Source organism: Pseudomonas sp. TAE6080 (genome assembly GCF_018732265.1).
In the GTDB taxonomy this organism is placed as follows: Bacteria; Pseudomonadota; Gammaproteobacteria; order Pseudomonadales; family Pseudomonadaceae; genus Aquipseudomonas; species Aquipseudomonas brenneri.
The window spans coordinates 1-45,199 of the sequence record NZ_JAHIDY010000045.1; the positions used below are offsets into that span (position 1 = coordinate 1).

The window sequence follows — 45,199 nt, forward strand, 5'->3', positions numbered from 1 at the left end:
CATGCTGCTGAGGCTGCTAGCTGAAACTGTCCAACTTTTCGGGGGCAGTCCATTTTGTGGGAGCTGGCTTGCCTGCGATGCAGACACCCCGGTCTGTCAGTTACATCGGGGTGATGCTATCGCAGGCAAGCCAGCTCCCACATTGGATCTATGTTTGACTTGAGATTATCGATGACCGCACTCAACCTTCACCACCTCGCCTGGTCGCCCTTGGGCCATGGCCACTGTCATCACCAGTTCCAACTGCGTGATGCCAGCCTGCGGGTGGGTGCGGGGGAGTTTGTTGGTTTGATCGGCCCCAACGGCAGCGGCAAGACCAGCCTGTTGCGCTGCGCCTATCGTTTCAGCAAACCCGCCGCCGGCGAGGTGCTGCTGGACCACCAGAACGTCTGGAAGCAATCCTCGCGCTGGTGCGCCCAGCGCATCGCCGTGGTGTTGCAGGAATTTCCCGACGCCTTCGGCCTGCGGGTCGATGAGGTGGTCGCCATGGGGCGCACGCCCCATAAGGGGCTGTTCGACGGCGACACCCGGCACGACCGGCAGTTGATCGAACAAGCCCTGGAATCGGTCGGCCTGCTGGGCTTTGAAGAGCATGCCTTCGCTACGCTTTCCGGCGGTGAAAAGCAGCGGGTAATCCTCGCCCGCGCCTTGGCCCAGCAACCGCAACTGCTGATCCTTGACGAGCCGACCAACCACCTCGACCCACGCTATCAACTGGAGTTGCTGGGGCTGGTCAAGCGCCTGAACATCGGCACCCTGGCCAGCATTCACGACCTCAACCTGGCCGCAGCCTTCTGTGATCGCCTGTACGTGATCAACCATGGGCAGATCGTTGCCAGCGGTACGCCCCACGAAGTCTTGACTGCCGAACTGCTGCGCGAAGTGTTTGGTGTCGAAGCCTTGATTGACACTCATCCCCTGTCCGGCTACCCACGAATCACCTGGATAACCCAACCATGATCCTGCGTTCCCTGCTGTGCTTTACCCTGCTGTGCGGTGCGACCCAGGCGTTCGCCGAGGCCACTCAATATCCACTGAAGATCCAGAGCTGCAACCGCGAAGTGACCTTCAAGCAGGCGCCCAGGCATGCGGTCAGCCACGACATCAACATGACCCAGATGATGCTCGCCCTGGGGCTCAAGTCGCGCATGGCCGGCTACAGCGGCGTGACCGGCTGGAAGTCGGTCACGCCCGAGATGGCGCAGATCCTCGACGGTCTGCCGGAACTGGCCAGCAAGTATCCGTCGGTGGAAACCTTGCTCAACGCCAACGTCGATTTCTTCTTCGCCGGCTGGGACTACGGCATGCGCGTGGGTGGCGACCTTACGCCGCAAACCCTGCAACCCCTGGGCATCAATGTGCTGGAGCTGACCGAGTCCTGTGCTTTTGTGATGAAGCGCCCCGCTGCAACCCTGGACGACACCTATAACGACCTGCGCAACCTGGGCAAGATCTTCGACGTGCAGGACCGCGCCAATGCCTTGATCGCACAGATGCAGGCCCAGGTCGCCCAGGTGCAGACAACCCTGCCCGCCGAAAAACCACGGGTATTTCTCTACGACAGCGGAGAAGACCGCGCCATGACTTCCGGGCGCCTGGGCATGCCGCAAGCACTGATCGATGCTGCCGGCGGGCGCAATATCCTCGATGACGTCGAAGCCAGCTGGACCCGGATCAACTGGGAAACCGTGGTCGAACGCAACCCGCAGGTGATCGTGATCGTCGACTACAGCGAAATCACCGCCGAGCAGAAACAGCAGTTTTTGCTCGATAACCCGGCACTGCAATCGGTGGACGCGATCAAGAACCAGCGTTTCATCGTGATCCCTTACGTGCAAGCCACGCCGGGCATCGACAATGTGCTGGCGGTCGAGACCCTGGCCAAGGGGTTCCACGGCCAATGATCGACCGTCGTTATGCCCTGCTGCTGAGTGCCCTTGGCGTGTTGTTGCTGGTCTCTTGCGTCATCTCGCTGGGGTTCGGCTCCGCGCGGGTGCCGGTGGATGTGGTGTGGCGGATTCTGCTGCACAAGGCCTTGGGTATCGGCGAGGCAAACTGGAGCGCCGGCCAGGAACATATCGTCTGGCTGATCCGTGTGCCACGCATGTTGCTGGGCGCACTGGTAGGTGCCGGCCTGGCGCTGATCGGCGCGGTCTTGCAGGCAGTCACGCGCAACCCCCTGGCCGATCCACACCTGCTGGGCGTAACTTCGGGCGCCACATTGGGCGCGGTGATTGTGGTGCTGCATGTCGGCGAAGTCATCGGCCTGCTGACCCTGCCCACCGCCGCCTTCATCGGCGCGCTGCTGAGCATGCTGGTGGTGCTGGCAGTGGCCAGTCGTAATGGCCGCCTGGAGAGTGATCGCCTGTTGCTGTGCGGCGTGGCCGTGTCGTTCGTGATGATGGCGGTTGCCAACCTGTTGCTGTTCATGGGCGATCATCGCGCGGCGTCAGCCGTGATGTTCTGGATGCTCGGCGGCCTGGGCCTGGCGCGCTGGGAGTTGCTGGCGATTCCCACCGCCACTGTCTTGCTGGGGCTGGTTTTGCTACTGGGCATGGCGCGCCCGCTCAACGCGCTGATGTCCGGCGAGCAGACCGCTGTGACCCTGGGCCTGAACGCCCGTAATGTGCGCCTCAAGGTATTTTTGATCGCCTCGTTGATGACCGGCGTGCTGGTATCGATCAGCGGCTCCATCGGCTTTGTCGGGCTGATGGTGCCGCACATCGCCCGTCGCCTGGTAGGCGCAGAACACCGCCGAGCACTACCGGTGTGCGTGCTGCTGGGCAGCCTGTTCCTGGTCTGGGTCGACGTTGCCGCGCGCACCTTGATCGCCCCCGAAGACCTGCCCATCGGCGTGGCCACGGCGGCGATTGGCGGGCTGTTTTTTATCGGCCTGATGCGCAAGCGCTAGGCCCGCCTTACAGCTCGTCGCGGTCGCGAATCTGCAATGGCTCATCGGTCTGTACGCCCTTGCGACTGCCCGCTTGAAGGGTCTTGATTACCCCCTCGTGTCGCCAGTAGTCGTCTCTGTCGAGCACGAACAATTGGCCCACGCCCGTCAACCGGTTGAAAAACTCAATGGGTTTGAGACGCGCCGCCGAGACCATGAGTTGGCTTTCCAACAGAGAGAGTCCAGGAATGTACTTCAACAGTGCCCCGCCGCGCGTGACCAGGTAAAGGCTTGTAGAAGCTTGTGAGTGCGCCTTGAGGATCCGGATGAAATAGCTGAGGAGGGTAGGCTCGATAAAATGACTGGCCAGGCGCTCATCATTGGCGACCGACTGGCTGGCAGGAGGCGTGTCCTTATAGATCAGTTGAGCACCCACCACCCGATAGTCGTTCGGGAAGTCCGGCCAGGGCACCGGTTTATCCGTCGGTTGTACGGCGGGCTGCACGGGTCCTGATCGTCCGGTGTAGAACAAGCGCAGCAGCCTTGGCGTATCGATTCCCGGCCACACCGGCAAGGTGGCGATAAATGAAGCATGCGCCGGGTCTGCCAGGATTGCCGTGACATAGTTGTGCCCCTTGGCCGTTGTAAAGCCGCGTTGAACATCACGGGCAGCATCATCACTGTGGGAAAACAGCGGACCGCAGCCCATCGGATAATCGGAAAAGCCCTCGCCCGTTCCGGGTACCCAGCCTGGGGTGATCCGATTCGTGCCGGCCCAGACCTTGCCCTCAACCAAGACGTCCAGGTTGCCGTGACGGGCCAGGTCATGCACATAGTCGAGCAGGGTGATTTTACCCTCGTATAACTGTTGGCGGATCGCAGGGAAATGCGCTCGGGAATCCAGTACCTCTTCAGTGTCCAGAGACAGGTACCGGATCAACGCCCCGTCCGGACAGGACAGGTACAACCTCAAGGTCTTGCTTTGCACCGCGCGCCGGGAAAAGCGGAGCCCGTTGTCCATGTCCATCGGGGCAAGGAACGTCTGCTGATGAGGATCAGGCGCAGGCGTCAGGGTTTCAAGCGAAGCGCAGAGATAAATCCCTACTAGCACGTACCCCTGAGGAAACAGACCGTAGGGGAAAACCTGCTCGTACTTCCAGTAGCTCAGCCGCGTCAGCGGCAACGTCACCATGTACTGTTCTTTACGCGTCGATTTGAATACATAACCGAACTTCAACATGTCATCGTATTGGCAACGCTCATGGGCATAACGCACAGCATCCTGCTCCTGGGCAAAAACCGGGCTGAAGGCAGGCTCGGCCAACGCATTCTGGATCTGCATGGCATACGGGATATCGGCGTTGGCCTGGAAACCCAACAACCGCCTGGGTCCCCCCCAGACCTTGCTGCCCTCCACCACGCGCAAGGTGCCGGCCTTGCTCAAGCGAACGACGAACGCCTCAGGCTTGAGCGCCCCAGAGCGGATCTGGTGCTCAAGGGTGTTTTCCAGTCGATCCGCGCGTACCAGGTTCAAGGGCTGCAAATCGACTTTCAAGTGAGCTTCCAATGCCGAGCCGCTACGGCTATAGCTCAACACACTGCCGTCAGCGCCAAACAGATATTCGCGATTCAAATGGGTATCGGAAGCAGAAAGCGCGGCGCCAATGACCCGCGTCGACAACATGTTGCGGTAGATGTCACGTTGCGTGGCATCCAGGGCGAACGGCAGTTCGCGCCCCGGGCTGGAGCGATAACGCGCCACGATGGTGTGCGCCGCAGGAAACCCACCAACCCCGACAATCTCATCAGGAAAAACCCACTTGGGATCGAAGTCCTCCCTGGGGACTCTCACCGGTTCGGTGGCGACAAACAACCCATCCGGTCGTTTGAGAATCAGCCCGCCCGACAGCCCACCGTTCATGCCCTTGAGCCGAGAACGGGCATAACGGGCCGCGTCATCCTGATCATAAAAAACCGGCCCCAGGCGACGACGAAGCAAGTGTTCATAGGGTCGCCACTGCGAAGGCAGCTTGCTCAACGCCCCTCGGCGGTCCCAGCACGGGCTGGAATACAGCACCGTCAACCCTCCGGTTTGCGCCATCAATGAAACAAAACGCCGAATATCCAGGGTGCCATTGCTCAGGCGCATGCCCTGTACGCTGACCTCCTCACCATTCTCCCCGCCCGTGAACAATGAAATTCCGGGCGGCTGAAAGCGCAGCAACGCCCCTTCCAGCGTCGATAGATAAACCGGCAGTACACCCACCGCGCCAGAGCGCAGCAAATAGCGTGCATCCTTTTCGGCCCGCTGCAGCAAGCTCGGTGTTGCAAAGAACTGGGTCAACCAAGCCTGTGTGGTTGGCAGGCCACTGGGCAGCCACTGCTGAGAGTAGAGCAATCCGACCACCACAAAGCCGTGGGCAAAGTCGCCACCCGCCAGATAGCCAGCACCCAAAGAGGAGTCACTCAACCAACTGCCGGACTCTGCTGGGGCCAGTTCGCTGACAATATACTCGCTCTTTTGCGGGTGCTTGAGCAGGTAGGCCGTATACCCCTGAGCATCGAGGTTTTGCCCATGGCCTCGGACATGGGCATTGATTGCCGCAGCATCCGGCTGATTGAAAATGGCACTGAACGCCGGGGTTTGCAGGTCAACTGAGGCGTACTCGAAATTGGGCGTCCAGTCGTCATAGACCCTGCCACGCGGCCCCCACAGTGGGCTGTGCACCAAAACCTGCAGATTGCCCGCGTCCGCCAGGCGGCTGACGATGTCCACAGGTTTAAGCCTGCCGGTTTCCAGGCGCTCGAAATACCCGTGCTGGCCTGGCTCACGAGTGGTGTTGTTCAGCACCAGCAACTCATTGGCCGAGCCGCTTGGGGTGTAGCCGATCAGGTTGTTCAGCGAACCACTCAGATAGGCCGGCAGCCCAGACTCGATCACCGAACGGATCTCCACATCGGAGAACATCGTGGCATTGACTTCCAGATCGGCAAAGCTCCAGTCAAGACGTCGATGACGTTCCAGGTCACTCAAGGACAAGGCCCCCCTGGAGGCATAGCGGGCGTCAAGCTCATAGCCCGCCGCAGGCACCAGCAAGCCGCCGCCCGGCACCGGGCGCAGCAGGTCGGAGACAAAGCCATCGCCATGAATGACCACGGGCTCAGTGAACACAAATCGCCCGTCGGCCCTCTTGAGGATATAGCCACCATAGGCGCTACTCCGACGAAAGCCGATCCTCTCGTGGGCATGGCGCGCGGCGTCATCGGCCGTCAGGAATGCCGCACTCAGCGACGTGGGGCCCGAGCCCAGTGGCAGAAGTTCACGGTCATGCATCGGCCCCAGCACATTCCATAAACCGCTCTGCTGCAGCACCGACAGCTCCCCGGCGCGGATTACCCGACGCACGAACGCCCGTGGCGTCAATGAGCCATCGAGCAAGGCGGCCTGGTTGCCTTTGTCGATCACCACCTGGCCGGCCACGGTAAACAGTTCGTTGGAGGAATCGACACTCGGCACCTGCCAATGCAGCAGCGCCTGATCAGCGGTTTGCAGATACAACTTGAGCCCCAACCCGGCGATCTGCTGCCTGAAGGTAGCGAGGGCCAGGGTCATGGCCTCCACCCACACCGCAGGTGGGGCAAACCGCTTGTACAGCCAGGCTTCATTGGCCGGCAACTGCCTCGGCTCGGAGGCGAACACGTTACGGTAAACGCCGACCAGGCGATAATTAGAGAGCAGTTCCGGCTGACCGTCGCTACGGGCAGGGAACAGGCTGGCCAGGGTTGTGCCTGCTGCAACCGGTAGGGTAGCAATATAGCTCGGGGCACTCTGGTGCTTAAGCACAAATCCCTGGTAAGCGCCTGCCGGCATACCATTGATATCGTTCAGGGCGATCAGCGCGACCACTTGCCCCATGCTTGCCTGCGGCGTAAAGAACGGCTGCTCCTGCACGGTGCCTGTAGGGATGACCGGATTGCCAACCCGCCAACCTCTGGCAACACGACCGCGAACGCCGCCCCAGACACGGCTGGGCAACACCACCCGCAGGTCGCCCGCATCGGCAAAATTCCAGATAGCCCCTTCAAACTCCGTACTCGTCTTGCTCTCCAGCTCACCGGTTAGTTGCTTGAGTAGCGTCTGCTCCGTCGTTGAACCACTGCTCACGTACTTGAGCAACGAGTCCTGCGGGCCTGACAGGTAGTGGGCCGGGGCAAACGCGCGATTGCCAATGATAAACGCCTGGTCGGTCGACGAGAAAAAACTGATAGATATCACGGCCTGATCGGCAGAGAGATCAGTCTGCGACCCCTGCTCACCCGGAGAACCCGCTGGGTACGAGTGGTAAAAGGCGTAGCAGCTAAAGGGGGCCGGTGCAACGAAGGCGTCATGCTCATCGGTGGCCATGATGGCGCGAAAATCAAACTGAATCGACGCAGCGGCCAGCGGTTCCGTAGCGAAATAACGCGCGTCTTGTTGCAGCACCGCACCGCCATACGCCCTTTCGCGTCGATCGCCGATCCGGTTGTGAGCCCAACGCGCAGCATCATCGGCCGTGACAAAGGGCGGACTCAGTACGGGCATGGGAACCCTCGATATAGCTCGCCACTGCGCATCGACCGGGCCGAGCTTGTCCCAGATCTTACCGGTCCGGATCACCGACAGATACCCGCCAACCGCCACGCGCAGGACAAAGTCCCGAGGGAGCAGCGTACCCGCGAGCAGCGCCGAATCGATCTGGTTATCCACTACCTGGCCGTCCGGCTCGACACGAAACAGTTCGGCCTCGGCGGTTGAGAACGCGCACTGATATTGCAACAACGCCCCATCATTGAGGTCGCGATAGAAAAACAGCCGACGCTCCGGCCCCAGCAAATCCCTGGATAGAAGCCCATGGTAAAGCTGGGTCGCCAACTCCAGCGGGCTAAAAAAGTTACGGTACAGCCACGGTTCCTTGGGCGCGAGACGCAGGGGCACCGGAGACCGGCCCAGATAGACAGCGACCCAATAAAAGCTCTCGTGTGACACACGGTTACCATCCGGGGTGCGCGGAAACAGTTGCTGGATGGATACCGGAACCGGCCCACCGGCCGGGGGCTCGACCAGCACATAGTCTTCTTTGTTGGCATCTTTGAGGATGAAGGCACGCTGTGGGTTGCGTTGCTGCAATACGGCCAGCATGGCATCAAGCCCTGCGTGCACAGGCCCGCAAGCCGGCAGCTCGTAGGTGCGCGAGACAAAGGCTGTAAATGGCCGCCATTGCCTGGGCACTGTACCTGTCGCGCCGCCCCACAAAGTACTGGGAACCACGATGGACAGTTGGCTGACACTGGCGGTCTTCTGGAAGAGGCTCTCCGGTTTGTTATCGGTCGGGCCATCCGCATGACCGAACGCCAGCTTTTGATCGAGCCACACACCAAAACGCTGCTCCTCAGCCGAGCCGGTAGTGACATGCTTGAGCAACCCACCATCGGGGCCGGACAGATAAGAGGCCGAGAAAAACCCTCGCTCCAGAATATTGATACTCAGGTCAATATCCGAAAAAAAACCGTTCAGCCCCCTGACCTGACGCTCGGAAAACTCAGGGTAGTTGGCTTTAAACTCATCGAACATATCGGGGTGGGAGTGATAGTCGGCCACGCACCGATAGCCTGGCGGGTGCAAGTACTGGCCATCGCTATCGACTTTCAGCACCTTCCAGGTATCGAAGCTATTGCGCTCGCCCGGTATAGGCTCGGTGGCATAGAAGTAGCCGTCCGACAAGCTCTCCAGGATCACCCCGCCGTACTCCACATCGCGCCGCTTGCCGATCTGTTGATGGGCATAACGGGCCGCATCATCCATGGTGATAAAGGCTGGCCCCACTGGCGGTAGTACCGCATCTGACTTCAAGCCGTTACCGAACCAACCGCGCTTAGGTCGCTCCATGACATCCCCCTCAAATGTGCCGTGACCAGACGCTGGCCAGGGTCACGGCGATCTTTACCGTTGGCGCGAACGAGAGGGCGCTAAATAGTTATCCACCGGGCCACACGTCCTGCCCCGTTCGGGCGCACGCCACGCACCAGCACCTCCAGCAAGCCCCCACTTGGTGCAGCGTGACTGACCGGTTAAGCCCATGGCCCACAAAACAGAGCAGTGCAGCCAATAGGCACAGCCTTTGCAAACGCTCTGGCAACGCCCCTATCTGCCCCCTGAAAATATTGAGTTTTGGAGACCGCACCATGAAGCGTCGCAGCTTGATCAAGGCTTTCACCCTGTCGGCATCCATTGCTGCCATGGGCCTGACCTGGACCGTCCAGGCCGCCGAGACCATCAAGGTCGGCATCCTGCACTCGCTGTCCGGGACCATGGCGATCTCCGAAACGTCGCTCAAAGACATGGCCTTGATGACCATCGACGAGATCAACGCCAAGGGTGGCGTCAACGGCAAGATGCTGGAGGCGGTGGTGGTGGACCCTGCGTCCAACTGGCCGCTGTTCGCCGAAAAAGGGCGGCAGTTGCTGACCCAGGACAAGGTCGCAGTGGTGTTCGGCTGCTGGACCTCGGTATCGCGTAAATCGGTGCTGCCAGTGTTCGAGGAACTCAATGGCCTGCTGTTCTACCCGGTGCAATACGAAGGCGAAGAAATGTCGCCCAACGTGTTCTACACCGGCGCCGCGCCGAACCAACAAGCAATCCCGGCGGTGGAGTACCTGATGAGCGAGGAAGGCGGCAGCGCCAAGCGCTTCTTCCTGCTGGGCACCGACTACGTGTACCCGCGCACCACCAACAAAATCCTGCGCGCTTTCCTGCACTCCAAAGGCGTCGCCGACAAAGACATCGAAGAGGTCTACACCCCGTTCGGCCATAGCGATTACCAGACCATCGTCGCCAACATCAAAAAATTCTCCGCCGGTGGCAAGACGGCGGTGATCTCCACCGTCAATGGCGACTCCAACGTACCGTTCTACAAAGAACTGGCCAACCAGGGCCTGAAAGCCACCGAAGTTCCGGTGGTGGCGTTCTCGGTGGGCGAAGAAGAGCTGCGCGGCATCGACACCAAACCACTGGTGGGCAACCTGGCGGCGTGGAACTACTTCCAGTCGGTAGAGAACCCGGTCAACGCCAAGTTCGTCGCCGACTGGAAAGCCTATGCCAAGGCGAAAAACCTGCCGGGCGCCGACAAGGCCGTGACCAACGACCCGATGGAAGCCACCTACGTCGGCATCCATATGTGGGCGCAGGCGGTGGAGAAAGCCAAGTCCACCGACGTCGACAAGGTGCGTGAAGCCCTTGCCGGCCAGACCTTCGCCGCACCGTCGGGCTACACCCTGACCATGGACAAGACCAACCACCACCTGCACAAGCCGGTGATGATTGGCGAGATCCAGTCTGACGGCCAGTTCTCGGTGGTCTGGCAGACCGAAGGGCCGATCCGTGCCCAGCCATGGAGCCCGTATATCCCTGGCAACGACAAGAAGCCAGATCACGCGGTGAAGAGCAACTAAGCCGCACCACAGATCAAATGTGGGAGCGGGCTTGCTCGCGAAGGCGGTGTATCAGTCAACATATCCATCACTGACGCACCGCCTTCGCGAGCAAGTCGAATCGTCGCACCGCCGCTCCCACATAAACCTAGTCCGCGCATGACCAGGACATTTGTTTATGCCCACTGCCCTCCACCGCCTCATCCTGGCCTGCCTGCTGTTGCTGCCCCTGGCCGCACACGCAGGCGATGCCGAAGATTTCCTCGCGGCCAACCCCACGCAACAGGCCAAACTGTTGCAGGACTGGGCCGCCCAGCCCGACCCGGCGCGTACCGACTTGGTCAACGCCCTGCAACAAGGCCAACTCACGGTAAACGGCGAAACCAAGACCGTACGCCTGAACAACCGCCTGCGCGGCTTGATCAACAACGTGCAAGCCAGCCAGCAGTTGCTCGCCACCGAACCCAAGGTGCGCCTGGCGGCTGCGCAACAACTGCAAAAAAGTGCGACGCCTGCACAACTGAAATTCCTCGACCAGCAACTCGCCAACGAAGCCGACAACGACGTCCACAGCGCCCTGAGCCTGGCCCTGGCCAACCTGCAACTGGTCGATTCCGACCCCGCAGTACGCCTGGCAGCCGTGCGCCTGCTCGGCGACACCGGCGACCCGTTGGCCCGTACCCGCCTGGAAGCCCTGCTCGCACCCGGTGTCGAGGCTGACGCGGCGGTGCACACCGCCGCCGAAACCAGCCTGGCCCAGGTCAAGCGCAAGCTGCTGGTGGGCGAAGTGCTCGGCCAGGCCTTCAGCGGTATGTCCCTGGGCTCGATCCTGTTGCTGGCGGCCCTGGGCCTGGCGATTACCTTCGGCTTGCTCGGCGTGATCAATATGGCCCACGGCGAGATGCTGATGCTCGGCGCCTACTCCACCTATGTGGTGCAGTTGCTGATGCAGCGCTACGTGCCCCAGGCCATCGAGTTCTACCCGTTGATCGCACTGCCGGTGGCGTTTTTTGTCACCGCCGGCATCGGTATGGTTCTGGAACGCACGGTGATTCGTCACCTCTATGGCCGGCCGCTGGAAACCCTGCTGGCTACCTGGGGCATCAGCCTGATGCTGATCCAGTTGGTGCGCCTGGTGTTCGGCGCGCAGAACGTTGAAGTGGCCAACCCGGCGTGGCTGTCGGGCGGGATCCAGGTGCTGCCCAACCTGGTGCTGCCGTACAACCGCATCGTGATCATCGCCTTCGCCCTGTGCGTGGTGGTGCTGACCTGGCTGCTGCTGAACAAGACCCGCCTGGGTCTCAACGTGCGCGCCGTGACCCAGAACCGCAACATGGCTGCCTGCTGCGGCGTACCCACCGGGCGCGTGGATATGCTCGCGTTTGGCCTGGGCTCCGGCATCGCAGGCCTGGGCGGCGTGGCCCTGAGCCAGATCGGCAACGTCGGCCCGGACCTGGGCCAGAGCTACATCATCGACTCGTTCCTGGTGGTGGTGCTCGGCGGGGTCGGCCAGTTGGCCGGCAGTGTCATGGCCGCCTTTGGCCTGGGGATTGCCAACAAGATTCTTGAACCGCAGATCGGTGCCGTGCTCGGCAAGATCCTGATCCTCGCGCTGATCATTCTGTTTATCCAGAAACGCCCGCAGGGACTCTTCGCACTGAAAGGACGGGTGATCGACTGATGAACCAGCCATTGATGCTTACGGCCGCGCAAAAGGCCGGCCCCAAGGTGACGATTGCGGTGGGCGTGGTGATCCTCGCCGTGCTGCTGGCGTTGCCGTTGTTGTCACTGTTGCCCGCAGAGAGTGCATTCCACGTCTCGGCCTACACCCTGACCCTGGTGGGCAAGATCCTCTGCTACGCCATCGTCGCCCTGGCGCTGGACCTGGTGTGGGGCTACGCCGGCATGTTGTCCCTGGGCCACGGCCTGTTCTTCGCCCTCGGCGGCTACGCGATGGGCATGTACTTGATGCGCCAGGCCGCCGGCAGCGAGTTGCCGGCGTTCATGACGTTCCTGTCGTGGACCGAACTGCCGTGGTATTGGGTCGGTACCGAGCACTTCCTCTGGGCCCTGTGCCTGGTGGTCCTGGCGCCGGGCTTGCTGGCGCTGGTGTTCGGCTTCTTCGCCTTCCGCTCACGGATCAAGGGCGTGTATTTCTCGATCATGACCCAGGCCCTGACCTTTGCCGGGATGCTGTTGTTTTTCCGCAATGAGACCGGGTTTGGCGGCAACAACGGCTTTACCAATTTCCGCAGTATTCTCGGCTTCGGCATCACCGAACCGGGCACCCGCGCGGTGCTGTTCCTGGCTACGGTGCTGCTGTTGGTGGCCAGCCTGTACATCGGCTGGCGCCTGGCGCAGAGCAAGTTCGGCCGGGTGCTGACGGCCCTGCGTGATGCAGAAAACCGCCTGATGTTCTGCGGCTATGACCCACGCGGCTTCAAGCTGTTCGTGTGGGTGTTGAGCGCGGTGTTGTGCGGCCTGGCCGGGGCGCTGTATGTGCCGCAGGTGGGCATCATCAACCCCAGCGAAATGTCACCGACCAACTCCATCGAAGCGGCTGTCTGGGTTGCCCTCGGCGGGCGCGGCACCTTGATTGGCCCACTGCTCGGCGCAGGCGTGGTCAATGGCATGAAGAGCTGGTTCACCGTGGCCTTCCCGGAATACTGGCTGTTCTTCCTCGGCGCGCTGTTCATCATCGTCACGCTGTATTTGCCCAAGGGCATCATCGGCCTGCTGAAGAAGAAGGGCGAACAATGAGAATCACACCGACGGCTGAATTTATGCTCGAACCTGTTCTCGACCCCAACAAAGATGCCGGCAGCAGCCGCGACGCCATCGGCCTCGGCCAGGCCGCAGGCAAGGGCCTCAACACCCGCCATGGGACGATCCTGACCCTGGAAGATATCAGCGTCAGCTTCGACGGCTTCAAGGCGCTCAACGACCTGAACCTGTACATCGGCGTCGGCGAATTGCGCTGCATCATCGGCCCCAATGGTGCAGGCAAAACCACGCTGATGGACGTGATCACCGGCAAGACCCGCCCCAGCCACGGCAAGGCCTGGTTCGGCGAAACCCTGGACCTGACCAGCATGAGCGAAGTGCAGATCGCCCAGGCCGGCATCGGCCGCAAGTTCCAGAAGCCCACGGTGTTCGAAGCCCTGAGCGTGTTCGAAAACCTGGAGCTGGCGCAGAAAACCGACAAGTCAGTGTGGGCCAGCCTGCGCGCACGCCTGAGCGGCGAGCAGAAAGACCGCATCGACGAGGTGTTGGACACCATTCGCCTCACAGCATCAGTGCAACGCCCGGCCGGCTTGCTGTCCCACGGCCAGAAACAGTTCCTGGAAATCGGCATGTTGCTGATGCAAGACCCGCAACTGTTGCTACTCGATGAACCGGTGGCAGGCATGACCGACGCCGAGACCGAGTTCACCGCCGAGCTGTTCAAGCGCCTGGCGGGCAAGCACTCGCTGATGGTGGTGGAGCACGACATGGGCTTTGTCGGCTCGATTGCCGACCACGTCACGGTGTTGCACCAGGGCAGCGTGCTGGCCGAAGGGTCGCTGGAACAGGTGCAGGAAAACGAGCGCGTCATCGAGGTGTACCTCGGTCGCTGAACCCGATGCGGGTTGCTCTCTGTAGGAGCGAGCTTGCTCGCGAAGATCGTCAACGATAACGCGCCGAGCCTGAATGCCCGCGGCGCCTTGGCGTTTTTCGCGAGCAAGCTCGCTCCTACAGGGAATTGAGGAGAATTTGAACATGCTGCAAGTCGATAAATTGCACCAATACTACGGCGGCAGCCACATCCTGCGCGGCCTGTCCTTTGACGTGAAAGTCGGCGAAGTCACCTGCCTGCTGGGGCGCAACGGCGTGGGCAAGACCACCCTGCTCAAATGCCTGATGGGCCTGTTGCCGGCCAAGGAAGGCGCGGTGAACTGGGAAGGCAAAGCCATCACCGGCTTCAAGCCGCACCAACGGGTACACGCCGGCATCGCCTACGTACCCCAGGGCCGGGAGATTTTCGGCCGCCTGACGGTGGAAGAAAACCTGCTGATGGGTCTGTCACGTTTCCCCGGTAGCGAAGCCAAGGAAGTGCCGCCGTTTATCTACGAACTGTTCCCGGTCTTGCTGCAAATGAAGCACCGTCGCGGTGGTGACTTGTCCGGCGGCCAGCAGCAACAACTGGCGATCGGACGCGCCCTGGCCAGCCGCCCGCGCCTGCTGATCCTCGACGAGCCCACCGAAGGCATCCAACCGTCGGTGATCAAGGAGATCGGTGCGGTGATCAAGAAGCTCGCCGAACGTGGCGATATGGCGATCCTGCTGGTGGAGCAGTTCTACGACTTCGCCGCCGAGCTGGCCGATCAATACCTGGTGATGTCCCGGGGTGAAATCGTCCAGCAGGGCCGTGGTGAAAATATGGAAGCCGAGGGTGTACGCGGCCTGGTTACCATCTAATCTGTAGCGTCTCGTTGATAAGCCCTGACCATGACCGTTCCCGCTCCCACCGCCCTGTTCACCCCCAGCTGGCACGCCGCGCTGGAGTTGGGCTACGCACAGTTTGGCACGACCACGCGCCCGGTGCTGCGCCGCCACCTGGGCCCGCTGCGGGTGCAAAAGCACCTGTACGCCGAAGGTCCCGAGGTGTGCCAGCACATTATCGTGCACCCGCCGGGCGGGATTGCCGGGGGGGATCGCCTGGATATCACGGCGCATGTCGGCCAGGGTGCATGGGTGCAGTTGACCAGCCCCGGCGCCGCCAAGTGGTACCGCGCCAGCGGGCCGGCCTATCAGCAAGTGGCATTGACGGTTGAGGCCGGCGCCACCCTGGAGTGGCTGCCCCAGGAAACCATCGTGTTCAGTGCCGCCCAGGCCGAGCTCAGTACCCGCATCGACCTGCACGGCGACGCCCGTTTGTTCTACTGGGATGTGGTGGCGCTGGGGCGCCCGGCCAGTGGCGAGCGTTTCGACCTTGGGCACTTTCAGTCGCACCTGGATATCCGCCGCGACGGCCAGTTGCTGTGGCATGAACGCCAGCGCATTGTGGGCGACGACGGCCTGCTCGACTCGCCGATTGGCCTGGATGGGCAGCCGGTGTTTGCCACGTTGCTGGTGAGCGGGGAAATCGATACCGAACTGCTTGAACAATGCCGTGCGCTGCCCCATGCAGTGCGTGGCGACCTGACCCAACTGCCGGGTTTGCTGGTGGCGCGCTGCCTGGCCAGCGAGACGTTACTGGCGCGGGCCTGGTTGATTGATTTATGGCGGCTGTTGCGCCCGGCATTGCTGGGGCGTGAGGCCATACCACCAAGAATTTGGAACACATGAACATTCAAGGTGGAGCTGGGCCAGCTCCCACATTTGATCCGGTTGCCACATTGGATTTTCGGTGTTTTTTAGAATGCTTTTTATGACGGATTGCTGACCATGGACCTGACCCCACGGGAAAAAGACAAACTGCTGATCTTCACCGCAGGCCTTGTGGCCGAACGCCGCCTGGCGCGCGGGGTGAAGCTCAACTACCCGGAAACCATCGCCTACATCTCCGCCGCCCTGCTGGAAGGTGCACGTGATGGCCGTACCGTGGCCGACCTGATGCACTTTGGCACCACCCTGCTCAGCCGCGAGCAAGTGATGGAAGGCATCCCGGAAATGATCCCGGATATCCAGGTCGAAGCCACCTTCCCCGACGGCACCAAACTGGTGACCGTCCACCAACCCATCGCCTGAGGCCCGGCCATGTCCTTGCTGATTCGTGACGCGGTGCACGGCGACTTGCCGGCCATCCGCGATATCTACAACGATGCCGTGCTCAATACCACGGCGATCTGGAACGACCAACCGGTGGACCTGGGCAATCGCCAGGCCTGGTTCAGCGCACGCCAGGTGCAGTTCTATCCGATCCTGGTGGCAGTGGATGCCGAGCAGGTCGTCGGCTATGCCTCGTTCGGTGACTGGCGACCCTTCGACGGCTTTCGCCACACCGTCGAACATTCGGTGTACGTGCGCAACGACCAACGTGGCAAGGGCCTTGGCCCGCTGCTGATGCAGGCACTGATTGAGCGCGCCAGGACCTGCGACAAACATGTGATGGTCGCGGCCATCGAAAGCGGCAACCTGGCCTCGATCCGCCTGCACGAGCGCCTGGGCTTCAGCACCACCGGGCAGATGGCCCAGGTGGGCACCAAGTTTGGCCGCTGGCTGGACCTGACCTTCATGCAACTGCTGCTCGACCCCGGCGCCCAACCGCCTGCCGTGCACAAGGAGTGATACCGATGAGCGCTACCCAACTGCGTCGAGTGAATGCCGAAAGTTTTGCCCATTATCGCCAGGGCCTGATTGAGCTGTTGCTGGACGCCGTGAAGCACGGCGCATCGGTGGGTTTCATGGCCGACCTCGACGCGGCCCAGGCCCGCGCCTACTTCGACGGCGTACAGGCCGGCGTCGAGGACGCCAGCCTGCTGCTGTGGGTGGTGGTGCGCGATGAACAGGTGCTGGCCAGCGTGCAACTGGCGCTGTGCCAGAAAGCCAACGGCCTCAACCGCGCCGAGGTGCAAAAGTTGCTGGTGCTCAATGACGCCCGGCGCCATGGCCTGGGCCATCAATTGATGAACGCGCTGGAGCTGTGTGCACGCCAGCACAAGCGTGGCCTGCTGTACCTGGACACCGAAGCCGGCTCCCCGGCCGAAGCCTTCTACCAGGCCCTGCACTACACCAAGATCGGCGAACTGCCGGACTACTGCCAAAGCCCGGACGGACGCTACAGCCCGACCGCTATCTACTTCAAGACCTTGGGGCAACCTGCATGATTCCTGGCCAATACCAGATCCAGCCTGGCGACATCGAACTGAACGTGGGCCGGCGCACCTTGAGCCTGAGCGTGGCCAACAGCGGCGACCGGCCGATCCAGGTCGGCTCCCATTACCATTTTTTCGAGACCAACGACGCGCTGACCTTTGATCGCGCCCTGGGCCGCGGCATGCGCCTGAACATCCCGGCGGGCACGGCGGTGCGGTTCGAGCCGGGGCAGAGTCGCGAGGTGGAGTTGGTGGAGCTGGCGGGGTTGCGCCGGGTGTTCGGGTTTGCCGGGAAGATCATGGGTGATCTTTAGGGCCTCATCGCAGGCAAGCCAGCTCCCACATGGGAATGCATTTCAAATGTGGGAGCTGGCTTGCCTGCGATAGCGGATTCACATTCAACAAAAATTCTTCAGGACACTCCTATGAAAATCAGCCGCCAGGCCTATGCCGACATGTTCGGCCCCACCGTCGGTGACAAGGTCCGCCTGGCCGATACCGAGCTGTGGATCGAAGTGGAACAGGACTTCACCACCTACGGCGAAGAAGTGAAATTCGGCGGCGGCAAAGTCATCCGCGACGGCCAGGGCCAGAGCCAACTGCTGGCCGCCGAGGTGGTCGACACGGTGATCACCAACGCGCTGATCATCGATCACTGGGGCATCGTCAAGGCCGACGTCGGCCTTAAAAATGGCCGTATCGCCGGGATCGGCAAGGCCGGCAACCCGGATATCCAGCCCGGCGTGACCCTGGCCATCGGTGCCAGCACCGAAGTGATTGCCGGCGAAGGCATGATCCTCACCGCCGGCGGCATCGACACCCATGTGCACTTCATCTGCCCGCAGCAGGTCGAAGAAGCACTGACCAGTGGCGTCACCACCATGATCGGCGGCGGCACCGGGCCAGCCACCGGCACCAACGCCACCACCTGCACCTCGGGTCCGTGGCACCTGGCGCGCATGCTGCAAGCCAGCGATGCGTTCCCGATGAACATAGGTTTTACCGGCAAGGGCAACGCCAGCCTGCCCGAGCCGTTGATCGAGCAGGTCAAGGCCGGTGCCATCGGCTTGAAGTTGCATGAAGACTGGGGCACCACGCCCGCCAGTATCGACAACTGCCTGAGCGTGGCCGACCAGTACGACGTGCAGGTGGCGATCCACAGCGACACCCTCAACGAATCCGGCTTTGTCGAAACCACCCTCGCCGCACTCAAGGGCCGCACCATCCACACCTACCACACCGAAGGGGCCGGCGGCGGGCATGCGCCCGATATCATCAAGGCCTGCGGTTTCCCCAATGTACTGCCCAGTTCCACCAACCCGACCCGGCCGTTCACCCGCAATACCATCGACGAGCACCTGGACATGTTGATGGTCTGCCATCACCTCGACCCAAGCATTGCCGAGGACGTGGCCTTCGCCGAAAGCCGCATCCGCCGCGAGACCATCGCCGCCGAAGATATCCTGCATGACCTTGGCGCATTCTCGATGATCAGCTCCGACAGCCAGGCCATGGGCCGCGTGGGCGAAGTGATCATGCGCACCTGGCAAACCGCCGACAAAATGAAAAAGCAACGCGGGCCACTGCCGGGGGACGGCGCAGGCAACGACAACTTCCGCGCCAAGCGCTACATCGCCAAGTACACCATCAACCCGGCGATCACCCATGGCATCAGCCATGAGGTGGGCTCCATCGAAACCGGCAAATGGGCCGACCTGGTGCTGTGGCGCCCGGCATTCTTTGGTATCAAGCCCACGTTGATTCTCAAGGGCGGAGCGATTGCCTCAAGCCTGATGGGCGATATCAACGGCTCGATCCCCACCCCGCAACCGGTGCACTACCGCCCGATGTTCGCCAGTTTCGGCAGTGCATTGCACGCCACCAGCCTGACGTTTATCAGCCAGGCGGCGCTGGCCGAAGGCTTGCCGCAGGCCTTGGGGTTGAAAAAGCAGATCGGGGTGGTCAAGGGCTGCCGTGGGGTACAGAAGACAGACCTGATCCACAACGACTACCTGCCAGACATCGAGGTCGATCCGCAGACCTACCAGGTCAAGGCCGATGGCGAGCTGCTGTGGTGCGAGCCGGCGGATGTGCTGCCAATGGCCCAGCGGTACTTCCTGTTCTGACCGTTCATCGGCAGGTTGCCAGCGGGCCAGTGAAGCTCGCAGACGTTGGCGCTACGATGCGCCACGTTTGCTCACTGTCTTGCACTTGGGAACCTGGCTATGCGCCTATCCGAATTCATCGCGTTGCATACTGACCGAATCGTCGATGAATGGGAGCAGTTTGCCGAAACCTTGACCCCGGCCGCCGAAACCCTGGACCGCACACAACTGCGCGACCACGCGCACTCGATCCTGCTGGCCGCCGCACGGGACATGAACACCCGCCAGAGCGCCAGCGAACAAGCGGCCAAGGCCAAGGGCGAAGGCCCGGAGAAAACCCCGAGCCTGGACGAAGCCGCCGCCAGCCATGGCGAGCTGCGCCATACCGTGGGTTTTGACCTGGTGCAGATGACCTCCGAGTTCCGTCACCTGCGGGCCTGTGTGATCCGGCTGTGGGTCGAGAGCCTGGAGGCGCCGGACCTTACGTATTTCCAGGACATGATCCGTTTCAACGAAGCCATCGACGAAGCCCTGGCCGAGTCCACCGCGGCCTACGCCGAGCAGGTCAATCGCTCGCGGGATATTTTCCTCGCCATCCTCGGCCACGACCTGCGCGCACCGTTGCAGGCAGTGAAGATGTCTACCGAGATGTTGTTGCGCAAGGTCCCGCTGGACAGCAATGGCCTGGGCCTGGTGGGCAATATCAAGAGTGGCGCCCGGCATATGGCAGCCATGGTCAGCGATCTGCTGGAGTTTGTGCGCAGCCGACTGGGCAGCAGCCTGCCCATCGAGCCCAAGCCGATGAGCCTGGCCGAGGCGGCAAAGGAAGCCATCGACGAAGCGTGCGCGGGCCATCCGGACTGCCAGATTCACTTGCATATCGACGGGGATGCCCAAGGGCAGTGGGATCGCGGGCGGATTGATCAACTGCTGCAGAACCTGATCGGCAACGCGTTGCAGCACGGCCTCAACAGCCAGGCCGTGACCCTGAGCCTCAACGGCACGCCTGATAGCGTGGAATTGCGCATGCACAACTACGGCACACCGATTCCCCAGGCGGCGCTGGGCACCGTTTTCGACCCGCTGGTGCGCAGCGCCACTGAAGAGCTGGGCAGCACCTCAACCAGCCTTGGGCTGGGGCTGTTTATCGTCAAGGAAGTGGTGCAGGCCCATCGGGGCACGATTGAAGTGGCCTCCAGCGAGGCGGCGGGCACCACGTTTACCGTGGTGCTGCCGCGCCGATAGGCCTCTGTTAGCGGGTCCAGGTTTCCCGTGGATCAAAGTCGGCTTTCTTCGCCAACTCCTGCCACAACGCCTTGACCTCATCGTCACAGCTCTTGGGCATTACCGCCTTGAGCTGCACAAACAGATACCCGCGTTGCCCGGCCTTGTTCAGCAAGCCATGGCCCTTGGCGCGCATGCGCTGGCCATTCTGGCTGCCGGCCGGCACCTTGAGGTTGATCTTGCCGGTGAGGGTCGGCACCGCCACTTCCGCACCCAACGCCAGTTCCCATGGCGCCAGGGGCAGGTTGATGATCAGGTTTTCGCCGTCCACTTCGAACTTGGGATGCGGCGCAAACTTGATGATCAGGTACAGGTCGCCATTGGCCCCACCGCCAATCCCCGGCGCACCCTGGCCCTTGAGGCGGATGCGCTCGCCATCGGCGACACCGGCCGGGATCTTCACGTTCAGGCTCTTGGTGGTGTTGCTGACGTGCCGGCCCGAGGCGTCGTATTGCGGGACCTGGAAGCTGATCTGCTTGGACTCGGTAGAGAGTGTCTCCTCAAGGAACACCGACAGCTGCATCTCCACGTCCTGGCCTTTACGCCCTGTAGGACGGCGCTGACCGCCACCAAAGCCATCACCACGGGAGCCGAAGATCGAGCTGAAGAAGTCAGAGAACTCACCGCTGTCCTGGCCACCACCAAACCCACCACGGCTCTGCCAGCCTGGCGGCCCCTGGAACGGTTGACCGTGCTGGCCATAGCGGCGCAATTCGTCGTACTCGGCGCGTTTGTCCGCACTTTTCAGCGCTTCATAGGCTTCCGAGGCATCCTTGAACTTCGCTTCCGCGTCCTTTTCCTTGCTGACGTCGGGATGATACTTACGGGCCAGCTTGCGATAAGCGGCCTTGATCTGCTTGTCATCGGCCGTCGGCTCGACACCAAGAATCTTGTAATAGTCTTTGAAATCCATGGGGGCATCACCATCCGTTATCGAGATCGCACAGTCGCGCCCTGCCTGCCGGGGCATTGCGGGGCGGTTCGAGGTGCGTCAGAAAATTATCGGCGGCTTGCAGGACAAACTTGATCCTTTCGACAGCCACCAACCGTATTCACAGGAGTTGGGGGCAAAGAGCCGACCTTTCAAGGTAACAAGTCTGCTGTATTTAGCGGATAGTCGGCCTACGCATCTGCACGCGAGTGACATACACTGCGCGGCCGTTTTTTAACCGGAACCTGTTAGACATGAACAACACCTCCCCAGCCCGTGCCTGCGGCATCGACTTCGGCACGTCCAACTCCACTGTCGGCTGGATCCGTCCCGGCATGGAAACGCTTATCGCGCTGGAGGACGACAAGATCACCCTGCCGTCGGTGGTGTTCTTCAACTTCGAAGAACGCCGCCCGGTGTACGGCCGCCTGGCGCTGCACGAGTACCTGGAAGGCTACGAAGGCCGCCTGATGCGCTCGCTCAAGAGCCTTTTGGGCTCCAAGCTGATCAAGCACGACACCAGCGTGCTGGGCACGGCCATGCCGTTCAAGGACCTGCTGGGCCTGTTTATCGGCCAGCTCAAGAACCGCGCCGAAGCCACCGCCGGCCGTGAGTTCGAAGAAGTGGTGCTGGGCCGACCGGTATTTTTCGTCGATGACGACCCGATGGCCGACAAAGAGGCCGAAGACACCCTGGTGGACGTGGCCCGCAAGCTCGGCTTCAAGGAAGTCTCGTTCCAGTACGAACCGATTGCCGCGGCCTTCGACTACGAGTCCACCATTGAAAAAGAAGAGCTGGTACTGATCGTCGATATCGGCGGCGGTACCTCTGACTTCTCCCTGGTGCGCCTGTCGCCTGAGCGGCGCAAGCACGACAACCGCCACGACGACATCCTCGCCACCGGCGGCGTACACATCGGCGGTACCGATTTCGACAAACAGCTCTCGCTGGCCGGCATGATGCCGCTGTTCGGCTACGGCAGCCGCATGAAAAGCGGCGCCTACATGCCCACCAGCCACCATATGAACCTGGCCACCTGGCACACCATCAACTCGGTGTACTCGCAAAAGTCCCAGATTGCGTTGGGCAGCATGCGCTACGACATCGAGGACACCGGCGGCATCGACCGCCTGTTCAAGCTGATCGAACAGCGCGCCGGGCACTGGCTGGCCATGGAAGTGGAAGAAACCAAGATCCACCTCACCCACGACGCCAGCCGCCATGTGCCGCTGGACCGGGTAGAACCAGGCCTGAGCGTGGAACTGAGCCGCGCCCTGTTCGAGTCGTCCATCGACAACCTGCTGGAACGGGTGCGCAACAGCGTGAGCCAACTGCTCGACGACGCCTCGGTGGACGTGGCCCAGGTCGACACGGTGTTCTTCACCGGCGGCTCCAGCGGCATCCCAGCCCTGCGCCAGAGTGTTTCGGCGATGCTGCCCAATGCGCGGCACGTAGAGGGGAATATCTTTGGCAGCATCGGTAGTGGGTTGGCGATTGAGGCCAGTAAGCGCTATGGCTACTGATCTTTAGCTGGAACCGTGGCGCGGCCTTCGCGAGCAAGCCCGCTCCCACATTTAGACTGCATTCCCAAGGTGGAACTCGGTCCAAATGTGGGAGCGGGCTTGCTCGCGAAAGGGCCAGTCCAAACACCCTCAAGTTTTAGACCATCCCGCCCAACTTCAACTCACTCTTCAAATACGCATAGTAGATCGGCCCCGCCACCACTCCCGGCAGGCCGAATGCGGCTTCGAACACCAACATCGCCAACAGCAACTCCCACGATTTGGCACTGATCTGCCCGCCGACGATGCGCGCGTTGAGAAAGTACTCGACCTTGTGGATCACGATCAGATACCCCAGCGCCGCCACCGCGACCCAGATCGACAGCGACAGGGCGACGATGGTGATCAGGGTGTTGGACATCAGGTTGCCGATCACCGGCAGCAGGCCCAGCAGGAAGGTCAGAACGATCAAGGTCTTGGTCAGCGGCAGGTGGATCCCGCACAGCGGCAGCACTACCGCGAGGAATATCCCGGTAAAGACAGTGTTGAGCGCAGCGATTTTGATTTGCGCGAAGACAATGTTGCGAAAGGCCTGGACCAACAGGTGCAGGCGGTCGAACAGCGCGGCGGCCAGGGGTTTGCGCTTGGTCAGGTCGGGGACCCGTTGCAAGGCGATGATGGCGCCCAGGACCATGCCGATCAGCAGGGTCACGAACATGTGGGCGGCGTCTTTGCCGACCAGTTGCAAATCGCTCAGGTGCTTGCTCAACCAATCGCCAATGGCCACGCGAAATTCGGCGGCGCTGGCCGGCAGGTAGGCGTCGAGGAACGGCGGCAATTGGCCGCGTGCGCGGTCGACCACACCCATGAATTTATCCAGGGAAGCCCCGGGGTTTTCCGCTTCGTGCAGCAGGAAGCTGATGGCGCCAGCGAAGATCAGGGTCAGTACGCTGACAATCACCGTGCCGAGCAAGGCCACGGCCAGCCAGCGTGCGCGCCGGCCTGCGATCAGCCGTTGCAACTGCGGGGTGAGCATGTTGACCAGTTCGAAGACAAGCAAGCCAGCCAACAGGCTGGGCAGCAGTTTTAACGGCAATACCAGCAACAATCCGCCGAAAATGATGATGTAGCTGGCCAGCAACAACACATGACGCTGAGAAAACGTTGGCATACAGCCTCTAAACGAACGGCGTTAAAGGACGTGTAGGAGCGGGCTTGCCCGCGAAAAACGTCCAGACAACGCGTTCATCCAGAGTGCCGGCGTTATCGTTCACGTTCTTCGCGAGCAAGCTCGCTCCTACAGGTGTAAGGGCTGTGCGAGTGTCGCAGCCTTAGGTAGTCCGGGGCTATTAATTCTTCAGGCAGGTGCTCATAAAGGTTTTACGCGCATCGCCAGCCAGCGCCTTGGTTTTGGCCGACGCGTTGCAGTCCTTCATCTTTTGCTGCTGCGGGGTCAGGGTCTTGGCGTCGTTGGCGGCCGGGGCCGAGAGGCAGGTTTTCATGAAAGCCTTGCGATCATCGCCCTTCAAGGTCTTGGTGGAGGCTTCGGCGTTGCAGGTGGTCATTTTGTTTTGCTGGGCAGTGGCCGCAAACCCTTGGGAACAGAGCAGCAGACCGATCATCAACAACGGAATACGCAACATCTTCATGGAGTTTTCTCCCTGTTACCACGCCGAGGGGCGCGGCCTCCCCTGCAGTGTAGACAAAGCCTGTTACACCTTCACCTACTACGTAGGTTCGTCCGTCGATACTGCTCCGGCGTACTGCCGGCCTGGCGCTGGAACATCGCAATAAACGCCGAGGCGGTGCTGTAGCCCAGGTCAAACGCTACTTCCTGCACGCTGCGACTGCTTTCCAGCGCCTCAATGGCCGCCAGAAAGCGCAGGCGCTGGCGCCACTCACCAAAACTCATGCCCAGTTCCCGCACAAATTGCCGGGCCAGGGTGCGCTCGCTGACATGCACCTGCTGCGCCCACTGCGCCAACGCGCGGCTGTCGCCAGGGTCCGCCTGCATGCCTTCGAGCACGCTGAGCAGGCCGGGGCTGCTGGCATAGGGCAGGAAACAATCATGCACCGGCGCCTGGCGCAGTTGATCCACCAGCACCTGGGCCAGGCGCACGTCGGCCTCGTTGGCGGGGATGTTGACGTCGCGCTCGGCAAAGTCACTGAGGATGGCCTTGAGGATGTCGCTGATGGTCAGGGTGCAGGGCTGCGTGGGCAATTGCTCGCACAAGGACGGCGCCAGGTACACCGAGCGGTAGACAATCGCCTGGGCGTTGTAGGAGCTGTGCTGGGTGTTGGGCGGGATCCACACCGCGTATTGCGGCGGCGACATAAACCGATTGCCCCCCACCTCAAAGCGCATCACGCCACGGGCCGAGTAATCCAGGGAGCCCCATGCATGTTGATGGCTGGAAGCATGACTATCGGCGGCAAACTCCGAATAGCGAAAGTACACCGGGGCCGGCAATACGTCGAAATCGGGCAAGTTGATGTAGGTTCTGGACATGTTGTCTGGATACAAAGGCGGCTTGTCTGGATCGAAGTATAGGCTTCGATCCAGACAAAGGATAATCAAGCCTCACTAACGTTCCTGGTTCCTTGCGATGCAATACGCTTATCCGCTGCTGGCCATTTTTATCTGGGCTGGCAATACCGTGGTCAACAAACTCGCCGTGGGCTCGATATTCCCGGCCGAGATCGGCTTTTATCGCTGGTTGCTGGCGGCCATCCTGTTTACCCCGTTCATGCTCAAGCCGGTCATTGCCAACTGGGCGCTGATCCGTCCCAACCTGGGCAAAATCGTCATCCTCGGTGTGCTCGGCATGGCGGTCTACCAGAGCCTGGCGTACTACGCGGCGAGCCTGACCAGCGCCACCAATATGGGGATCATCCTGTCGCTGATGCCGTTGATGGCCCTGACAGCGGCCATTATCAGTCTCGGCCAGCGCCTGACCTTCGGCGCCTTGACCGGTGCAGTCCTGTCGTTTGCCGGGGTCGCGGTGGTGGTGTCATCCGGCAGCCTCGGCGCGCTGCTGCAACACGGGGTGAACCTGGGCGACGCGATGATGCTGGTGGCCACGCTGGCCTATGCGATCTACAGCACCCTGCTGAAAAAATGGCAACTGCGCCTGCCGCCCCTGGTGTTGCTGTATTTGCAGGTGCTGGTGGCGGTGGTAGTGCTGTTTCCGCTGTTCCTGGCCTCGGACAAGGTCGGCCTGGGCCCCTCGAATATTGGCCTGGTGGTGTATGCCTGCCTGCTGGCGTCGATGATCGCGCCATTGGCGTGGATGCATTCGGTGAAAAACCTGGGGCCGAGCCGCACCACGCTGTTTTTCAATTTGCTGCCGTTGATCACCGCGCTGATTGCCGCGGTGGTGCTCAAGGAGCAGTTGGCGCTGTATCACCTGGTCGGGGGCGTGCTGACGTTGGGTGGGGTGATTTTGTCGGAGCGCTGGACGACGCCGGTAAGGCGCTAAATCCCGGCCGCCTTCAAGCGCTGCGCATGCTCGACAAACAGGCGAATCGGCTCGGCGCCCTTGCCCACCAGGCCCAGTGACTGGTTGACGATATCGAAATGGTCCAGCGCATAGTCATCACCAATCACCGTGCCCAGGTGTGAACTGTAGCGCCCGACCATGCCATCGCACTGGCCTTTCTCCTTGACGAAGGTGCGCGCAAACAGCCGGCAACTGCGGTTTGTGCCGTCCAGCAGGTTGCGCCCGCGATCGGTCTTGCCCGGCTGCAAGGTGCCGGACCAGGAGTAATACCGCACACCGTTCACTTCCTCGGCGCCCTGCCCGCCCCAGGTATCTGGCAACCCCTGGGGGTACTGGCGATTGAACAGCGCCACGCCCTCACTGGTCAGTGACTGATGAGAGGCGTGGATATCCGCCGCAAAACGCGGGCCGCGATAGCCGGTTTCGAGCAGCCCCATCACCACGCCCACCAGGCGCAACAACGCACTCATGACCCGCCCCTTGGCGCTATCGGCCGGGTAGTGGGTGTGCAAGTAGTCCGCCAGTTCAGAACCGTGATTGGGCCCGGCCACTGAGGTGACCGAGGCCACCCACTCCGGGCGTTTAGCTGCTGCGTAGCGGGCGGTGAGCGAACCCTGGCTGTGACCGATCAGGTTGACCTTGTCGGCGCCGGTCTGGCGGCGTATCTGTTCGATCTGCACCAGCAACTGCTCGCCGCGCACCTCACTGGCGTTGAGCGGCGCCACCTGCACCGCAAACACCTGCGCCCCGCCGGCACGCAATGCCGGGACGATCCCGTACCAATACGGGTACAGCACCAGCCGCACAAACCCGAGCATGCCCGGCACCAGGACCAGGGGATAACGAGTAGCCAATGACTGCGGCATGGGGCGAACGTCCGTCAAAGAGGCGATTGAGCTGATCCTAGACCAGCCCTGCAGCAATCGATATGACACCCGGCAACATCCGATAAAACTTTTTGCGCCGCGTAGCACTCACATTTTGGTTTCGGGCTCGTCAGTCAGCCCTTCACCGTCTTCGGCGCCTTGCCTTCCTTCATCTGCTGCAACAGCGGCACACATTGGTTCGGCACATCACCGCTCGGCGCCACCAGTGCCAGCAATCCCGCCGCAGGCCCGACAATCACCCCCAACGCCACCATCCCCGCACCCCGCAGCATCAACGGCACCGCCTTGACCCCGGCATTGGGCTTGATAAACGGCCCGTTGACGTACAACGGCGAGCGCAACGAGAACAGGCGAAAGCCCTTGGACTCTGGGGTAATCGTCAGGTCCAGTTGTTCGCTGGCCATGTTTGCGGTGCCATCGATGTAGATGATCGCGTTCTCGGTATCGAACACAAACAGCCGACTGGTGGCCAGGCCGGTCTTGATGCCGAAGTCCGCCGCCGCGCAGTTGATCTTCACTTCCTTGTCGCCAAACATCTTGCCGACCACATAGTTGCCCACGTTCAGCCCGGCGATTTCCATCAGGCCACGGCTGATCGCGCCGTCGTTGATGAGCATTTTCAGATCGCCATTGGCACTGCCCAAGAGCGCCGCCACCGAGTTGCCACGCCCGGCGATATCGGCATCGCCGTTGAGTTCGCCGAAGCTGGTTTTCATCGGTTCAAAGGTGGGGAACAACTGCTTGAGCTTGAAGTTGCGCGCCGTCAGCTTCGCCCGGCCCTCCAGCGGAGTGATGCGGCCATTGAGGCGGATTTGCGCGCTGAGCTTGCCTCCCGCCACGCCAAAACGCAGGGGTTCCAGGCTCAATTGGCCGTCGGTCAGCACCAGGTGTGTGTAGAGGTCGGTGAACGGCAGTTCGGCGCTGTGGACAATGCGCTTGCCCGTGAACTCGACATCCGCGTCCATATCGCGCCAGCGCTCGGTGCGAAACTCCTCCACCGGCAGCACCTTGGTCGCCGGTTGCTTGCTCATCCCGCCACGGGCCTTTTGCTTGGCGTTGGAGTCAGCACCGATCAGCGGCGCCAGGTCGGCCAGCAACAGTTGATTGGAGACCAGCGCCCCACTGAGCTTGGGCCGCGGCTGGCTGGCGACGTAGGCCAGGTCGCCATGGATATCGCTGTTGCCGATCTTGCCGTTGAAGTTTTCATAGCGGAACGACGCGCCGCCGGGTTCATGCAGCTTGGCGATCAAGCGACCATCGGTGGAGTAAGCCGGTGAATCCGGCAGGGTCACGCCAGTCAGCGGGTAAAGGTTGCCCAGGCTGGTACCGGACAGTTTCAGGCGCAAATCCAGGGCGCCGAGGTTCAGCGGGTCGGTCAGGGTGCCGGCCAGGGCGATGCTGGTGTCACCGATCCTGGCCTGGGCTTGCAGAGGGAATGGCTTAGCGGCGTCCTGCAGGGCCAGCAACCCGCCGATCTTGCCGCTGCCGGCGAGTTTCTGGCCGTGGTACTGACCGCTGACCTTGAGACCGAAAGCGTAGTCCTGGGGGGCAGAGCCCTTCTCCAGGGCCTTTTTTGCATCCCCTTCACCCACGATGTCACTGAACGCAACCGGCTTGCCCAGCGGGTCGACCAGCACATCCAGGCGGGTCTTGAGCGACTGGTCGTCGAGGGTCACGTGGCCTTTGTCGAAGCCGATAGCGCCGATATCCACCACCCAGTTGGACGGTTCGGCATTCGGGTCCTTGGGATCAAATTTGAATACCCAGTTGGCGCGCCCATCGGCCAGGCGCTGCAACTCGGCGCTCGGTTCGGTCAGGTCGATACGCGGGATCACCACGCGCTGGGCCAGCAAGGCCAACGGCGAGATACGCAATTCGACACGCTTGAGGCTGACCATCTGCGGTTTTTTCGACCACTCGGGGTTGCCCAGGCTCAGGTCCTCGGCCACCACATGGGGCCACGGCACCCAGGCCCGCCAACCACCCTCGTCCGGCTCGCGCTGCCAGACCACGGCCAGGTTGCCATTAATGGCAAAGGTGCGATGCAGCTCTTCGGAGACTTTGGCATTGAGTTGCGGCTTGATCCGGTTCCAGTCGAAGAACACCAGGATCAGCACGACGGCGGCGATTAACAGAACGAAGCAAGCACTGCTCCAGGCGAGAATTTTACGAGTGCGCGTCATTGCACAGGGCTCCTGATTACGACTGCGCGTGCCAGTGGCAACGCGCGCAAGGACTAAAGCTTATATGGCTACGACTGGCAAATGGCCTGGGGGTTTAACCGCAGAGTGGAATTAGCGGCGAAAAGCGCTTTTTCTGACTAATCCGACAGCTTCTTTCATCAACGGCGCACCGTTGTTACCCACACCCGTGTCGAAAATACCCACCTCGGTGCAAAAGCGCGTGCTTGAGACGCGCGTTCTAGAGCCCCCGCGTAGAACAATCAATTCTGTTGATTATTACCATTGTGTTTATGAACTTTTATATCGAGTTATCGAGAGTAGCATTAGCCCTGTACCCACTTTATCGCCCTCCCAAGGAGCAACTCATCATGAAACGCCAATTACTGCTCAGTGTTGCACTCTCTGTCCTGGCCACCAGCGCTTTCGCCCTGCCAGCTGCAGAACAAGCGATCCCACAAGTCAAATCTGACGCTGTACACATCAGCCAGACCGTTGCCGAAGGTGGCCGCGATCGCCTGGAACAGAAAGGTCTGGTCGAAGGTGGCTCGGATCGTCTGCAAGAACGCAATGCCGTAGCTGAAGGTGGCCGTGATCGCCTGGAACAGAAAGGTCTGGTCGAAGGCGGCTCGGATCGTCTGCAAGAACGCAATGCCGTAGCTGAAGGCGGCCGTGATCGCCTGGAGCAGAAAGGTCTGGTTGAAGGTGGTTCTGACCGTCTGCAAGAACGTAACGCCGTAGCTGAAGGCGGTTCCGACCGTCTGGCTGAAATGCATAAAGCTACGAGCTAAGCCTGTGCTGGCCCTGAAAAAAGCCCGATCCCCAGCGATCGGGCTTTGACTTTGTGTGACCCGCACCACCTTTGTCCTGTTTCAAGTTCGACGCCGGTAAAGTTGATTTGCTAGAGTGCGTCGCTGTCCTTGCCTACAAAGCCCACCCGCCCATGCTCCCCCGCGCCGAACAGAAGCAACAGACCCGCCTTGCCTTGATGGACGCAGCCCGCCATCTGATGGAGGGTGGTCGAGGGTTTGGCAGCCTGAGCCTGCGGGAAGTGGCCAAGAGCGCTGGCATCGTGCCGACCGGCTTCTACCGTCACTTTGCCGATATGGACCAACTGGGCCTGGTGCTCGTCAGTGAGGTCGGCCAGACCTTCCGTGCCACCATCCGCCTGGTACGCCACAATGAATTCGTCATGGGCGGCATCATCGATGCCTCGGTACGGATCTTTCTCGATGTGGTGGCGGCCAACCGTTCACAGTTTTTATTCCTCGCCCGCGAGCAATACGGCGGTTGCCTGGCCGTGCGCCAAGCCATCGGCGCCTTGCGCGAAGACATCACCTCGGACCTGGCGGCCGACCTGACGCTGATGCCCAAGCTCCAGCACCTGGATGCCGAGGGCCTGCATGTGATGGCCGACCTGATCGTCAAGAGCGTGTTCGCCACCCTGCCCGACATCATCGACCCGCCCGCCGCCGCCCTGCCGGCACACCTCACGCCCCAGGCCAAGATCACCCAGCAACTGCGCTTTATCTTTATCGGTCTCAAGCACTGGCAAGGCCTGGGCAGCGCCGAATAGAACGATCAACGCACCGCGTAGAAGCGTTTGGCGGTGGTGTAGTTCTTCTTCCAGTAGGTGTTGGCCAGCGAATCAATGCGGATGCTTTTGCCCGGGCGCGGCGAATGAATGAATTTGCCTTCGCCGATGTACAAGCCGACATGGCCAACCTGGCCGCTGCCATTGCCCCTGAAAAATACCGCATCGCCGGGTTGCAGCGCATCGCGCTTGATCGTTGCCGCCGTTGAGCGGTGCATCGCCGAGGTGGTGCGCGGGATAGCAATATTGGCTTGGGTCTTGAACAGATAGACCAACAGACCGCTGCAATCGAACCCCTGATCCACCGATGCCCCTCCCAATTTGTAAGGCTTGCCCAACAATTCATAGGCGCGGTCGACAACGTTGTCGATGGCAGGCCTGGGCACGGAACTGAACGAGGCCAGTGACGCGCCGCGTTTACTGACGTTGGCCCAGGACGATGACGTCAGCGCAAACAGGCCGACAATAACTACACCTAAAAATGACTTGAACATGATGAACGTCGCGATGGATTAAAGAAGGGGCGAAATCCTAGTGAAACGACGTAGAGCGAGATGAACGGAAACTCTCAGATCGTTGTAAGACACATCCCAAAGCTCCTGAAGCCCGCAACCAGCTGCACAATTTCGGCGCCAAAAGCCGCGATCGCGCACCAAAATGAGTCATGTCTCGCGCAATCTGTTGCCCCAATGAGTGGCAGACACTCGATTCCTACGTCGTTTTCCTACATCCAGCCAGATTGGCAAGCCCCTTGCTCTAGCCTGTTTATCGCTCATAGCTGGAAGCTTCCTGATGCTGGTGATCCACCGCCGAATCGCCCCCCAACCCGTCTGGGCCGCAGAGTTGCTGCTGAACTTCGAAGCTCGCAGCAAAAGCCGCCTGCGCTGTTTCAGTGCCGAGGGAGAAGACGTCGGCCTGTTTCTGGAGCGCGGCCAGTCGCCGCTGCATGACGGAGAGTTCCTACAGGCTGAAGACGGACGTGTCGTACGCGTCTGCGCTCGCCCTGAACAACTGCTGCATGTCACCTGCAGCAGCGCCTTCGAACTGACCCGCGCGGCTTATCACCTGGGCAACCGCCACGTGGCCCTTCAAGTGGGAGACGGCTGGCTGCGCCTGCTCGATGACTACGTGCTCAAGGCCATGCTGGAGCAATTGGGCGCCCATACCGAAACCCTCGAAGCGCCGTTCCAGCCAGAACACGGCGCCTATGGTGGCGGTCATCATCACTCGCGCCACGGTGATGAAGACTTCAACTACCCGCCCAAACTGCATCAGTTCGGCGTGCGCCTGTGAACCCGGCCTGGGCGCTGTTGCGCCTGGCCAGTCCGCAATTGCCGATTGGCGGCTACAGCTACTCACAGGGCCTGGAAATGGCCGTGGAGAATGCCCGTGTCAGTGATGCCGACAGCGCCCGACGCTGGATCAGCGACCAGTTGCTGCTCAACCTGGCGCGCTTCGAAGCGCCGTTGCTGCTCGCCCATTGCCAGGCCGCCGCAGCCCAGGACTGGCCGCGCCTGCGCCAACTCTGCGAGGAGCATCGCGCCAGCCGGGAAACCCGTGAGTTGTTCCAGGAGAGCCGGCAGATGGGCTATTCCCTGCAACAACTGCTCAATGGCTTGCCGGAGTTGGATGAAGCCGCCCGCGATTTTCTTGCAGCAACCCGCGAGCCGCATCTGGCCCTGGGCTGGGCGCTCGCGGCTCGCGCCTGGACGATCAGCCCCGACGATGCCCTGGCGGCGTGGCTCTGGAGCTGGCTGGAAAACCAATTGGCCGTGCTGATGAAAACCCTGCCCCTGGGCCAGCAAGCCGCCCAACGCCTGACCAGCGAACTGCTGCCCCTGCTGCAACAAGCCCAGCAGGACGCCAGCCAGCGCGACCCTCATCACTTTGGCAGCGCCGCATTCGGCCTGTCCCTGGCATGCATGGCCCACGAGCGCCAGTACAGCCGCCTGTTCCGTTCCTAGGAGAGCCCCATGAACACACAACCCCTGCGCGTCGGTATCGGCGGCCCCGTTGGCTCCGGCAAGACCGCCTTGACCCTGGCGCTGTGCCTGGCCCTGCGTGATCGCTACAACCTGGCGGTGGTCACCAACGACATCTACACCCGCGAAGACGCCGATTTTCTGGTGCGCAACCAGGCCCTGGCGCCCGAGCGGATCATCGGCGTGGAAACCGGCGGCTGCCCGCACACGGCGATCCGTGAAGATGCATCGATCAATCTCGAAGCGGTTGATCAACTGAACCGACGCTTTCCCGGCCTCGACCTGATCCTGGTGGAGTCGGGCGGCGACAACCTCTCGGCCACCTTCAGCCCCGAACTGTCGGACCTGACCATCTACGTGATCGATGTATCAGCCGGCGACAAACTGCCGCGCAAAGGTGGACCGGGAATCTGCAAGTCCGACCTGCTGGTGATCAACAAGATCGACCTGGCGCCGCTGGTCGGGGCCTCGCTGGAGCTGATGAACAGCGACACCCAGCGCATGCGCAATGGCAAACCCTTTGTGTTCAGCAACCAGAAAACCGGCGTCGGCCTCGACGAAATCGTCGCCTTTATCGAACGCCAGGGCCTGCTGACCGCAGCCTGATCCCTCTTATCAAGGAGCTGTCTTATGAGCCTCAACAAACTGTTTGCCACCCTCGCCCTGCTACTGGTCCCGGCCCTGGCCTTTGCCCATCCGGGTCACGGCGACAATGGCCTGGTAGCCGGCATCAGCCATCCCCTCGGCGGCCTCGACCATTTGCTGGCGATGCTGGCCGTCGGCCTGTGGGCGGCGCAGCAACAAGGCGCGGCACGCTGGGCCCTGCCTTGCACCTTTGTCGGCACCATGCTGCTCGGTGGCGTGCTCGGTTTTGAAGGGTTGGCCTTGCCGGCCCTAGAAAGCGGGATTGCGGCGTCGGTGCTGGCCCTGGGCCTGGCAGTGGCTTTGGCGATTCGTCCACCCGTGGCGGTGGCGGTAGCTGCAACAGCTGTGTTTGCCTTGTTCCACGGCGTGGCTCACGGCCTGGAACTGCCGGACATGACCAGCCCGTGGGCGTATGCGGCCGGGTTTGTCGGCGCGACGGCTGTGCTGCACGCGGCGGGTTATGCAGTGGTGCGCTTTCTGCCGGCAGCGGCGGCGCCGCTGGTGCGGGTGGCAGGGGCGGCTTCGGCGGCGACTGGGGTTTGGTTGCTGGCGAGCTGAGTGATGCAGCGCTGTTGAGGGCCTCTTCGACTTGCTCGCGAAAGCGGTAGCAAAACCACCGCTGCCCCCAAGCCTGCTAACATGCGCGGCAAACACCCCTGCCGTGACGACGCCAGCCGATGCCCATCGCTCCAAGCTCTGCCAACAAGCCTCAACTGAATGCTGTGCTCACGCACTTCAACGACCTGATCGTGCCGCTCTGGCAGGGCCCAGGCTGGAATGCCGAGTTGGCGTTGCCCTATGAAGCACTGGATGCCGATCACCAGCCATTGGCCCCGCAGCGCTACCGCGCCATGGCCTGCGCCCGGCAGCTGTATGTGTTTGCCAGCCTGATCGGCGAGCCCGGCAAGGACTTTGCGCAAGAACGTGCAGCGGCGTTGTTCCGCTCGCTGCAACGGCACTTCCACGACGCCGAGCACGGTGGCTGGTTCTACAGCATCGACCCCCACGGCAAGCCGCTGGACAAGCGCAAAGACCTGTATACCCACGCGTTTATCATCTTCGCCTGCGCCCATTACTGGGCCAAGGTCCGCGAGCCGCTGGTGGAGTCGGTGCTCAACGCCGCCCTGGAAGTGGTCGCCGAGCGCTTTGCCACGGGCGACGGCTTGTATGAGGCCGCATTGGAGCGCGACTGGTCGTCCCTCAAATCCGGCCCGCTGCAAAACCCGCTGATGCATCTGGCCGAAGGTTTCCTCGCCACCCTCGCGGTGCGTGAAGACCCTGCGGTGCAACAGGCCCTGCTGGCACTGGCGACGGCCATGCAGCAACGCTTTATCGACCGCCAGCACGGCGTGATGATGGAAAAACCCCTGGGCGCTGTGGATAACTGGTTCGAGCCGGGGCACCAGTTCGAGTGGTTCTTCCTGCTGGAGTCCTCGTCCGTACTGCGCGGCACGCCCTTGCACGCTTCGCTGAGCCGGGCGTTTGGCTATGCCGAGCAGATGGGTGTGGATAACGTGAGCGGTGCAGTCAGCGGGATGCTGGCACTCGATGGCAGCGTGTGCGACGGCACCCAGCGGATCTGGGCCCAGGCCGAATATCTGCGCGCGCTGACGCTGCGGCCAGGCAGCGAAGCGGTGCTGGAGCGCCAGTTGCTGGCGTTGCAGCAGCATTTCCTGCATGCAAAGGGCTGGAATGAGTGCCTGGATGCCAAGGGTGAGGTGAGCCGGCGGGATATGCCGTCGACTACGCCCTACCATTTGGCGACGTGCTATCAGGGGTTGATCGAGTTTCTTGGCTGAACTTTCTGGCCCCATCGCAGGCAAGCCAGCTCCCACACTTGACCGAGTTCCATCTTTGGAATGTGGTCGAATGTGGGAGCTGGCTTGCCTGCGATAGCCTCACCTCGGTCTAACGGCCGGTCAAGCAATCCACTTGCGATCGCCGGTAAAGCTGATGGTCAACCAGCGCGCCTTGTCCGCCGCGCCCAGCCCTGTGGATATCTCTTCACGCAGCCCGTCGAGTGTCGCAACCTTATCCACTGGGTAATCGGCCGGCAACACCACATGAATCTCGATAAACCGCGCCCGCCCGTGTTTCTGCACGTAGGACACATAGTCATCGAAGCCATGCCGTGCCTGGGCCGCATCCATCACTTCGCGCACCTTGTCGTCCAACTGGTCCGGCGCAATACCCAGCACATCGCGCAAGGCCGGGCGCAGGATCTTCAAGGCCGGCGCCAGCATGCTCAGGGCCAGCAGGATCAGGATCAAGGGGTCGACATACACCGCCCATTCGCCATAGCCCTGGGACTTGAGCAGCAACGCAGCGAGGAAGCTCACCAGCAGGCCCACGGAGAGCATGGCGTCCACCAGCCAACTGATGTTGTCGAACTGGATCAACGACGACTTGAGCGTGCGATTGCGGTAGCGCACGTAGAAGAAATAGGCGAACTCGACCACGGTAAACACCGCGGCATAGATGATCACCAGCCCCAACTCGATCTCGCGCCCGCCATTGATAATGCCGAACACCCCGTTGAGAAACGCGTAGATGGCAATCAACAGCAGGAAACTGCCCTCGATCAGCAACACCATGGGCTCCAGGTGCCAGTAGCCGAACTGGAAGCGCTCGTTGCTTTTCTTGGCGATCAGCTTGGCCGTGATCAGCATCAGCACCTTGATAAAGGTTGCGATCAGCGAGAAAAAGCCATCGAACAAAATGGATTGGGCGCCTGATATCACACCCGTGACAATCCCGGCGATCGCCACGGCGAACATCAGGATGGTCGATTGTTTGAGCAGTGCCTGCTCACCTCGGTTACTCACATATCCTCCTGTCAAAACCTTTAAACCGCTGGGTGCGGTGGGGTTTTCAGGAGTGGAGTGTACCTTATGCCCTGTTTTGACCGATCTGACGCCTTCGCGGGCAAGCCCGCTCCCACATTCGACTGTGTTCACAAATCCAAGTGTGGGAGCGCTCGCGAAACAGGCGACGCGGTCTCAAGCCTTACTTGGCCCCACGCTCAATCGCAAACCCAGCCCAGGTCTGGCTCACCGGCATCAGTTCCAGGCGGTTGATGTTCACGTGCGCCGGGGTGTTCATCACCCAGAAGATGGTGTCGGCAATGTCCTGCGGCTGGATCGGCTCGGCGCCGGCGTAGGTGGCGTCGTAACGCGCCTGGTCACCGCCGAAGCGCACCAGGGAGAACTCGCTTTCGCACAGCCCCGGCTCGATGTTGGTCACGCGCACGCCGGTGCCTTGCAGGTCGCAGCGCAGGTTCAGGGAGAACTGTTTGACGAACGCCTTGGAGCCGCCATACACATGGCTGCCCGGGTATGGGTAGTTGCCGGCGATGGAGCCCAGGTTGATGATCCCGGCGCCACGGCCATGGGCGATCAGGCGCGGCAGCAGCAGGCTGGTGGTGGTCAGCAGGCCTTTGATATTGGTGTCGACCATGGTTTCCCAATCGTCGAGGCTGCACTTGGGCGCAGGATCCGTGCCCACCGCCAGGCCCGCATTGTTGATCAGCCCGCGCAGCTTGCTGAACGACGGTGGCAGGCTGGCAATCGCCTCTTCCATGCCCTTGCGGTCACGCACGTCCACCACCAGGCCATGCACCTCGGTCTGCTTGGAAAGCTCTTCGACCAGGGCATTCAAGCGCTCGGCACGACGACCGGTGAGCACCAGTTTCCAGCCGGCCTCGGCAAAGCGACGGGCACAGGCTTCGCCGAAACCTGAGGTTGCGCCAGTAATAAACAGCGTGTTGGACATGGTGTTCTCCTTGCGGGCATCGGGAAAAAATCAGCCAGCAGAATGCCCTTACCCCGCCGTCCCGGCAACCGCTAAGCACACAACTTGATACACGCCTGATCATTTTTTAACCATCTCAACCAATGCCCTATAAACCGTGGCTTACAGCCATGTGCGCGCAGGTTATCCACAGCTGCGCCCACAGTCTTTGGGGGCAAGTACGAAACCCTGCAGGCCGCTGAGTACGAGGCTTTCAGGGCGATTCAAAAAGTTTTTTGCTTGACCTTGGACCGGCCATATGTAGGCCTCTGCAAACGAATGTGTCGAGGGGCATGGCTCCAGGCCAGTAAAACCGGCCTCTACGGAGGTCTTTCCAGAGTTTAATCACAGACTTATCCACAGGCCTGAACGTCATCTTTCGGTCATACACCTGTGTCTTTGAACAGGTTGACAAACCCTGCCGGGCCCCACAAAAAAGAGCCTGTTCAAAAAACAACCACCGCGCTGTAAGCCTTGTAAATAAAGGCTTGCAGCCAGCTACTCCCATGTTACCCACAGCCGGTTCCACAGCGGATGGGGACAAGTCATTTGTGTGACAAAACAGGGATTTGCGGCGGCTATATGTCGCGCTTTGGGAGGTGTGTGGATTTGTTTTCCACAATTTGCCGGCGTGCTTGAGAACACCCCAAAACACTGTGGGAGCGGGCTTGCTCGCTCCCACAGGGGTCTTGCGTACAGCGTGTGATTATTTAGTGCCCGCCGAGGTAGGCGTTGCGTACTTCCTCGTTGACCAGCAGCTCCTTGCCGCTGCCTGTGAGGCGAATCTCGCCGTTGACCATCACATACGCCCGGTCAGACAGGCGCAACGCGTGGTTGGCGTTCTGCTCCACCAGGAAGATGGTCATGCCGGTGGCGGCCAACTCACGCAGGGTGGCAAAAATCTGCTTCACCACGATCGGCGCCAGCCCCAGGCTCGGTTCATCGAGCAGCAACAGCTTGGGCCGACTCATCAGCGCCCGGGCGATGGCGAGCATTTGCTGCTCGCCACCGGACATGGTCATTGCGCGCTGGTTGCGCCGTTCCTTGAGCCGTGGAAACAGCTCGAACATGCGCTGCATATCCTCGCTGGCGTGTTTGTCGCCAATGGGGATGGTGCCCATCAGCAGGTTTTCCTCGACGGTCATGTCGGGGAACACTCGCCGCCCTTCCGGGGACTGGGCGATGCCGTTGGAAGCGATGTAGTGGGATGACTTGTGGGTAATGTCCACGCCCTGGTACAGGATCTGCCCCGACTCGGCCCGTGGCTGGCCAAAGATCGACATCAATAGTGTGGACTTGCCCGCGCCGTTGGAGCCGATCAGGCTGACGGTTTCGCCTTCGTCGATGTGCAGCGAGACTTTCTTCAAGGCCTGGATCGGGCCATAAAACACGTCCAGATCCTTCATTTCGAGGATAGGTGTACTCATACCAACTCCTCTTCATCGGCGCCCAGGTAGGCCGCGATCACTTTCGGGTCGTTGCGGATCGCTTCCGGCCCGCCCTCGGCGATGACGTTGCCGTGGTCCAGCACCACGATGTGGTCGGAAATACTCATCACCATGCCCATGTCATGTTCAATCAAGACCACTGTGAGGTCGTGTTCGTCGCGCAGCAGGCGAATCATCGCGCTGAGGGCTTCGGTTTCCTGGGGGTTGAGGCCCGCAGCCGGTTCGTCGAGGCAGATGATCTGCGGCCGGGTGCACATGGCCCGGGCGATTTCCAGGCGGCGCTGCTGGCCGTAGGACAACTCGCCAGCCAGGCGGTTGGCGCAGTCCACCAGGTCCACCACTTCCAGCCAGTAGAAGGCGTGGTCCAGTGCATCGCTTTCGGCCTTGCGGTAGCCCTTGGTGTTGAGGATGCCCGCCAGCATGTTGCGGTTGACCCACATGTGCTGGGCCACCAGCAGGTTTTCCACCACAGACATTTCCTTGAACAGGCGAATGTTCTGGAACGTGCGGGCCAGGCCGGCGCGGTTCACCAGGTGGGTGCCGCCGAACATCTTGTAGTACACCCGGCTGAAAAAGCTCTTGGGTGAAACAAAGTCGGTGGGCTTGAAACGTTCCCCCAGCAACTGGATCACGTTGGTCTGCTTGCCGCGGATGTTGAGTTCGATCTTGCCGCCGCTGGCCGTATAAAAACCGGTCAGGCAGTTGAACACCGTGGTCTTGCCGGCACCGTTGGGGCCGATCAGGGCGAAGATCGAGTTGCGCTCGACCTTGAGGCTCACATCGCTCAAGGCCTTGATGCCACCGAAGTGCATCATCAGGTGCTCTACATTGAGAACGACTTCCCTGCTCATGGCGCCACCCCCTTGCGTGGTGTCACCCCGGTTCGGCTGATCCGGATCAAGCCCCGTGGGCGCCAGATCATCATCACCACCATCAGCACGCCAAACAGCAGCACGCGGTACTCGGAGAAGCTGCGCAGCAGTTCAGGTGCCACGGTCAGCACGAACGCGGCAATCACCACGCCCACCGTCGAACCCATGCCGCCCAGCACCACAATCGCAAGGATCAGCGCCGACTCGAAGAAGGTAAACGACGACGGGTTGACGAAGCCCTGGTAGCTGGCAAAAAACACCCCGGCCAGGCCAGCAGTGGACGCACCAATGGTGAACGCCGAAAGCTTCACCAGCACGTGGTTCAGGCCCATGGAACGGCAGGCAATCTCATCCTCGCGCAAGGCCTCCCAGGCGCGGCCCACCGGCATGCGGGTCAGGCGGTGCTTGATGTACAGCACCAGCAGCACCACCAGAAACAGCACGATGTAGATGAACAGGAATTTCACGTTGGGGTTGTAGGCAATGCCGAAGAACTCATGGAACGGCACCCCGCCTTCCTTGGCCCGCCGGCCGAATTCCAGGCCGAGGAACGTCGGCGATGGCACCGGCATGCCGTTCGGCCCACCGGTAAACGACAGCCAGTTGTTGAGCACCAGGCGAATGATTTCACCAAAACCCAGGGTCACGATGGCCAGGTAGTCACCGTGCATTCGTAACACCGGGAACCCGAGGATGCACCCCGCAAGCGCAGCAGCGATGGCCGCCAGCGGCAGCACCGTCCAGAACCCTAGCCCGAGGTATTGGTAACCCAGGGCCAGGCCATAGGCGCCGATGGCGTAGAACGCCACGTAACCCAGGTCGAGCAGGCCGGCCAGGCCGACCACGATGTTCAGGCCCAGGCCCAGCAACACGTAGATCAACCCGAGGATCACCACGGTCAGCAGGTACTTGTTGGCGAAAAACGGAAAGACGATGGCGATCACGATCAGCGCCGGGATGATCCAGCGCAGCCGCGACTTGTAGTCCGGCGCCAGCACATGCACACCGGAGCCCGAGGTTTCAAAACCCTGGAGAATCTTCAAGCCCTTGGGGGTTTGCAGGAACAGGCTCATGACCAGGCGCCCGACCATCACGATGGCCACCAGCAAGCCCACGCGGGCCGGTTCCAGGTTGAAGCTGTAGCCGTCCAGGACCACGCCGACGATGGGCCCGAACACGATCAGGGAAATCAGCCCGGCGAGGACTGCATCGACCACACTTTTCTTGATATCGATAGATTTGGCTGCAGACATGTTTACACCTTCGCCACGAGTGGGCGACCAAGCAGGCCCTGGGGACGGAAAATCAGAATCACCACCAGCAGGGAGAAACTGAACACGTCTTTGTAGTCAGAGTTGATCAACCCCGAGAACAGCGACTCGGAAATCCCCAGGATGATCCCGCCCAGCATCGCCCCAGGCAGGGAGCCGATGCCGCCAAGTACCGCGGCGGTAAATGCCTTGATGCCGATGATGAAGCCGGCATAGAAGTCGAACGTGCCGTAGTTCAGGGTGATCAGCACACCGGCCAGGGCCGCCATGGCGGCACCGATGACAAACACGTAGGAGATCACGCGGTCGGTGTTGATCCCCAGGATCGAGGCCATCTTGCGGTCTTGCTGGGTCGCGCGGCACATGCGGCCGAGCTTGGTGTACTTGATGATGTAGGTCAGCAGCGCCATGCCGGCAAAGGCCGCGACCAGGATGAAGACCTTGGTGTAGGTCAACTGCACGAACCCAGTGCCGATATCGACGCGCCAGGCGCCGGCCAGCAGGGTCGGAATACCTTGTTGCTTGGCGCCCTGGGCGATCTGCGCGTAGTTTTGCAGGATCAACGAAATGCCGATGGCGCTGATCAGCGGGGCCAGGCGGGTGGAGTTACGTAACGGTTTGTAGGCGACACGCTCGATGACCCAACCGTAGACGCCGGTGACCACCACGGTGAATATCAACGTGCCAAGGATGAGTAGCGGAAAGGATTCGAGGCCGAAGTAAGCCAGCAGTGCCAGACTGATCGCCGCGAGGTAAGCGGAAATCATATAAACCTCGCCGTGGGCGAAGTTGATCATGCCAATGATGCCATAGACCATTGTGTAGCCGATGGCGATCAGGCCATAGACCGACCCGAGGGTCAGGCCGTTGACCAGTTGCTGCAGGAAAATACCATCCATAACGCAATCTCACGCGGTGAGGACCTGCACACCGTTGGGTGTGCGGCCCTTCTGGAGGAAAAGACAGATTGGGTGCCGGACACCATGGCCCGGGCAACCTCGATCCAATGTGGGAGCTGGCTTGCCAGCGATAGCGGTTTCACATTCAACACAGGTGTTGGCTGTCAATCCGTCATCGCGGGCAAGCCCGGCTCCCACAAGGGGTCGGTGGTGGCTGGTTGATTACTTCTGCTTTTCCAACTGGTGGTATTTGCCGTCCTTGTCCCACTGGTAGACCACGTAATCGGAGACTTTCAGGTCACCCTTGGTGTCCCACTCCTTCTTGCCCATCACGGTTTGCACCGGGTTGGCTTTCAGCCACTTGGCCGCGTCTTCGCCCTTGTTGGACTTGGCGCCGTTGAAGCCAGCTGCCAGGGCCTGGATCGAAGCGTAGGCGTACAGGGTGTAGCCTTCTGGCTCAGTGCCATTCTTGCGGAACTCTTCCACCACCGCCTTGCTGTCGGGCAGCAGGCGCGGGTCAGCACCGAAGGTCATGTAGACGCCATTGACGTACTGCGCACCACCAGCAGTGGCGACCAGTTCATCGGTCACCACACCATCGTCGGACATGAACTTGACGTCCTTGAGGCCCGCTTCACGGATCTGGCGCACCAGTGGACCGGCTTCCGGGTGCAGGCCGCCGAAGTACACGACGTCGGCGCCCAGGGAACGGATCTTGGTGACCAGGGCGCTGAAGTCTTTCTCGCCACGGGTCAGGCCTTCTTCCAGCACGGGCTTGACGCCGCGCTTGGTCAACTGTGCCGCAGTGGCATCGGCCAGGCCTTTGCCGTAGGTGTCCTTGTCGTTGATGACGGCGACTTTCTTGCCCTTGAGCACATCGACGATGTAGTCACCGGCCACGATGCCTTGCTGGTCGTCACGCCCGCACATGCGGAACATGGCGCCCAGGCCACGCTCGGTGACTTGTGGGTTGGTGGAGCCTGGAGTGATTGCGATGATGCCCGCTTCGTCATACACCTCGGAGGCTGGAATGGTGTTCGAGGAGCAGAAGTGCCCGACCACGCCGATCACTTTGTCCTGGTCAGCCAGGCGGTTGGCCACGGCCACGGCCTGCTTGGGCTCGCACGCATCGTCACCGGCCACCAGCTTGATCTGCTCGCCATTGATCCCGCCGGCCTTGTTGATAACGTCAGCTGCCGCCTGGGCACCTTTCATGTACTGCTCACCGAAGGCAGCGTTGGCACCGGTCATCGGCCCCGCTACGCCAATCTTCACATCAGCTTGAACAAACGTAGAAACACCCAGCGCGGCAGCTACCGCGAGGGCCAGGAAACCTTTCTTGTAAAACGTCTGGGACATGAGTGGTGCTCCGAGTTTTTTGTTGAATGGGCACTGCAATTTCACTTCAAACTTTCACTTGAAACCTTCACTAAAAGCTCAGAGCAAGCAGCGTGCCATTGCGTTTTTTTATTTCAGAAAGACACGGTGTCATTGTTATTACAGGTGTTTCGGGGCCTTTTTGGCGGGACGTGCAACCGTCTAGCTCGCAAAGGTGCAACCAATGAAAGAAAAGGGTGAAACCCGCCCGAAAAACTGATGTCAGCCAGCCATCAAGCGAACCCTTGATCATCTGTAACCATGGGCGTAACGGAAGTGCACATTTACAGTGCGTCACTGCTACGACTCGCACCAATACAGATTAGTAGCCGGCTAAGAAAATGCCGGCTTTTGAGGGGTATTTCGCTGATCAGATGACAATTCGCAGGCATTGGCCGGCGTGGTACAGCGAAAATCCGGCCTCGTACAGGCAACTGCGCAGGCCCACCCCGGCCAGCGGTTGCATGGGGGCGAACGGAATTGGCAGGGCCTGGGGATCCTGGTGGCACAAATAATCGGCAAATGCCTTGCCCACTACGCTGCCCGTGGTCACACCACGCCCGTTGTAGCCAGTGACCGCCACCAAGCCGGGCGCAGGCTCGAAAAGGCGCATCAAGTGGTCCGGGGTGAAGGCGATGCAGCCGGTCCAGGTGTATTGCCAATCCACCGCCTTGAGAAACGGGAAGTAGTGCTGCTGCACACGGTCGGCCCAGGCCTTGAGGAACCACGCCGGCTTCTGGTTGCCATTGCCCAGGCTGCCCAGCAACAAACGCCCCTCGGCATCGCGGCGGATGCTGCTCAGCACCTGGCGCGTATCCCAGGAACCCTGGCCGCCCGGGAGGATTTGTTGCGCAGCGTCATCGCTCAATGGCGCCGAAGCCACTTGGTAGTAATAGCCGGGGAAAAAATTGCGCCGCAAATCCGTCCACTCACCTTCGGTGTAGGCATTGGAGGCGATCACCACGTGTGCAGCCTGCACCGCGCCTTGGGCAGTTTGCACAGACCAGTGCTGGCCCTGGCGCTCCAGTTGCGTCACCGGGGAATGGTCGAACAACTGCCCGCCCAGGCTCACCGCCGCATTGGCCAGGCCGCTGGTGTAGGCCATCGGGTTCAAGGTACCGGCGCGCCGGTCGAGCAAGGCCGCGGCGATCTTTTTGGTCCCGGTGGCCTGCTCGCACGCGGCACCGGTCAACAGTTCGACGGGCGCGCCACGGCGCTTCCACTGTTCCTCGCGGCTGCGCAGGTCGGCTTCGCCACGGGCGTTGTGCGCCATGTGCAAGGTGCCCTCACGGCGCAACTGGCAATCAATCTTGTACTTGTCGATCAGGCTGAACACCAGGGACGGTGCCGCACCGAGCATGCGGTTGAGCTGGCTGCCCACCGCCGTGCCGAAACCGGCCTCGATCTCGTCCGGGGGGATCCACATCCCGGCATTGACCAAGCCCACGTTACGCCCCGAACCGCCATGGCCGGTGCGATGGGCCTCCAGCACGCACACACTTTTGCCTTGCTCCAGCAAATGGATGGCCGCTGACAAGCCGGTGATACCAGCGCCGATCACGCACACATCGGCTTTAACTTCGCCCTTGAGCGCGGCGCGATCCGGCCGGCCAGGGGTCAGTTGTTCCCACAAACACGCTTCGCGTAATGGCATTGCCAGACTCCGGGATGAGACCTAACAAACAATTGTTGAACTGCAAACCCGATCAACTGTGGGAGCTGGCTTGAACTGGTCCAGTAATTTCGGACATTCTTTTCGGTTCTCACGCTGCTAGCTTT

40 protein-coding genes are annotated in these 45,199 nt (G+C 61.2%); 24 read left to right on the forward strand and 16 right to left on the reverse strand.

Translation table 11 applies throughout. The features are described 5' to 3' along the window. Positions 1-171 precede the first annotated feature (171 nt). Genes KL786_RS24905 through KL786_RS24915 form a run of 3 tightly spaced genes read left to right on the forward strand, consistent with a single transcriptional unit; the run spans position 172 to position 2,911 of the window. Positions 172-960, forward strand: coding sequence for an ABC transporter ATP-binding protein (locus KL786_RS24905; protein WP_215519310.1), 789 nt, complete (start codon positions 172-174; stop codon positions 958-960). Then, positions 957-1,904, forward strand: a complete 948-nt coding sequence (locus tag KL786_RS24910) for an ABC transporter substrate-binding protein (protein WP_215519311.1) — start codon at positions 957-959, stop codon at positions 1,902-1,904. The genes KL786_RS24905 and KL786_RS24910 overlap by 4 nt, the downstream gene beginning before the upstream one ends. Continuing rightward, positions 1,901-2,911 carry a FecCD family ABC transporter permease gene (locus tag KL786_RS24915; RefSeq protein WP_215519312.1) on the forward strand — a complete coding sequence of 337 codons (1,011 nt, stop codon included), beginning with the start codon at positions 1,901-1,903 and terminating at the stop codon, positions 2,909-2,911. The genes KL786_RS24910 and KL786_RS24915 overlap by 4 nt, the downstream gene beginning before the upstream one ends. A 7-nt stretch (positions 2,912-2,918) precedes the next feature. Here the strand turns inward: KL786_RS24915 and KL786_RS24920 are convergent, their stop codons facing one another. After that, the gene (locus KL786_RS24920) at positions 2,919-8,816 is read right to left on the reverse strand and encodes a DUF4329 domain-containing protein (protein ID WP_215519313.1); all 5,898 of its coding nucleotides are present in this window, start codon (positions 8,814-8,816) and stop codon (positions 2,919-2,921) included. A 296-nt stretch (positions 8,817-9,112) separates the two neighbouring features. On the opposite strand from KL786_RS24920, the gene urtA reads away from it, so the two are divergent. The 12 genes from urtA to KL786_RS24980 all read left to right on the forward strand — a co-directional run bounded on the left by urtA (position 9,113) and on the right by KL786_RS24980 (position 20,504). Beyond that, a complete protein-coding gene (gene urtA / locus KL786_RS24925) occupies positions 9,113-10,378 on the forward strand; it encodes an urea ABC transporter substrate-binding protein (RefSeq protein ID WP_215519314.1) in 1,266 nt (421 codons plus the stop codon). Positions 10,379-10,535: 157 nt separating this feature from the next. Then, the gene (gene urtB, locus KL786_RS24930) at positions 10,536-12,038 is read left to right on the forward strand and encodes an urea ABC transporter permease subunit UrtB (RefSeq protein WP_215519315.1); all 1,503 of its coding nucleotides are present in this window, start codon (positions 10,536-10,538) and stop codon (positions 12,036-12,038) included. After that, positions 12,038-13,117, forward strand: a complete 1,080-nt coding sequence (urtC, locus tag KL786_RS24935) for an urea ABC transporter permease subunit UrtC (protein WP_215519316.1) — start codon at positions 12,038-12,040, stop codon at positions 13,115-13,117. The genes urtB and urtC overlap by 1 nt, the downstream gene beginning before the upstream one ends. Then, positions 13,114-13,974 carry an urea ABC transporter ATP-binding protein UrtD gene (gene urtD / locus KL786_RS24940; protein WP_032862369.1) on the forward strand — a complete coding sequence of 287 codons (861 nt, stop codon included), beginning with the start codon at positions 13,114-13,116 and terminating at the stop codon, positions 13,972-13,974. The genes urtC and urtD overlap by 4 nt, the downstream gene beginning before the upstream one ends. Before the next feature lie 142 nt (positions 13,975-14,116). Next, positions 14,117-14,815 carry an urea ABC transporter ATP-binding subunit UrtE gene (gene urtE / locus KL786_RS24945; RefSeq protein ID WP_032862370.1) on the forward strand — a complete coding sequence of 233 codons (699 nt, stop codon included), beginning with the start codon at positions 14,117-14,119 and terminating at the stop codon, positions 14,813-14,815. Positions 14,816-14,845: 30 nt separating this feature from the next. Then, complete coding sequence (locus KL786_RS24950; protein ID WP_215519317.1) at positions 14,846-15,685, forward strand: urease accessory protein UreD; 840 nt, start codon at positions 14,846-14,848, stop codon at positions 15,683-15,685. Positions 15,686-15,784: 99 nt separating this feature from the next. After that, positions 15,785-16,087, forward strand: a complete 303-nt coding sequence (locus KL786_RS24955; protein WP_032862374.1) for an urease subunit gamma — start codon at positions 15,785-15,787, stop codon at positions 16,085-16,087. A gap of 9 nt (positions 16,088-16,096) precedes the next feature. Beyond that, the gene (locus tag KL786_RS24960; protein WP_215519318.1) at positions 16,097-16,627 is read left to right on the forward strand and encodes a GNAT family N-acetyltransferase; all 531 of its coding nucleotides are present in this window, start codon (positions 16,097-16,099) and stop codon (positions 16,625-16,627) included. 5 nt (positions 16,628-16,632) lie between these two features. Next, the gene (locus KL786_RS24965) at positions 16,633-17,166 is read left to right on the forward strand and encodes a GNAT family N-acetyltransferase (protein WP_215519319.1); all 534 of its coding nucleotides are present in this window, start codon (positions 16,633-16,635) and stop codon (positions 17,164-17,166) included. Beyond that, positions 17,163-17,468 carry an urease subunit beta gene (locus KL786_RS24970; RefSeq protein ID WP_215519320.1) on the forward strand — a complete coding sequence of 102 codons (306 nt, stop codon included), beginning with the start codon at positions 17,163-17,165 and terminating at the stop codon, positions 17,466-17,468. The genes KL786_RS24965 and KL786_RS24970 overlap by 4 nt, the downstream gene beginning before the upstream one ends. A 111-nt stretch (positions 17,469-17,579) precedes the next feature. Further along, positions 17,580-19,280 (forward strand): urease subunit alpha, encoded by a 1,701-nt coding sequence (ureC, locus tag KL786_RS24975; protein WP_215519321.1) that lies wholly within the window; start codon positions 17,580-17,582, stop codon positions 19,278-19,280. Positions 19,281-19,379: 99 nt separating this feature from the next. After that, positions 19,380-20,504 (forward strand): sensor histidine kinase, encoded by a 1,125-nt coding sequence (locus KL786_RS24980; RefSeq protein ID WP_215519322.1) that lies wholly within the window; start codon positions 19,380-19,382, stop codon positions 20,502-20,504. Between the two features lie 7 nt (positions 20,505-20,511). On the opposite strand, the gene KL786_RS24985 is transcribed toward KL786_RS24980, so the two are convergent. Further along, entirely contained in the window at positions 20,512-21,456 is a 945-nt protein-coding gene (locus KL786_RS24985) for a DnaJ C-terminal domain-containing protein (protein ID WP_215519323.1), read from the reverse strand. A gap of 272 nt (positions 21,457-21,728) precedes the next feature. Here KL786_RS24985 and KL786_RS24990 point away from each other — a divergent pair, with 272 nt between their 5' ends. After that, entirely contained in the window at positions 21,729-22,997 is a 1,269-nt protein-coding gene (locus KL786_RS24990) for an Hsp70 family protein (protein WP_215519324.1), read from the forward strand. Positions 22,998-23,133: 136 nt separating this feature from the next. On the opposite strand, the gene KL786_RS24995 is transcribed toward KL786_RS24990, so the two are convergent. From KL786_RS24995 to KL786_RS25005, 3 genes are all read right to left on the reverse strand, one after another. After that, a complete protein-coding gene (locus KL786_RS24995) occupies positions 23,134-24,147 on the reverse strand; it encodes an AI-2E family transporter (RefSeq protein ID WP_215519325.1) in 1,014 nt (337 codons plus the stop codon). A gap of 178 nt (positions 24,148-24,325) precedes the next feature. Beyond that, the gene (locus KL786_RS25000; protein ID WP_032862388.1) at positions 24,326-24,625 is read right to left on the reverse strand and encodes a PsiF family protein; all 300 of its coding nucleotides are present in this window, start codon (positions 24,623-24,625) and stop codon (positions 24,326-24,328) included. A gap of 71 nt (positions 24,626-24,696) precedes the next feature. Beyond that, a complete protein-coding gene (locus KL786_RS25005; protein ID WP_215519326.1) occupies positions 24,697-25,485 on the reverse strand; it encodes an AraC family transcriptional regulator in 789 nt (262 codons plus the stop codon). 97 nt (positions 25,486-25,582) lie between these two features. On the opposite strand from KL786_RS25005, the gene KL786_RS25010 reads away from it, so the two are divergent. Further along, positions 25,583-26,455: a DMT family transporter gene (locus tag KL786_RS25010; protein ID WP_032862390.1), complete on the forward strand. Its 873-nt coding sequence runs from the start codon at positions 25,583-25,585 to the stop codon at positions 26,453-26,455. On the opposite strand, the gene KL786_RS25015 is transcribed toward KL786_RS25010, so the two are convergent. Both KL786_RS25015 and KL786_RS25020 read right to left on the reverse strand, forming a co-directional pair. Continuing rightward, positions 26,452-27,342, reverse strand: coding sequence for an esterase/lipase family protein (locus KL786_RS25015; RefSeq protein WP_215519327.1), 891 nt, complete (start codon positions 27,340-27,342; stop codon positions 26,452-26,454). The genes KL786_RS25010 and KL786_RS25015 overlap by 4 nt on opposite strands. Before the next feature lie 134 nt (positions 27,343-27,476). Then, positions 27,477-29,546: an AsmA family protein gene (locus KL786_RS25020; RefSeq protein WP_215519328.1), complete on the reverse strand. Its 2,070-nt coding sequence runs from the start codon at positions 29,544-29,546 to the stop codon at positions 27,477-27,479. Between the two features lie 368 nt (positions 29,547-29,914). Between KL786_RS25020 and KL786_RS25025 the strand changes: the two genes are divergently transcribed. Together KL786_RS25025 and KL786_RS25030 are read left to right on the forward strand one after the other, a co-directional pair. Then, positions 29,915-30,334: a hypothetical protein gene (locus KL786_RS25025; protein WP_082445654.1), complete on the forward strand. Its 420-nt coding sequence runs from the start codon at positions 29,915-29,917 to the stop codon at positions 30,332-30,334. Positions 30,335-30,486: 152 nt separating this feature from the next. Continuing rightward, on the forward strand, positions 30,487-31,119 hold the full coding sequence (locus tag KL786_RS25030) for a TetR family transcriptional regulator (RefSeq protein ID WP_215519329.1): 633 nt from the start codon (positions 30,487-30,489) through the stop codon (positions 31,117-31,119). Positions 31,120-31,124: 5 nt separating this feature from the next. Here KL786_RS25030 and KL786_RS25035 read toward each other — a convergent pair whose 3' ends face one another. After that, positions 31,125-31,631, reverse strand: a complete 507-nt coding sequence (locus tag KL786_RS25035; protein WP_215519330.1) for a C40 family peptidase — start codon at positions 31,629-31,631, stop codon at positions 31,125-31,127. Positions 31,632-31,929: 298 nt separating this feature from the next. On the opposite strand from KL786_RS25035, the gene ureE reads away from it, so the two are divergent. The 5 genes from ureE to KL786_RS25060 all read left to right on the forward strand — a co-directional run bounded on the left by ureE (position 31,930) and on the right by KL786_RS25060 (position 35,563). Next, a complete protein-coding gene (gene ureE / locus KL786_RS25040; protein ID WP_215519331.1) occupies positions 31,930-32,430 on the forward strand; it encodes an urease accessory protein UreE in 501 nt (166 codons plus the stop codon). Then, positions 32,427-33,101: an urease accessory protein UreF gene (locus tag KL786_RS25045; RefSeq protein ID WP_215519332.1), complete on the forward strand. Its 675-nt coding sequence runs from the start codon at positions 32,427-32,429 to the stop codon at positions 33,099-33,101. Before ureE ends, KL786_RS25045 begins: the two co-directional genes overlap by 4 nt. Before the next feature lie 9 nt (positions 33,102-33,110). After that, a complete protein-coding gene (gene ureG, locus KL786_RS25050; RefSeq protein WP_017849719.1) occupies positions 33,111-33,725 on the forward strand; it encodes an urease accessory protein UreG in 615 nt (204 codons plus the stop codon). Between the two features lie 24 nt (positions 33,726-33,749). Next, positions 33,750-34,322 (forward strand): HupE/UreJ family protein, encoded by a 573-nt coding sequence (locus tag KL786_RS25055; protein ID WP_215519333.1) that lies wholly within the window; start codon positions 33,750-33,752, stop codon positions 34,320-34,322. 119 nt (positions 34,323-34,441) lie between these two features. Continuing rightward, positions 34,442-35,563, forward strand: a complete 1,122-nt coding sequence (locus KL786_RS25060) for an AGE family epimerase/isomerase (protein WP_215519334.1) — start codon at positions 34,442-34,444, stop codon at positions 35,561-35,563. A 120-nt stretch (positions 35,564-35,683) separates the two neighbouring features. On the opposite strand, the gene KL786_RS25065 is transcribed toward KL786_RS25060, so the two are convergent. The 8 genes from KL786_RS25065 to amaA form a co-directional block, all read right to left on the reverse strand. Beyond that, on the reverse strand, positions 35,684-36,589 hold the full coding sequence (locus KL786_RS25065) for a cation diffusion facilitator family transporter (RefSeq protein WP_215519335.1): 906 nt from the start codon (positions 36,587-36,589) through the stop codon (positions 35,684-35,686). A 181-nt stretch (positions 36,590-36,770) separates the two neighbouring features. After that, entirely contained in the window at positions 36,771-37,535 is a 765-nt protein-coding gene (locus tag KL786_RS25070; RefSeq protein WP_032862006.1) for an SDR family oxidoreductase, read from the reverse strand. A 728-nt stretch (positions 37,536-38,263) separates the two neighbouring features. Then, entirely contained in the window at positions 38,264-38,980 is a 717-nt protein-coding gene (locus KL786_RS25075; protein ID WP_032862008.1) for an ABC transporter ATP-binding protein, read from the reverse strand. Then, positions 38,977-39,852, reverse strand: coding sequence for an ABC transporter ATP-binding protein (locus KL786_RS25080; RefSeq protein WP_215519336.1), 876 nt, complete (start codon positions 39,850-39,852; stop codon positions 38,977-38,979). Before KL786_RS25080 ends, KL786_RS25075 begins: the two co-directional genes overlap by 4 nt. After that, positions 39,849-41,126 carry a high-affinity branched-chain amino acid ABC transporter permease LivM gene (livM, locus tag KL786_RS25085; protein ID WP_032862010.1) on the reverse strand — a complete coding sequence of 426 codons (1,278 nt, stop codon included), beginning with the start codon at positions 41,124-41,126 and terminating at the stop codon, positions 39,849-39,851. The genes KL786_RS25080 and livM overlap by 4 nt, the downstream gene beginning before the upstream one ends. A 2-nt stretch (positions 41,127-41,128) precedes the next feature. Further along, the gene (locus tag KL786_RS25090) at positions 41,129-42,043 is read right to left on the reverse strand and encodes an ABC transporter permease subunit (RefSeq protein WP_029300506.1); all 915 of its coding nucleotides are present in this window, start codon (positions 42,041-42,043) and stop codon (positions 41,129-41,131) included. Positions 42,044-42,265: 222 nt separating this feature from the next. After that, complete coding sequence (locus tag KL786_RS25095; RefSeq protein WP_032862014.1) at positions 42,266-43,402, reverse strand: branched-chain amino acid ABC transporter substrate-binding protein; 1,137 nt, start codon at positions 43,400-43,402, stop codon at positions 42,266-42,268. Between the two features lie 388 nt (positions 43,403-43,790). Beyond that, positions 43,791-45,074 (reverse strand): L-pipecolate oxidase, encoded by a 1,284-nt coding sequence (gene amaA / locus KL786_RS25100; protein ID WP_215519337.1) that lies wholly within the window; start codon positions 45,072-45,074, stop codon positions 43,791-43,793. Positions 45,075-45,199: the final 125 nt, after the last annotated feature.

What these genes read in the sequence shown, in the direction of transcription:
- KL786_RS24905 (WP_215519310.1), top strand. Translation starts at nt 172, where the DNA reads ATGACCGCACTCAACCTTCACCACCTCGCCTGGTCGCCCTTGGGCCAT.
- KL786_RS24910 (WP_215519311.1), top strand. Translation starts at nt 957, where the DNA reads ATGATCCTGCGTTCCCTGCTGTGCTTTACCCTGCTGTGCGGTGCGACC.
- KL786_RS24915 (WP_215519312.1), top strand. Translation starts at nt 1,901, where the DNA reads ATGATCGACCGTCGTTATGCCCTGCTGCTGAGTGCCCTTGGCGTGTTG.
- KL786_RS24920 (WP_215519313.1), bottom strand. Translation starts at nt 8,816, where the DNA reads ATGGAGCGACCTAAGCGCGGTTGGTTCGGTAACGGCTTGAAGTCAGAT.
- urtA (WP_215519314.1), top strand. Translation starts at nt 9,113, where the DNA reads ATGAAGCGTCGCAGCTTGATCAAGGCTTTCACCCTGTCGGCATCCATT.
- urtB (WP_215519315.1), top strand. Translation starts at nt 10,536, where the DNA reads ATGCCCACTGCCCTCCACCGCCTCATCCTGGCCTGCCTGCTGTTGCTG.
- urtC (WP_215519316.1), top strand. Translation starts at nt 12,038, where the DNA reads ATGAACCAGCCATTGATGCTTACGGCCGCGCAAAAGGCCGGCCCCAAG.
- urtD (WP_032862369.1), top strand. Translation starts at nt 13,114, where the DNA reads ATGAGAATCACACCGACGGCTGAATTTATGCTCGAACCTGTTCTCGAC.
- urtE (WP_032862370.1), top strand. Translation starts at nt 14,117, where the DNA reads ATGCTGCAAGTCGATAAATTGCACCAATACTACGGCGGCAGCCACATC.
- KL786_RS24950 (WP_215519317.1), top strand. Translation starts at nt 14,846, where the DNA reads ATGACCGTTCCCGCTCCCACCGCCCTGTTCACCCCCAGCTGGCACGCC.
- KL786_RS24955 (WP_032862374.1), top strand. Translation starts at nt 15,785, where the DNA reads ATGGACCTGACCCCACGGGAAAAAGACAAACTGCTGATCTTCACCGCA.
- KL786_RS24960 (WP_215519318.1), top strand. Translation starts at nt 16,097, where the DNA reads ATGTCCTTGCTGATTCGTGACGCGGTGCACGGCGACTTGCCGGCCATC.
- KL786_RS24965 (WP_215519319.1), top strand. Translation starts at nt 16,633, where the DNA reads ATGAGCGCTACCCAACTGCGTCGAGTGAATGCCGAAAGTTTTGCCCAT.
- KL786_RS24970 (WP_215519320.1), top strand. Translation starts at nt 17,163, where the DNA reads ATGATTCCTGGCCAATACCAGATCCAGCCTGGCGACATCGAACTGAAC.
- ureC (WP_215519321.1), top strand. Translation starts at nt 17,580, where the DNA reads ATGAAAATCAGCCGCCAGGCCTATGCCGACATGTTCGGCCCCACCGTC.
- KL786_RS24980 (WP_215519322.1), top strand. Translation starts at nt 19,380, where the DNA reads ATGCGCCTATCCGAATTCATCGCGTTGCATACTGACCGAATCGTCGAT.
- KL786_RS24985 (WP_215519323.1), bottom strand. Translation starts at nt 21,456, where the DNA reads ATGGATTTCAAAGACTATTACAAGATTCTTGGTGTCGAGCCGACGGCC.
- KL786_RS24990 (WP_215519324.1), top strand. Translation starts at nt 21,729, where the DNA reads ATGAACAACACCTCCCCAGCCCGTGCCTGCGGCATCGACTTCGGCACG.
- KL786_RS24995 (WP_215519325.1), bottom strand. Translation starts at nt 24,147, where the DNA reads ATGCCAACGTTTTCTCAGCGTCATGTGTTGTTGCTGGCCAGCTACATC.
- KL786_RS25000 (WP_032862388.1), bottom strand. Translation starts at nt 24,625, where the DNA reads ATGAAGATGTTGCGTATTCCGTTGTTGATGATCGGTCTGCTGCTCTGT.
- KL786_RS25005 (WP_215519326.1), bottom strand. Translation starts at nt 25,485, where the DNA reads ATGTCCAGAACCTACATCAACTTGCCCGATTTCGACGTATTGCCGGCC.
- KL786_RS25010 (WP_032862390.1), top strand. Translation starts at nt 25,583, where the DNA reads ATGCAATACGCTTATCCGCTGCTGGCCATTTTTATCTGGGCTGGCAAT.
- KL786_RS25015 (WP_215519327.1), bottom strand. Translation starts at nt 27,342, where the DNA reads ATGCCGCAGTCATTGGCTACTCGTTATCCCCTGGTCCTGGTGCCGGGC.
- KL786_RS25020 (WP_215519328.1), bottom strand. Translation starts at nt 29,546, where the DNA reads ATGACGCGCACTCGTAAAATTCTCGCCTGGAGCAGTGCTTGCTTCGTT.
- KL786_RS25025 (WP_082445654.1), top strand. Translation starts at nt 29,915, where the DNA reads ATGAAACGCCAATTACTGCTCAGTGTTGCACTCTCTGTCCTGGCCACC.
- KL786_RS25030 (WP_215519329.1), top strand. Translation starts at nt 30,487, where the DNA reads ATGCTCCCCCGCGCCGAACAGAAGCAACAGACCCGCCTTGCCTTGATG.
- KL786_RS25035 (WP_215519330.1), bottom strand. Translation starts at nt 31,631, where the DNA reads ATGTTCAAGTCATTTTTAGGTGTAGTTATTGTCGGCCTGTTTGCGCTG.
- ureE (WP_215519331.1), top strand. Translation starts at nt 31,930, where the DNA reads ATGCTGGTGATCCACCGCCGAATCGCCCCCCAACCCGTCTGGGCCGCA.
- ureG (WP_017849719.1), top strand. Translation starts at nt 33,111, where the DNA reads ATGAACACACAACCCCTGCGCGTCGGTATCGGCGGCCCCGTTGGCTCC.
- KL786_RS25055 (WP_215519333.1), top strand. Translation starts at nt 33,750, where the DNA reads ATGAGCCTCAACAAACTGTTTGCCACCCTCGCCCTGCTACTGGTCCCG.
- KL786_RS25060 (WP_215519334.1), top strand. Translation starts at nt 34,442, where the DNA reads ATGCCCATCGCTCCAAGCTCTGCCAACAAGCCTCAACTGAATGCTGTG.
- KL786_RS25070 (WP_032862006.1), bottom strand. Translation starts at nt 37,535, where the DNA reads ATGTCCAACACGCTGTTTATTACTGGCGCAACCTCAGGTTTCGGCGAA.
- KL786_RS25075 (WP_032862008.1), bottom strand. Translation starts at nt 38,980, where the DNA reads ATGAGTACACCTATCCTCGAAATGAAGGATCTGGACGTGTTTTATGGC.
- KL786_RS25080 (WP_215519336.1), bottom strand. Translation starts at nt 39,852, where the DNA reads ATGAGCAGGGAAGTCGTTCTCAATGTAGAGCACCTGATGATGCACTTC.
- livM (WP_032862010.1), bottom strand. Translation starts at nt 41,126, where the DNA reads ATGTCTGCAGCCAAATCTATCGATATCAAGAAAAGTGTGGTCGATGCA.
- KL786_RS25090 (WP_029300506.1), bottom strand. Translation starts at nt 42,043, where the DNA reads ATGGATGGTATTTTCCTGCAGCAACTGGTCAACGGCCTGACCCTCGGG.
- KL786_RS25095 (WP_032862014.1), bottom strand. Translation starts at nt 43,402, where the DNA reads ATGTCCCAGACGTTTTACAAGAAAGGTTTCCTGGCCCTCGCGGTAGCT.
- amaA (WP_215519337.1), bottom strand. Translation starts at nt 45,074, where the DNA reads ATGCCATTACGCGAAGCGTGTTTGTGGGAACAACTGACCCCTGGCCGG.